Raw genomic sequence first — 54,893 nt, forward strand, 5'->3', positions numbered from 1 at the left:
GTTCGCATCAGACGGACACGAGCCAAGACCCTCCGGGCCCCAATCACCGTAGGTGTAGAGACCCGACGGGCCTTCTACTCCGCCTTGGCACGTGTTGGTCCACGAGAGGATGTAAGGTGCCACACCCTCCGTATCCACCAGGAGTACCCGGCCGGTGTGAACCCACTGGCCTGCGAAGGCATTTTGGGCGACACCGGCTGACATCAGGCAAAGGGACGCGCCCAGTAGCAGGGGGCGGAGGGCTGAGCGGGCAGTTCTGCGATCGTTTGGCTTCGATTTCACTTCCATCTCTCCATGAGTAGGGTAGTGCTGCACTGCTCGCGCAAGGTCGCAACAGTCCACCAGGGGTGCAATCGGAAAACCACCAGCACGGCTGTAGGTGAAGTCCTACTAAGCGGCGCAAGAAGCGCCACGTGGGTGAGTCTGAGCGCTCAAGACTGGTGATTGAGAGCTTCGCAGTGGTTGAGGCGGCCGGCCGTATGCCTCGGCCATGCGTCCCTCCTTTGGCGACCAAGGCTTCCGCACCACCTCGATGCTCTCTGTCTGGATCCTGCTGGGTGACACCTGGGGGATGTGGTGGAACGGTCGCCACATTGCCGGGCTCTACCCGGAGATGCGCCTGCGCGCAGCCGTGGCGCGGCTGCTGGTCGCTACCCCGGGAGAGCCGGTCGTGCCGCTGCCCGGCCTCCCGCCATCATTTGACAGACCTGCAGGAAGTGGGAGGTTAGGCTCTAGGTGAGTCGCGTCACTGACCCGTACCGAACTGGGAGATGGAAGGTGAAAGTGAGTACACGATTGGCTGGCGTGGCGGATCTTGAACAGGTCGCGGTTCTGTTCGACGAGTACCGTCAGTTCTACGCGCAGCCCACTGATCTTGCCTTGGCAAAGCAGTTCATGCATGCACGCTTGTCAGAGGGTTCCTCGCTTGTGCTGGTGGCCGAAGCGGATGAAGGTAGCGTTGTCGGGTTTACTCAGCTCTATCCGCTGTTCGATTCAATTGGTGCATGCCCAAGCTTCATTCTTTACGACCTCTATGTCGCCAAGCGCGCGCGTCGTACAGGTGTTGCGCGCACGCTTATGGTCGACGCGGTGGAAGAGGCGCGCAGGTGCGGAGCAGGTCGCATTGAGCTGCAGACCGCACGCGACAATGGGCCTGCTCAGGCTCTCTATGAAGGTCTTGGGTGGAAGCGTGATGATGATTTCTTCATCTACGCCATTCATCCTTGAGTACAGGGTTTGCCGATAGTCCTTTGCCGTGCGTGGCTGCTGATACCTGAGTGGCAGTGACCGGCCTGGTGCCTGGCCGAGGCTGGAGAGGGGGCGCAGATAAAGGCGGCGCGCGGAAACCGCGCAGACTGGCGGCCGAGACGGCTGGGCCGCTGATTGCTGTCGGCTGTTTGCCAGCAGGCCGACGCCGACAACGAGGCATGCGACCAGGGCTGCAATGGATACGGGGAGGTGGAGTTCGTCACGGCCCGCAGCGGCAAAGGCGACGTGGATAGCGGAGTAGAGCCCGTCAAGCCATCTCTGATGATAACGGCAGTCGCTGGGCGACTGCCGCTACCTGGTCGATGCATCAGTAGTCATTACTTCACTTCGGCATGAGCACGGTATCGATCACGTGGATCACGCCGTTGGACTGGCCCACGTCTGCGATGCTGATCGCGGCTTTCCCGCCCTTGGCGTCAACCACCCACAGCTTGCCATCGCGCAGCGCGACGGTGAGCGACTCGCCTTGAACGGTCTTGAGCGTGGCTTTGCCACCGTGCTTCCGGGCATCGGCCATCAGCTGCGCGGAACTGTAGTTGCCGGGCACGACGTGGTAGGTCAGGATCTTGGTCAGTTGGGCCTTGTTTTCAGGCTTCACCAACGTGTCGACAGTGCCCGCGGGCAGTTTGTTGAAGGCTGCATTGGTGGGAGCGAAGACGGTGAAGGGGCCGGCACCGTTCAGCGTGTCCACGAGGCCTGCGGCCTTGACCGCGGCGACCAGGGTGGTGTGGTCCTTGGAATTGATGGCGTTCTCGACGATGGTCTTGGTCGGATACATCTCCGCCCCGCCGACCATCACTGTATTGGCTGCGAAGCTTGCCGAAGTGGCTGAAACGAGTACGGCGAAGCTTACTGCGGCTGCAATGCGCTGAAGAGCTTTCACGGTGCGTTCCTTTATGGGATGCCCGCAAAGCACGGGCATCTTACCTACGTCTTGAAGAGGCACCTGGATGCACTGATTTCAACGCCAGCGCGTTGCCAGCCGCGATGTTGTCGATCTGTGAGGGCCGGATGAACCCATACCCGTATGTGTGACGGTCACGGCCTGACGAATGCGCTGCGCCCCAGCATCAGTAGGGAGCATGAACTCCGTCCCGTTCAGCTTCGAACATGGCGTATGTCCGAGGGACAGCCCGAAAGGCGGGCATTGCTGATGGCCTGGCGGACACCACAGGTACGGCATGAGAGAACGGTGCCGCCGCTGACGTGTTCCATCTCGTTCTCGCCCCAGGTGCTGGTCGACCCGCAGGCGGTACATGTGGCGACGATCTGGAGTGCTCGAGCCAGATCGCCCTGATCTCCTGCCTTGTAGGTGAGGTCGGTGATCTGAAACATGCCGGTATGGCTCATGGGAATGCCGGGAAGTGCCTGCTGACGAACGATAGAACCCAATGGATCTCGGTAGCGTCAGTGCGATGTTGAGAAGGGGTTGATGCGTGGACTAACCGTCTGATCTTCCGCTGAACTCTTCCAGTCGCGCGCGGCTGACCGACTGGTGATTTCCACATCCGGGACAGCTGAGGGCCGCTGCACCGTCGAGGTCCACCAGCCCATGGCCCAGGGTCGCCCTGAACTGTCTGGAGCATTTGAGGCAGGAGCAATCGATTCGGGTGACCTGTAGCAGGGCACCATCTGCACGCGTCACTCCCTCGACGCCGGTTACAAAGAACTGTCCGATGTCATGCATGAAGATGAACGATGGCCTGAACGCAGGGTGCCCATGATGGCGCGTGTCTTCCCTTCATCGCACCCCCTGCTGGCGTTCAATCCTGAAGAATTAAGAATACGGGCCAGGTGGCTGGGTTGTGTCGGGTGTTAGAGTTCTGGCAGGTGCCGTCTCGGCATCGATTCAAGGCGAAATTCATGCCCATTCGGGCCGTTGTCTATGTAAGTCAGCCGGTTGTTGATCTTTCGTTCGAGCATCTGGAATCACTCGTCGCGGATGCTGCGAGGTTCAACAGAATGGCAGGTGTGACAGGGGTTCTCCTGCATGATGGCGTTCGCTTCGTGCAGTACTTCGAAGGCCCTGAGGATGGCGTAATCAGTGTCTATGAGCGCGTCCTCCAATCAAAGAGCCACACCGAAATCGTGGAATTGGCACGCGGGCTCGTTTCGGCCCGGCAGTTCCCTTACTGGTCCATGCATCGGCTGCCCGCAGATCCGCTTCTTGTAGGCCAGTTGGCGAGAGCGAACTGGTCGCGCTTCAAGAGAAGCGATCAGTCTTCGGTTCCGGGGTCAGGGTGGGGAATCGATCTCCTGGCCGCCGCAGTTGCACCACATGTAGCAGCTGCTTAGCTCTCGACGTGCCCTGCTTTCAGCAGCGCGGACTCCGCCTTTTCAGAGTGACGGCTGCGTTCAGGGCGCACTCATTGTCGCCGGTTACCCTTTGGCTTGTTATGGCATGACGGGTAGCTGGAGCACGATCTGAAAGCTCCATGCGGTCCTGTCCTGTCCACAAACACGCCCACCTTGCAGACCGGGCAGCGTTCTTCGTTGATGATCGCTCCTGACATTCCGGTCACCTCCACGGCGTCTTCCTGGACCAGTTCATCCAGGAATGACGAACGCTTCCCTTGCAGGGTAAAGATGGCAACTGATCTCCGCGCACGCGTCAGCGCGACGTAGAACAGGCGCCGCTCTTCACTCAGTGGATAGGTATCGCCCTCCGGCATCGCCAGGGAAAGCACCGGATCGTCGGACCGCAGGCTCGGGAAGCCGCGGTTGACCATTCCCGGCAGGATCACGTAGTCCGCCTCGCGCCCTTTCGACCGGTGGATCGTCAGGAACTCAACGTCCATCGTGCTGCCGAAGGCCGTCTTCCAATCCGGAGGCATCGCGCTACGGTCCGCGCGGTAACGCCCCAGAATGAAGACCGAGACGCGGCCGTTGCGCCCCTGCGGCACTGTGCCTGACAGCAACTGCTGATGCAGCTTGGCCAGATACTGCCGGACCCCATCCTGCACCTCGTCACGCCGGGTCATCTGGAACGCCTGCAGCACCGGGCCCATTGCCGGCGCAGCAGAACGAACTTCTTTGGCGATCTGGGCCGGATTGCAGCTGATGAAGCGGCTGGAAACATCGCAGAGTGCTTGAGGGCAGCGGAACGTCTGCTCCAGCTTCAGCACCTGGCCATGCCCCATCCACTCGCGGAATCCGGTCATCACCGAAACGTCGGCACCGGCGAAGCGATTGATCGACTGCCAGTCATCGCCCACCGCAAACAGATAGCGGTCCGATTGGCTGACCAACGCGCGGCAGAGGCGTGCGCGGGCACGTGAGGCATCCTGGAATTCGTCCGCCATCACCAGTTCGTAGGGTGATTCATATCGGCCCTGTTCCAGCAGTCCGGCCGCCATGTTGAGCATGTCCTCGAAGTCGATGCTGCGCTCGTCCGTCAATGCATTGTCCCAGGCCTGGAAAACAGGGCTGGCGATCTCCAGGAATCGCCGGTGCCGCTCCTTGAACTGGTCTTCGGGCATCTGTCGCAGGCGCTCGGCCATATCGTCCAGCGTCAGGCAGTTGCTTTTGGCATGGGCAATGAAGGTACGCATCAATCCGATCAGGTCCGCATCCGGCATCGGCTTGGCGCCCCGATCAGGCAGCTCGCGGTCGGGGTTCGGGTCGAGTTCGACATCAGACGCGGCAAGCCTTTCCGCAAGGTCCTGCAGGGCATGTCCACTGCGCAGGCCAAATGAAGTCGTCTCGACCAAGGCGGTGCCGCGCGCCACGTGTTGCTGGCGCTTCCAGTGCATCCCTTCGCTGTAGTTGGCAAAGTGCTTCGGCGGCTGGCCATCGGCATCCAGCGCAAAGTGCTCGTGATACAGCTGGGCGTCCGGGTAGTAGAAGTCCGGACGATACTGGCAGTGGGTGTCTGTCGCGATATCGAACTCGTAGCGTCGCTCGTAGTCGTACGCCACGCCGTTGTAGAACAGCCAATCGGCGATGACGCACTCTTCCAGACTCTTCACCCGCTCCCCCTGCAGGGTGCGGATGTATGGCGTTCCATCGTGATCGTAGCCGTCGGCCAGCATGTCGGCACCGAACGGCGGAAGGTCCCGGCCGAACACCAGGCGGAACATGTCCCACTGGGTGCGGAAGTGGGTCGACCGATCCTTCAGCTCGTCCACCAGTTCGGCCAGTTTGTTGAAGCCCTGGGCAGGGTCGGTGGCCCATTCCGGTATGTCGGGCTTGCGCCCCGTTGCCTTGGCGATGATGGCCAACCCCATCGCGTGGAAGGTTCGCGCCTCAACCACGGTATCGCCCATGCCGAGCCGGTCGAAGGATCGCTGCGCACGCTCTTCCAGCTCCTTCGCAGCGTCCTTGTTGAAGGCGAGCATCACGATCCGTTCGGGTTCGACAAAGCCGCGGTCGATGGCATACGCCGCCTTGGCGACCAGGGTGGAGGTCTTGCCGGAGCCGGCCGCGGCCACCACCTGCACCCGGTTGTCGAAGCAGATGACGGCGCGGGCCTGCTCCTCGGTCAGGGGCTTGCTCTCGACGCGGTCCAGGAAGTCCTTGGCCATCACCAGCTCACGCGCTGCCATGGTCGCGTTGGCCTCGGCCCAGACGGCGGGCCAATCCAGCTGCCAGTCGTGCAGGGCGTCCAGCGCCATGTGGTGGCCATGCGCTTGCAGGTCGTCGTGCACATCCTCATCGAGGAACAGCTGCTCCAGCTCGGCTGGCGACAGTGGCAGGGCGGGGCGGTTTGCCAGCAGCGCCTGCTGTTGCTCGTGGCTGATCCAGCGGCGTCCGGTGGTGCCCCGGTCGGTAAGCGCGTCTGCCTCGGCCAGCCACGACTGGATCCGCTCCAGGAGGGTCTCAAAGAGTGCCTTGCGCTCGCGTGTGGTGTGCGCAGAGCGCACGTGCTGCACGGCAGCCGCAAGCCGGGAGGCCTGGCCGTTGGGCAGTCCATCCACGGACAGCGTGTCGCCACCCTCGGTCTGCAGCGCAACCCTGGCCCAGAACACGCCAGGAATGACCTGCACGCGCTGCGGGTCATCCAGGTACAGCCAGTACTGACGGCCTTCAATCAAAAGCTCGACATGTTCACCATCAAGCCGCAATCGCCAGTCTGGCGAACGGGTCATACGCTGGCCCCAGCCCGAGGGGCGCCATTCCATAGACATCCAGATACTGCCCTGCAAGCGTCAATGGGGCTTGTCGAGCCCCCAAGCCCTCATGATAAGGGGCCTTGACGATGCTTGTGACCTTACCTGTGGCAGCGAATCACTCGTAGGCACGATCCTGCTTCGTCGGCGGTACTTCCACCGCCTCGCCACGCCGGATCAGCTCATCCATATCAATCGCCGATGCCGCCAGGGCATCCTGCGCATCGAAGTCCCACTTGTCCTTGTAGTCCCGCGCCAGCAGGTCGCAGACGGCCTTCGCGCGCTGGTAGGCGTCGTTCTTTTTCGAGTCTTCCTTCAGCGCATCGCGATGGATCTGGCATAGCGTGAGCTGGTGCGCATCCTCGGCGCGCTCGCGCTCCCAGGTGATGTCGGGCAGGCCCGAAAGTGCGGCGGCAAGCGCGAATGCGGTCATTGGCATGTCGGGTGTCCAGCGGCGGTGGGAGTCTGAGCGTATGCGACCAGTGGTGGCCCAGGGACGCTGCCGGCGGCCTCATTTCATGACATGTTCACCATTCGCTGCAGCATGGAGGGCGCCTCGCGGCCCTCCATCCCACGCATCCATCACGGTCTGCTGCGGACCTCTGCTCATGCGTTCACGTCCACAACAATCCGCCCGCGCACCTTGCCCGGAATGATCTTTTCGTACACGTCCAGTACGTCGGCAAGCCCAATGAGCTGCACCGTGCTTTTCAGCTTCTGCGGGTCCAGATCGGTAGCGAGGCGATCCCACGCACGCTGGCGCACGTCCTGCGGCGCGTTCACCGAGTCCACGCCTGCCAGGGTCACGTTGCGAAGGATGAAGGGCAGCACCGAGCCATGCAGTGCATCGCTCTGTGCCAGCCCACAGGCGGCCACCGCGCCCCGGTACTTCGTCTCGGCAATGGCATTGACGAGGGTGGGGCCGCCGGCCACATCCACCACGCCGGCCCAGCGCTCGGCACTCACTGGGCGGTCGCGCGGCTCTGAAAGCTGTGCGCGGTCGATGATCTCCGCCGCACCCAGGCTGTGCAGATAGTCGGCGTGCTCCGGGCGCCCGGTTGCGGCCACCACGCGATAGCCCAGCTTTGAAAGGATCGCCACCGCAATCGAGCCGACGCCACCGTTGGCGCCGGTTACCAGTACATCGCCCTTGTCAGGCGTCACGCCCGCATCTTCCAAGGCCAGTACGCACAGCATCGCGGTATAGCCTGCAGTGCCGATGGCCATGGCGTCGCGGGTGCTCAGGTTGCCGGGAATCCGGTTGAGCCATCCGCCACGCACGCGGGCGCGCTGGGCCAGGCCGCCGTGGTGGCCCATGCTGAGGTCCCAGCCGTTGAGCACCACGCGGTCACCCTGCTTGAAGCCGGCGTTGCTGGACTCCAGCACTACGCCCGCCAGGTCGATGCCCGGAATCAACGGGAAGGTGCGGATGACCGGGCGCGAGTGGGTGAGCGCCAGCGCGTCCTTGTAGTTCAGCGTCGAGTACTCGACCTGCACCAGCACGTCGCCGTCCATCAGGTTGGCCTCGTCGAAATCAACCAGCTCCGTGGAAACGCCGTCGCTGGTTTTACGGGTCAGCAGTGCCTTGAAACTCATGGTGGGGCCTTACGTTCAGTGGATGACCCCATGCTAGGCTCGCACCACTATCGCAACAAGAACGACGATTTTTCGTAGGTACTATGGTTTTCCGGAGTATGCATGCGTAGCAGGCGGTGGGATGGCAAAAGCGGTTGCGCGGTGGAAGTCACGCTTTCAGTCATGGGCGGCGTGTGGAAGCCGATCATTCTTTTTCACCTGATGACGGGCAAGCGGCGTTTCATGGAGCTGACGCGGCGGGTGCCCAACGCCACCCAGTCCATGCTGACCAGCCAGCTGCGCGAACTGGAGGCCGACGGGGTGGTGATCCGCCATGTCTATCCCGAGGTGCCGCCCAAGGTGGAATACGAGCTCTCCGAGTTCGGGCGCACGCTGGTGCCGGTGCTGCTGGCCATGCGCGAGTGGGGTGAAACCTATCGCGGGTCCAGGGGCGCGGACGGCGATAGCGAAGGTTGAGGGGCGTTGCGCCCCCCCACCGCTACGCGCGCGCATTCCGAATGCGTTCGCGCTGGGTAATGAATCAGGCAGGCTGCACTTTCCGGCCCTGGACCACACGTGCGGCCAGCAGCGCCAGGGTGACCAGCCCGGAGGCGATGGCCAACCACAGTTTCAGCAGGGAATTGTCGGCTTCCCCAGCTGCCATGGCCACCGACGGATCCTTGGCGTTGTAGCGGATATCAATCTCTTCCGCCTCGTCAGTTGCCCGCATCCGATTGCCGAGATCGTTGGAAACCGGAATCTTCTCCACGCGCGATTCGCCGTCGTCGGTCTCGAATTCGACCTGTAGAACGAAGTTGCTCTTCCTTCCCCGTTTCTCATCCCATTGGACCTCGGTCACCAGGCCGACCGCATCGCGACCTTCCGCGCCGTGGGTGACGGAATGGCGGCGATGGTCGTTGTAGGCGGCAATCGATAGTGCGACGGCGACGCCTGCGGCAATGAGGATGTTGCGCCAGGAGGCGAGGTTCATGGTGGGATTCCGAATCCGTTGGGGCCGGCGACTATAGTCACCACGTCGCGGGTATCGCATCGAAACCTGGCGATGCGGCAAGTTTCTGGTGATCCAATCGTGCCCTCTGATTCACCGCGAGGCCGCTGCATGTAAGCGTTTCTGAGGTGCATCCAAGGTGACCAGGAAGAGTTCTGACTGAAAATGGGGTTCGGGTTGTTTGCGACTTTCAGCGCGACCGACTTGGTTCTGCTGCGTCGCATTTGGCTAGAAATTCTGCCTGGGAAGAACGCGCCCTCGGTAATGAGGCGCTGACCAAGTGCACCGTTCGATGGGTAAGCCGCCATCCCGTGACGTAACCAACGTAAGAGCATGTCAGCGCGGAATCTTCCTACTTTTCTGCAGCGGATGGGTGCGGCAACCATGGCCACGCCGAGGCACTCGCCCTGGCCGGGATTGGCGTCCCGACCTTACGTAGTACAAGGCGTCGTACTTGCAACGAATGTTGCGATCACGACAATGCACCCTCTGTCAGTTCATGGCGGATGGTGCGTGGGGGTCCTAGGGCCCGTCGGCTTTCGTACTACGTATCCGGCACGCCAACCCGCACCGTCCGCCACCTTGCATCTGCGGCGCGCTGCTGGGCGCCGCCGTGCGCGATCTTTCCACTGCCTTGGCCGAAACGCCGGAGGACGCGCTCCGCGAATCCGCCGAGTTCGCCACGCCATCGGCATTCCTTGCACACCTGAAAGGCCACGGCAGGAACCTGCGCGCCGATGGCGAGGCCTGGAGTGAAATGTGCTTGAGCCCCGGCCGTGCTTTCGACATTGCCCCTGCGACCCGCAGCGCTTCGGGTATCACGGCGTTGACCGCTGTACTGCACGCCGCGCATGTCGCGCGGGAGAATGATGATCCCGCATGCTGCCCCTCCGCAGCGGTGATCGAGGGCCTGTTCAACGCCTGCCAGGTACTGTCGCTGCAGGTGGAACGCTGCCTCGTTCCATAGGGGGCTGCGACGCGGTTCCTGTTTCGTTGACGCCCGGCTTCCTAAAGTGGCCCCGGAACCCTGCAACGGAATGCCCATGCACGTGATGTCCCCCGGCCGCTGCCTGGCGTTTGCACTTGCTGTCGCGCTCAGTGCCGGCGCCTGTGCGCGGCCGCCGTCCACCGATCAAGAAAGGAATCCTGCCATGTCCGGCGCACCCCAGACCGGCCGTACCCTCAACGGCCACATCTATACCGATGCGCCCGTGGACGCGAAGCTGGGGCCGAATCTATTCCGCATTCCTGCCAGTTATCTGGACAGCCAGATTGCGCCGTGGCCGGGCGAAGGCGTGACGCTGGTCATCGAGTGGCCGGACATGACGCCGACGCCGCCAGGAGCACGGGCAGCGCCACGTACCAATGATTTCCGCAAGGAAATCGCTGTGGCTATCGACTACATCGATCGCGCGCCAATCGAAACATCATTGGAGCGATTGTCTTCCAACCGGGCATCCACCGAGGAAGGATCGGTGGAGCGAGGGGATCCTCGGGATCGGCTCGATCTGCGGATTGCGAGGCCCGACGTCATGGGCCTGACGCCTTACGCCATCGATGAAACGAAGATGGACATTTTCTCGAAGGAATACCAAGCGCGCTATGGGAAGCCGCCCACCCGCAATCCTGCCTATGAAGATGACTGGTACATCGCGCGCGCTCCCAATGGCAGCCTGACCACATTCATCAAATGCGAAAGCCCGGCGTTCCGGGGGAATGGCGTTCTCTTGCAGGGTGATCAGGTCATCAGTGAGCAAGGGCAGGTCGCGGCGGGTTGCTTCCACTACTTCTCGGATGTGGAGAACAAGCTTTCCATCTCGCTGAACTACAAGCGGGCCTTCCTGGCTGACTGGAAGCGGATGGAAGATGCGGTGCGGGATGTTCTCACACGCTCCCGAGTCCGCTGATGAGCGCATTCAGAAGCAGGCAATGGGCGGATTGACGCAAGAGAATCTCAAAATTCTGGCTAGCTATGCCAAGGCCGGAAACCGCGAGTTGTATTGGAACCATCTGTCGCAGCTGCCGGATGCGGATGGCTATGGGACGCTTGCGCTGGGTGTTGTTCGCAACGACAGCCTGCCAGGCCGGGTTGCAAACAGCTACGCACAGGACTATGCCCGACATCAGGAGGGCAAGGACTCCGGCTTTCCCGACGCGCAGCTGAGCGAGCGCCAATGGGAGATGTTTGGGCAGACGCTTTTGCGCCAGGACCTGGAGCGACGCCTGTACTGGATGGAGCAGGGGCGTCCGGACCTGGCGCTGAATCTTCCCGGCAAGGATGTGATGCTGGCACACGACCGTGCGTTTGAACGGCATGAACTTGATCCCAACTGCTGGCCCCCCCGCGTGTTGCTGGAGGCGGCCGAGCAGAGGAGCGGCCCCGAGAAGCTGGAACAGATCTGGACCAACATGCTCAACAATGACTACGCTGGTGGCCCGCGCGTGGGCAACACCAGTGTCGATGCCATCAGCCAGATGGGATGGGCAAAGGGCGGGCAGTACCTGACCCGGTTGAGCGTGTTGGAGGCCACCCAGGCGCTGGAAGGACGCTCAGCGGTCGATCCGAACGTCATCGGTGGCAACAGCTACTACGCGATGTACTTCGAGGCGGATGGGAAGTGGGCCAGCGTCAGTGCGGGCGGCGGCCACTTGGCGCTGCGCGAGATCACCGATCCCGCCCGTATCGACGAACTCAATGACGCACGCGAGGTTCGTCTGGAGCGGCAGGAACGACGTACCCAGTTCCACCCGGACGACCCGTATCGGACGATTACTCGCAGTCCACTTACCGCAGCAGTGGACGGTCTTCCGGAATCCGCGCAGGCGCTGGCCCGCCTGGCCGACATCGGCCCGGGGCATCGCGAGTACGCATTGATGCAGCAGGTGCGCGAAGGCGTGGCTGCGATCGATGCCAGCGCCGGGCGTACCCATGATGAGAACAGCGAGCGCCTGGTGGCGAGTGTCATGGCATTGGCGTGCCACAACCAGCTCGAACGTGCTGACCACGTGCTGCTCAGCGCACAGGCCGCCGATAGCCCTGCGGGCCGCAACGTGTTCGTTGTGCAGGGTGCGTTGAACGATCCCGTCCACTTGCGCGTTTCGATGCCTACCGACGTGGCGGTGCAGACGCCGGTTGCGCAGTCGCTGCAGCAGATCGAGGTGGTCAATCTGGATCGCCAGCAGGCCGCCGTGCAGCGCCAGCAGGATATCGAGGTGCAGGTGCGTGACAATCCTGCGATGCGGATGGGCTGACCGCCCCAGCGGATGAGCCGAGCGCGGGCTCGGGGTTCTAGCGGGCGCGGCTTGCCGGGTCGGTATAGGGGGTGCCCGCCAGGGCTACCAGCACCCCAGTGCCGCCACGCACGATCAGCTGCAGCATGGCTTCGCGCGGCTCCTCACCTTGCCGTTGGCTGGCCAGGCCCTTCTCGTAGGCGGCCACCATCGATGCCAGCAACATGGCCGCGCCCAAGCGTGCCTCGGCGTCATGTATGGGGCGGCCGGCAGCGTCGGCCATCAATCGCGCCAGATCGTCGGTCAGTTGTGCCTGCAGCCGTCGTGCGTGCGCCACCAGCACCGGGCTGTCGGCCACGGTTGCCCAGAAGGCCGCCGCACCGTCATTGATCCGCAGCAGGGGATGCCCGCTGTCCAGCAGCTCCCGCACCAGCGACTGGAATGCGGCCAGCGGGGTCATGCCGCGACGTACCGCCATGCCCTCGCGCAGCAGCGCGCGCGCTTCCTCATCGCGGTCGAATACCAGGTCTTCCTTGCTGGCGAAGTAGTTGAACACCGTTTTGCGCGAGACCCCGGCGGCTTCAGCGATCTCGGACATCGACACGGCCTCGAAGCCCCGCGCAATGATCAGCCCGGTGGCGACATCTGAAATTGCCTGCCGGGTCTCGGCCTTGCGCTGCTCGCGGCGGCCTGGGGGAGGGGTCATCAGCGGTTCACTTGTGGAAACGTACACCGAGTGTAACATTGGGAATGCCAGAGCGCCGCTGCGGCGCTCACGAGGAATCCTCATGCTGTACGACGTCGTCATTGCCGGGGCGGGCCCGGTGGGCCTGTTCCTGTCCTGCGAACTGGCCCAGGCCGGCTGTTCGGTCATGGTGCTGGAGCAGGCTGAGTCGGCCGATTCACCCCTGAAGCGCCTGCCGTTCGGCCTGCGTGGCTTGAATGCGCCCACCCTGGAAGCGCTGGACCGGCGCGGCCTGCTGGACGCGGTCGCCGCCACCCAGGTACTGAAGCCGGACAAGGGCGCACCGCCGCCTGGCACCGCCCATTGGCTGGCCCAGCCACGACCGCTGGGCGGCCACTTTGCGGGCATCCCGTTCGCGCTGGACGCTGTGGACAGTGCGCGCTGGGGCTGGCGACTGCCAACGCCGGTCGCCACCCAGATGGCGGTTGAGCTGCAGGCGCTGGAAGCCGTGCTGACCGAGCGCGCGACTGCGCTGGGCGTGCGCATCGCGCGCGGCAGCGCCGTGCAGGCGGTGCACGTTGCGGAAACGGAGGTTGCCGTCGAAACCGGCGATGCGACGGTTCGCGGCCGCTGGCTGGTCGGTTGTGATGGTGGCCGCAGCACGGTGCGCAAGCGGTGCGGTTTCAGCTTCGTCGGCACCGATCCGGAATTCACGGGGCACTCGTTGCAGGTCGAGCTCGAAGACCCGACGGTGCTGACGCCAGGTCGGCAGTACACCGATCAGGGCATGTGCAATTTCAATCCGCCGGGTGTGCTGGCGCTGGCTGACTTCGATGGCGGAGCGGGTCATCGCACGCCTCTCGACCTGGAGGCCGCGCAGGCATTGTTGCGGCGCGTGACCGGCCGCGATGCAACGATCACCGCGCTGCATCTGCACAGTACCTGGACCGACGGTGCGCGCCAGGCCACCACCTATCGCAACGAACGTGTGCTGCTGGCGGGTGATGCCGCGCACGTGCATTCACCACTGGGCGGGCAGGGGCTCAATCTTGGCATCGGTGATGCGATGAATCTTGGCTGGAAGCTGGCCGCCGTGCTGCGCGGTGACGCCGACGCGGCATTGCTCGACAGCTATGGCGCCGAGCGTCACCCGATCGGTGCGCGGGTACTGGACTGGTCGCGCGCGCAGGTGGCGTTGATGCGGCCGGGCGCAGGCTCGCGTGCACTGGCGTCGGTCATCGCCGATCTGGCCGATACCGATGATGGTGCCACCTACCTGGCTGAGCGGGTCTGGGGTGTTTCGCAGCGCGTGGATCTGGGGACAGGCCATCCCCTGATCGGCCGTAGCGTGCCCGACTTCGCGCTGACGGATGGTCGTCGCATGGGGGAGCTGCTGCGTGCCGGGCAGAGCGTGCTGCTGGTGTTCGATGCCGGCGGCACCATCCGCCAGAGGGCTGAAGGGGAGATGCATCGGCTCACCTGTATCGCCTCACCGGTGCACGATGCGCTTGGGCTGGCGGCGGTACTGGTACGCCCCGACGGCATCGTGGCCTGGGCCTGCGATGCCGGTGGAGACGAGGCAGGGCTGGATGCCGCACTGCAACGCTGGGTCGGTGCGGCCGGAGGTGCCTGATCGCACGATGGGGGCGCAGCCGCCACGGGCTGCGCCACCCGCGCTCAGAGGTCCTTCTTCTTGCCGCTCAGGTCGATCGGTTTGTCACTGCCCTTGCGCTCGGTCGACCACACTTCAATGCTCTTGTTGCAGCGGCTTTCACGGGCTGCGACCTCGCGTGGCAGATCCTTCAGCAAGGGCGACTCCTGGCAGGCCTGATGCATGGCGCTGTCGTCATAGGTCGCACAGGCGCTGAGCGACGCCAGGGCAACGGCAACAAGGGAGGCGCGGAGTGGGGGCTGCAGGTTCATGGGGCTCTCGGGTGATGCCGGGATGGCCATGGAATTCAAATCCGTGACACAGGGCATGCGCAATCCGACCAATCGCACTTGTTATTTTGTAACATTTAAGCGATGGTGCTGCCCCTGCTGGGTCAGGCGATGCAGATCACCAGTACCGTGCACAGCACCAGCATCAGCACGAACACGCGCCGGCTCAGCGCCAGGCAGGCCAGATAGGCCGCGAGCGCCCACGCCGCCAGCAGTGCGCAGGCGACCATCCATAGCCCGATACCCATCATCGAACCGGCTGCCAATGCTGACAGCGCGATGGCCTTGAACAGGGCCACTCCCAACACGCTGCCCAGGATGCCGGCCTGCAAGGCGATGGCGTCATGGCGGGAGGGGGCGCGGTGGTGGTGCATTGCGGTTCCGGTGCGGTGCGAGATCGCGGCGTTGGCTGCACTGTGCCGAAATGCAGATCCACGAAATGTGTTCATCGCCCGCCGGGTGTGCGGTCAAGCCCGCTCAGTCGAATTCGCCTTCGGCCGATTCCAGTCGTTGCCGGTACGCCGCGCGATGCAGGTACAGGCGCTGGCATTCGGCGGATCGGTGGATGCGGCTGGCCGGTTCGTTGGCCACCGAGTCGCACATGCGGGCGATGTGGTTGCTGGCTGCCAGTTCGGTCACGAAGAACACAGCGGTGATGCCGATACCGAGCAGAACCACATACAGCAGGCGGCTGAGCCAGCGAGAGAGCGTGCGCTCGAAGTGCTGCTGGATGGTCAGGTCGAAACGGATGATGCTGAGGACGATCCAGGTGATCGCGACCAGGAAGCAGAGCGTGGGCAGCAGGCCGCGCCAGAGGCCTGCCTCGTATACCGATTCGCTGTAGTGGACGGCGGCACCGGCACCGGCAATGGCGATCGCAAGTGCCCAGTTGCGGCCCAGCGAAAGCAGGTCGTCGAGCAGTTTTTCTCGGTTCTTGGTCGGTGCTGCTGCCACGTCGATTCCCCCTGCATGCTGCGATCAGCAGCGGGCTGCTGCCGATCGTGCAGATGGTGGGCCATCGCTGTGGCGAAGAGAAGCCCGCCGCTCAGGGCGCGCCAGTGCGCGCGCTGATCCAGCGCTTGTAGTGTCGGGTCCGGCATGTGGCCGCTGCCTGTGCCAACAGCAGTGCCCATGCCGGCCATACGCCAGGCGCAGTGGGCCGGCGTCTGCTCAATCGCCCCAACTGGTACTTCACCGCTGCCATGTGCGCGCTGGCGGCCAGCGGCTTGCTGCGCCAGTCGATGCTGCGCAGTGTCGGCACCTGGTCGCGGCCGTGTTGCCAGTGCTGCGGTAGATCCGGTTCGATCGCCAGCGCGGTGGCGATGCCGACCATGGCCACGCCGCTGTCCAGCACCTGCTCGGCCACGGCGCGGCGGCGGATGCCGCCGGTGACCATCAGCGGCATTGTGGCCACCGTAGCGATTTCACGTGCGAATTCGAGGAAGTACGCCTCGCGGGCCAGGCTGCGTTCGTCGCGTGAAGCGCCGGTCATCGCCGGCGCTTCATAGCTGCCACCGGACAGTTCGACCAGGTCCACGCCGAGGGGGGCCAGCATCTCCACCACCGCACGCGCGTCCTCGGGCGAGAAACCGCCGCGCTGGAAGTCGGCGGAATTGAGCTTCACCGCTACTGCGAAGGTCGGCGATACCGCGGCACGCACACCCCGCACGATCTCCAGCAGCAGGCGTGCTCGGTTGTGCAGGCTGCCACCCCAGCGATCGTCGCGTCGGTTCGACAGCGGCGACAGGAATTGGCTGAGCAGATAGCCATGCGCGGCGTGGATCTCCACACCGCTGAAACCGGCGCGCTCGGCCAGCTCGGCGCTGCGGATGAAGCGTGCGATCACGGATGCGATGTCGTCCTCGGTCATCGCCTTCGGAGGAGCGAACTGCCTGGAAAGTGCGCCCATCTCCAACGCCACGGCCGATGGCGCCAGCGCCGGTTGGCCGAGGGCGGCCGGCATCTGCCGCCCGGGATGGTTGACCTGCATCCATATCTGCGCGCCGCGCGAACGTGCCGTGTCCGCCCAGGCGCTGAAGCGGTCGAGGTGACGATCATCTTCCAGCACCACGCCGCCCGCGCCGGTCATGGCGCGGCCGTCGACCATCACGTTGCCGGTGATGATCAGGCCGGCGCCGCCGTCGGCCCAGCGCTGGTACAGCTGCAGCAGCGCAGTGGAGGGTGCGTGGTCGGCGTCGGCCATGTTTTCTTCCATCGCCGCCTTGGCGATGCGGTTGCGGATGACGGCACCGGAGGGCAGTGCCAGGGGGGAGTACAGCGACATCGGACAGCTCCAGGACAGGGGAATGGCGCTACGCTAACCTTCAAGTTCGCTTGAAGGTCAACGGGTTCCGATGTCCAGGATTCATGCATATGAAGATCGGTGAGCTGGCTCGGCGCACGGGCCTGGCCGCGTCGCGCATCCGCTTCTACGAGGACGCCGGACTGCTGGTGGTGCAGCGCCAGGCCAATGGCTACCGCGACTACCCGGAGCAGGCGGTGCTGCTGCTGGAGCTGGTCACCGGCGCGCAGCGCGCAGGCTTCAGCCTGGAAGAGATCCGTGCCCTGCTGCCGCCGGGCATGGGCCAGTGGCAGCACGACGCACTGATCACGATGCTGCAGCAGAAGGTGGCCGACATCGAGGCGCTGCAGCTGCGGCTGTCCGAGAGTCATGCCCATCTTCTGGCGCTTATCGAGGACATCCAGGCGCGGCCGGAGGGTATCGATTGCGCAGCCAATTCGCGACGGGTGCTGGACCGCGTGCAGCGCGGTGAGCTGGCGCGGCCGGCCTTGGCGGCCGGCGATGTGGCGATGCTGCGCCCGGGGCGTCGCCGTCGCACCGGCGACGGCTGACGACGGCGGGCTGTATTCAGTGGCTGCTGGCGGCGGCCTTGCGCTTCTTGTCCAGCACCACTGCCACGCACCACAGCAGCAGGCCGCCGATCGCCGTCGCCGCACCCACGTAGCCGGTGCTGGCCGGGCTGAAGCCGGCACTGATCGCCATGCCACCCAGCCACGGGCCCAGCGCGTTGGCGGTGTTGAAGGCGGCATGGTTGGAGGCTGCCGCCAGCGTCTGTGCCTCGCCGGCCACATCCATCAGGCGGGTCTGCAGCACGGCGGCCAGCGCGCCCATGGTGCCGACGGTGATGATCATCGGGCCGATGGTCCACACCGACTGCGCTGCCAGTGGATAAAGCAGCAGCATCACGATCGACCACAGCAGGACCACCGCGGCGGCCTTGAAGTGGAACTTGTCCACCAGCCAGCCACCGGCGATGTTGCCGATGATCGCGCCGATGCCGAACACACCCACCGCCAGCGGCATCCATGATTCGGCGACGCCGGTGACCTGCACCAGGGTGGGTGCCAGATAGGTGAACACACAGAACATGCCGGCGAAACCGACCGCGCCGATGGCCAGTGCCAGCCAGACCTGCGTGGTGTTGAAGGCGCGCAGCTCGCGCATCGGCGAGGTGCGCACTTCGTCCGGGTCCGGCAGCAGGAAGCGCGCGATCATCGCCACGGTGGCAATGGCCAGTACGCTGACCAGGGCAAAGGCGGTGCGCCAGCTCAGCTGCTGGCCCAGCCAGGTGGTCAACGGGTTGCCGACCAGGATCGCGATCGACAGGCCGAGCAGGACACGCGACATCGCCTGGCCGCGCTGGCCGGCCGGGCTGATCGCCGCAGCGACCAGCATCGCCACGCCGAAGTAGGCGCCGTGCGGCAGGCCGGCAACGAAACGGGCCAGCAGCATCGTGCCGTAGTTCGGTGCCAGCGCACTGGCCAGATTGCCGACGGCATAGAAGCCCATCAGGGCCAGCAGCAGCTTGCGGCGCGGGAAGCTGGCGCCGACGAAGGCGAGGATTGGTGCGCCCACCACGACGCCGATGGCATAGGCGCTGATCAGGTGGCCGACCTGGGTTTCAGAGATCGACAGGCCGCGGCTGATTTCCAGCATCAGGCCCATGCTGGCGAACTCGCTGGTGCCGATGGCGAAGCCGCCCAGTGACAGGGCGAGGATGATCAGGGTGCGCTGACGGGGCGTCAGCCGCGCAGCCAGGGAAGAGTTGGGGCTCATGCGGGGGCGCGATGGGGGCGGGGAGCCCGCCATTGTACTGCTGCACCGCAGCAGGAGCAGCCACGCCGGGGTAAATCAGCGTTTGATCGGTGGCGATGCTGCCTCTGGCGCTGCGCCAGCTCAGACACCGAGCGCCGCCCGTGCATGGGCATATTTGTGCCGCAGTCGATTGGCAGTGGCTTCATCCAGTGCCGCCAGCCGCCGCGGGTCGGCGTTGTCGGCCAGATCGGCCAGCTTCACCTTCAGTGCGAGCGCATGGGCAGCGATGCGAGCGTAGTAAGTGTCTTCGTCTGGCGCCGCATCCCGGTTGAGCAGCTGCACCGCGGCGCGCAGCGGGGCTGGGAATGCCGCGATCCGGTGGGCGAACTGCGGACAGTCTTCGGCCACGTCATGCAGCCAGGCCACGACTTCGGCGTCATCGTCACCGCGTACCGCGGCGGCCACCCGGCTGACATGGCCGATGTAGGGAAGGCCGGCCTTGTCGGTCTGGCCCGCGTGGGCCTGCGTGGCCAGCGCACGTGCTTGTGCTACCCGGTCCATTGCCATCTCCTGATCTACCGCAGCGTAGTTTCGCGCAATGGAGGCCCGGATGTGCATGCGCCAACGACATGCCTGCAGGCATGATGCTGGGGCAGGGGTGCGGCGCTGTTCGAGCAAGGAGAATGTGGATGCAGGAATTCAGGCACGTACTGGAGTCGCGCGGACGCTATCAGCTGGTAGCGGTGTCCTACGCACCGGTGTACGCTCCGGGCGATGTGGTCGGCCATGCGGTCGTCGCCGACGATGGGGATCGTCTGACCGACCTGGTATCACTGGCCGAAGCGCGCCAACGCTTGCTGCACCTGGTGCGTGAAGAGGGCGAGGAGCCCGGGCTGGAGAACGAGAAACCCCTGCGGAAGAGGGCGTCGCGCTGGCGCCCCCGCTAGGCTGTCGCGCCGCGTGCGCATCATGGAGGATTCGGGTGTTGCCCAGTAAGAAGTATCTGCTCATCGCCATCATCACGCTGGCGGCCCTGCTGCTTGGTTTCGTATTTTCCGGTTACCTGACCCTGCTGTTGCTGGGGCTGGACACCAAGCTGTTCGCATGGAACACCTACTACCAGTACGTCCACGCCATCGGCCAGCCGCAGGTGGCACCCTTCGTGGGCAAGATCAAATGGGCCGGCTATGTGGGCTTCGGGTTGCCGCTGCTGGTGCTGCTGGTGACTGGTCTGGTACTGCTGCTGAAGAAGGACAAGCGCTCGCTGCATGGCGACGCGCGCTTCGCCACAGGCGCCGACCTGGCCAAGCACGGCATGTTCAAGAAGACCGGCCAGAGCATCGTGGTCGGCAGCCATGGCGGCAAGCTGGTGCGCCTGGATGGTCAGCAGTTCGTGATCCTGGCCGCGCCGACCCGCTCGGGCAAGGGTGTGGGCGTGGTCATCCCGAACCTGCTCGAGTACGGCGAGTCGCTGGTGGTGCTGGACATCAAGCAGGAGAACTTCGACCTGACCAGCGGCTGGCGCGCCAGCCAGGGCCAGGAAATCTACCTGTTCAATCCCTTTGCCGAGGATCGGCGTACGCATCGCTGGAACCCGCTCAGCTATGTCTCCGATGACCCGGCGTTCCGGGTGTCAGACCTGATGAGCATCGCGGCGATGCTGTATCCGGATGGCGCCGAGGACCAGAAATTCTGGGTCAGCCAGGCGCGCAACGCGTTCATGGCCTTCACCCTGTACCTGTTCGAGAACTGGGATGACGAGCGCAGCAGTGGCTTCCCCGGTGGCTCGGGCACGCCCACCCTGGGCGCGGTGTACCGGTTGTCCTCCGGTGACGGCACCGACCTGAAGAAGTACCTCAAGACCCTGTCGGAGCGGCCGTTCCTCAGCGCCAACGCGCGCTCGGCGTTCGCCAACATGCTGTCCCAGGCCGATGAGACCTTCGCCTCGATCCTGGGGACGTTCAAGGAACCGCTCAACCCCTGGATCAACCCGGTGCTGGACAAGGCCACCAGCAGCAACGACTTCCTGCTGACCGACGTACGCAAGAAGAAGATGACCATCTACATCGGCATCCAGCCGAACAAGCTGGCCGAGAGCCGGCTGATCATCAACCTTTTCTTCAGCCAGCTGATCAACCTCAACACCAAGGAACTGCCCAAGTCCAATCCGGACCTGAAGTACCAGTGCCTGTTGCTGATGGACGAATTCACCTCGATCGGCAAGGTCGAGATCATCGCTTCGGCGGTGTCCTACATGGCCGGTTACAACATCCGCCTGCTGCCGATCATCCAGAGCATGTCCCAGCTTGATGCGACCTATGGCCGGGAAGTCTCGCGCACGATCATCACCAATCACGCCCTGCAGATCCTGTACGCGCCGCGCGAGCAGCAGGATGCCAACGACTATTCGGACATGCTCGGCTACACCACGGTGCGCAAGAAGAACGTTACCCACGCCCGTGAGAAGACCCACAACTTCACCGAAGAACGGCGTGCGCTGATGCTGCCGCAGGAGCTGAAGGCAATGGGGCCGGAGATGGAGGTGTTCCTGTACGAGGGCATCCCGCACCCGGTGAAATGTGACAAGATCCGCTATTACAAGGACCGCTACTTCACCTCCAGGCTGCTGCCGAAGGTGGAAGTGCCGACACTCAATGTCTGAATTCACTTATGTAAAAGTGTGAGGTCGATTCACATTCAGTGACGTGAATTGGTGCGCTTCGTCAAAAAAACAACACGAACAGATGGATTTTCAGGTTTTCCTGACATGGAATTGACGCGTGGTTGTGCGACCCTGTGCTCGAGATCCAGAGATATGTGCTGGGTGTCAAGTTTCAGCAGCAGGGTGGCCAGGAGTTTGTGCCATGGAAACAAGGATGGTTTCGACGTTGGTAAGGGTGTGCAGGTGCGTGGCGGATGATGTCCGCCGCTGGGCCTGCGACCTGGTTGGCAGCCTCAGGGCTGCAGGGGAGCCGGGGCAGGTGTGCTGCATGCCAGCGCGTCTCCCCGATTCCGGTGTGCGCCACGCAGCACCGGACGGCCAGGGATCCAACGCTCGAAACTGCTTTTTCGTACGTCATAGTGAAGCCCGTATGAATCAGGCGTTTATCGCGAAAGTGTCCATCGTCGCAGTCGCGGCGTTGATGGTGGCAGGGTGTGCCACCAAGTCCGCCCCCGATTTCGGAGGGCGCTGGAAACCGGTCAACCGCTTCGCTGCGGCGACGACCGAGATCCCGCTGTATTCCAGTTACGTCTACCAGGCCTCGCCGATGGATGGCACGCTCAAAGCCATGCTCGAGCGGTGGGCCAAGGATTCCGGGCGCACGCTGGACTATCGCCTGAGCTCGGACTTCACCCTGTACGGGGCGGTTTCGAACATCGACACCACCAATGCCCAGCAGGCAGTGATCGATCTCACCGCGGCCTATGCGGCGCAAGGCATCTCCGTCTCCATCGTTGGCAATCAGATCGTTGTGCAGAGCGCTGGCTCGACGCCGACCGCGTCGGCACAGGGCACTGACGCCAGCAGCGGCACCTGAGTCCACCTCGAAATCATCGAACGTGCCGCTCCCCGCGCTTGTCGCAGGGGCGCCACGCCCATTGATGTTTCAGCAGTACGGAAGAATCCATGTTCCGCAAGAAGGATCCCGGCAATAGTCCCAAGGTCGAGCAGTCGGTCGCCAAGGCGGTCAGCTACGAGATCACCGTGGCCGACATGGCACGTCGCAGCGAGCGTCGTGCATGGTGGGTGGCTACAGGCTCATTGCTGATGTCGCTCGCACTGGCCGGCGGCTACTACTACATGTTGCCGTTGAAGGAGAAGGTGCCGTTCCTGGTGATGGCCGATGCCTACACCGGTACCGCCACGGTCGCGCGGCTCAGCGGTACCTTCCAGGGTGAGACGATCACCACCAACGAAGCGATCAACCGCAGCAATGTCGCCCAGTATGTTCTGGCGCGTGAGTCGTACGACTCTGCCGTGATGGGCCTGCGTGATTGGGAGCTGGTGTTCGTGATGTCCACCGATCCGGTGGCGCAGTCCATGCGTGTGCGTTATGCCGGCAACAACCCGCAGAACCCGTTCGTGATGTACGGCCGCGAGCGCGCGATCCGGGTCAAGATCCTCAGCATCACGCCGCTGGGTGCCGAACCGAATGGCAGCTTCCGTGGTGCGTCGGTGCGCATCCAGCGCAGCCTGCTGGACAAGCGCACCGGCGTTGCCACCTACCTGGACAACCAGCTGGTGACGATGCGCTTCGGCTACAACCAGAACCTGGCGCTGTCCGAGCAGGACCGCATCCTCAATCCTCTGGCCTTCCAGGTCAGTGAGTACCGCGTCGACAACGACTACTCGCGTGGCGTGCCGGTGCCCGATGACGGCGCCATGCAGGCGCAGGCGCAGCAGGCCGCGCAGCAGGCCCAGGGTGTCTACGATCCCAACAATCCGGCTGCGGCCACGATGATCGATCCGGCCACCGGCCAGCCGGTCGCCGTGCCGGCCGGTGGCCATGTGCCGGGGCAGCCCATCCAGGGCCAACCCGTGCCAGGTCAGCCCATGCCGGGTCAGCCGGTGCAGGGGCAAGCAATGCCGGGGCAGGCCATGCCCGGTCAGCCGGCCATGAGGCCGGCGCAGAACAATTCCACCGGAAGTGCTGATGGAGCAAGCAACCGATGAGTAGTCGAAAAATCAGGGGAAGCGCGCTGGCGCTGCTGTCGATGTTGTCGCTGCTGTTCTCCGCAGCGGCGATGGCACAGGCGGTGGACCACTACGAGTACGAGAAGGACCGCATCTATCCGGTTCGCACCGGCCTGGGCCTGACCACCCAGATCGAGTTGAGCCCGAACGAGAAGATCCTCGACTACAGCACCGGCTTCAGCAGCGGCTGGGAACTGACCCGCCGCGAGAACGTGTTCTACATCAAGCCGAAGAACGTCGACGTCGACACCAACATGATGGTGCGCACCGAGACCCATTCCTACATCTTCGAGCTGAAGGTGGTGGCCACTGACTGGCGTCAGCTGGAACAGGCCCGCCGCGCCGGCGTGCAGTACAAGATCGCCTTCGTCTACCCGAACGACACCGTATTCGGTGTCGCCCAGGAAGCGGTCGAGGAAGAGGCCAAGCCGCTGTTGAGTTCGGAACTGGCCAAGGATCGCCAGTACAACTTCAACTACTCCTACTCGACCAGCAAGGCGAAGAAGATGGGGTGGCTGATCCCGGTCAACGCCTACGACGATGGCCGTTTCACCTACCTGAAGCTGCCGAATTCGCCGGAGTACAAGACGGGCATCTTCCCGGCCGTGTTTGGCCGTGAAACGGAGTACGGTGAAGACTTCGTGGTCAACACCACGGTTGAAGGCAATACGCTGATCGTGCACGGGACCCACCCGTACCTGGTCATCCGCCACGGCGACTTCGTCGTCGGCCTGCGAAGGAACGTGAAGAAATGAGCCAGCAGAACACTCCCGGAAACGACCCGAACAACGGACGCGACGAGAGCCAGAGCCCGTACGGTACGCAGGGTGCCTCGGACTCGCAGTCGAATCCGTATTTCGGAACGAGCCAGGCCGAGCCTGCGCCGGATCTGGACGCGGCTGCGCCGCAGCTGCGCTCGGCCGAAGAGCAGCGGCTGAACCGTAAGGCCCTGTTGTTCCTGGGCGGCATCGTGCTGCTGCTGGTGGCCATGGGCTTCCTGTTGTTCCGCAAGGGGCAGGACGGTGATGACTCCGCGCAGAAGGTGCCGGACGTCGCACGTGCGACCACGCCGACGCTGCCGGACGTTACACCGCCGCCGCTGGCTCCGCCGTCCGTTGCCGAACCGATTCCGATGCTGCCCCCGATGCCGCAGGACGACGGTCCGAAGCTGGTGCCCATTGCATCACGACCGGAAGCGATGGAGCCCCGTGGGCCGACGCTGGTCGAACGTCGGATGGCCGGCGCGGATGATGCCGCGCTTGCGGCAGGAAATCGCGCGCAGCCGCAGCGCAGCGCGATCGACGAGCAGACCCGTCAAGCGCTGTTGGCGAACATGATGCCCAACCAGCAGGGTACGCAGAAGATCCGTCGCGGGCCGGACGTTGAAGACGTTTCCAGTGCCAGTTACATCCAAAGCCCCGATGCACTGCTGGTGCGCGGCACCTACCTGCGTTGTGTACTGGAAACCCGCATCATCACGGATCTGGCCGGCTATACGTCGTGCCTGCTGACCGAGCCGGTGTACTCGATCAATGGCCGCAGCCTGCTGCTGCCGAAGGGTTCCAAGATCTATGGCGCCTACGGCGGCGGCCCCGTTGGCAAGCGTGTGGAAGTGATCTGGGATCGCATCACCACCCCGAACGGGATCGATGTGGCCATGTCCAGCCCGGGCGTGGATCAGCTGGGCGGCGCGGGTCATCCGGGTCAGTACAGCGCTCATTGGGGTAGCCGTATCGCCTCGGCGCTGATGATCAGCCTGATTTCCGATGCCTTCAAGTACGCGGCGGCCGAGCACGGCCCGGAGACCACCACCATCGCCAACAACGGCATGACGGTGCAGTCGCCGTATGAAAGCGCCACCGCACGCACGATGGAGCGCCTGGCCAACGAGGCGCTCAGCAGCAACCGCCGTCCGCCGACCGTCACCATCAACCAGGGCACCATCGTCAATGTCTACGTCGCCAAGGATGTGGACTTCACCAACGTGCTGAACCCCCGCCGGTAACCAACGAACGATCATGGACGCCGAAGTGTCACCCCTCGCCCTCGTCTCCAGTGATTTCCTGCGCTATCAGTACGAAGTGCTGGGCATCGCCGAGTACATGAGCTCCCCGGAAGTGACGGAAATCTGTATCAACCGTCCTGGTGAGCTGTACCTGGAAACCCGGGCGGGGTGGCAGCGGGTGGATGTGCCGGGCCTGACTTTCGAGCGGGCCCGGCAGTTCTGCACGGCAGTGGTGAACGAGAGCAACACCGGCCAGCGCATCACCGATGCCGATCCAGTGGTCTCGCTCACGTTCCCGACCGGACAGCGTGCGCAGTTCGTAATCCCACCTGCGTGTGATGCTGGCAAGGTGTCGATCACCATCCGCCTGCCATCCAAGCACACCAAGTCGCTCAGCCAGTATCACGAGGATGGATTCTTCAACCAGATCCTGGAAAGCGATGGCAGCATCAGCGAACAGGATCGCGAGCTGCTGGAGCTGCGCCATTCGCGTGAGTACGCCGAGTTCTTCCGGCGCGCGGTGATGTACCGCAAGAACATCGTGGTGTCCGGTGCGACCGGTAGCGGCAAGACGACCTTCATGAAAGCGCTGGTCAACCATATTCCGGACAACGAGCGCCTGGTCACGATCGAGGACGCGCGCGAGCTGTTTCTGACCCAGCCCAATGTCGTGCACCTGCTGTACTCCAAAGGCGGTCAAAGCACCAGTAATGTCAGCGCCAAGAGCTGCATGGAGGCCTGCCTGCGCATGAAGCCCGAACGCATCATCCTGGCCGAGTTGCGCGGCGATGAGGCGTTCTACTTCATCCGCAACTGCGCCTCCGGCCACCCCGGTTCGATCACCAGCTGCCATGCAGGCAGTCCGGAACAGACCTGGGACCAGCTGGCGCTGATGGTGAAGGCGTCCAGCGAAGGGTCGGGCCTGGAATTCAACGTGATCAAGCGACTGTTGATGATGACCATCGACATCGTCGTGCACATCAAGGCGCATGCCGGCTCGCGCTACATCACCGGCATCGACTTCAATCCTGGGCGTGCCCAGGGGCAGGAGGGCTGAAGGATGCTGCCAGGACTGGAAATGATGGCGTGCCCGGAGATGGCCGTGTCGATGGAGGTGATGCAGCACGTCATCAACGTCGAATCATCGCGCAATCCCTACGCCATTGGCGTGGTCGGGGGTGCCTTGGTGCGCCAGCCCAAGGCGCTGGACGAGGCATTGGCGACGGTGCGCATGCTGGAAGAGAAGGGCTACAACTTCTCCATCGGGCTGGCCCAGGTCAATCGCTACAACCTGGGCAAGTACGGGCTGGACTCCTACGAGAAGGCCTTCCAGCAGTGCCCGAACCTGCAGGCGGGATCACGCATCCTCGCCGAGTGCTACAAGCGCTCCGGCGGCGACTGGGGCAAGTCATTCAGCTGCTACTACTCCGGAAATTTCGAAACCGGTTTCCGTCATGGCTACGTGCAGAAGGTCTACGACTCGATGCGTCGTGGGCAGCTGCTTGCCAGCAATGGCGTCGCGCCGATCGACGTGGTCAGTCGCGGCGAACGCCGCAGCGTGAAGGTTGAACATCATCCGCAGCTGGCCTCTCCGGCGCAGGCGCGCATCGTTGCGCAGTCGAGTGGCCCGGTGTATGTGCCCTCGGAAGATCCGGCGCGTGCCTATGTGGTGTATCCGTCCACCGGTGCGATGGCGCGGGGCAGCCTGCTGAACCTCGCCGACCAGGCCCTGTCCAAGGTGGTACTGGGCTCGGTGGACCGGATGATGCAGCCGCAGCCGCAGCCGCAGCCGCAGTCGCAGTCGCAGTCGCAGTCGGCCCAAGTCGGGGGCTATCCGCAGCAGCAGGCCGCCGGCATTCCCCAGCAGCTGCCGCGCCAGGGCGCTGCGCAGCCGATGGCCATGCCGCAGCAGTTGCCGGGTGCTGCCGGCGCCGGCAATGAGGGCCCCGTGATGCTGCGGCCCTGGAGCGAGCGCAACCAGCCGGTGGCCGGTGGTGACAATTCTTACAACGTACCGGCGCAGGCAGCGCCGGTGCGGCAGATTCCCGCAGGGGATGCGGCCTTCGTGTTCTGACGAAGTCGTGGTTCGGTCGGGCTCCCGCCAGGCCAATTCAGTTGTGTTAGTCCATCAACAAGGAAATCAATCCATGAAGCGATCCAATCTCGACCTCGTCCAGGCCCAGCGCACGCTGAAGACCCTGCTGATGGCCACCCTCTTCGTTGGCGCACTGTTTGCACCGCAGGTATTCGCCAACAGTACCGATTTCGGCGGTACCGACAAGAAGGTCTGCGGTTTCTTCTCCAACATCAACGGCCTGCTGAACATGGCGTCGATCGCCGTGGTGACCATCGCTGTGATCTTCGCCGGCTACCAGATCGCCTTCGCGCACAAGCGCATTGGTGACGTTGCACCGATCCTGATTGGTGGCGTGCTGATCGGCGCCGCTGGCCAGATCGCCCGCATGCTGCTGGGTGAAGGCAGTGACGGCAAGTGCACTGGTGGCGGCACCACGTACTACCTGATCAACAACGCGATCCAGTATTACAGTGCATAAGAACGTCGTGTTCCGCGGCTGCACGCGCCCAGCAATGTTCCTGGGCGTTCCCTACCTGCCATTTTTCATGGTGGCCGGTGGGTTGTTGCTCCTCAGCATGTACACGAACTTCTGGTTTCTGCTCACCATTCCGTTGGCGGTCTTCATCATGCGGCACATGGCCAAGCGTGACGAGATGATCTTCCGGTTGTTGGGCCTGCGCCTGATGTTCAAGCTGAAGGTGCGCAACGTGCAGGAACACGATGGCATGTGGGTGTTCAACCCCAATCATTACCGCGACAAGCCGGCCCGAATGGATTGAGGTCCGGAACCGGCCCGGCGGGCGTCCGCTCCCGCCGGGCCTTTTGAAACTCCTCGGCAATACCTCTTTGGAAGCAGTCGTATGTTCAGCCCTGACACCTCCATCAGCGAGTTCATCCCGTTGTCGTCGCATGTCGCTCCGAACGTGGTCAAGACCACGGGCGGCGACTACCTGCTGACCTGGCATCTGGAAGGACTGCCGTTCGTCGGCCGTGAGGAATGGGAGCTTGAGCACCGGCACAACACGTTCAACCGTCTACTGCAGACGCTGCGTGCGCCGGACTTCGTCAACGTTGCCTTCTGGGTGCATGACATTCGTCGCCGGCGTACGCTGAAGGGCAAGAGCAGCTACCAGCAGCGCTTCAACCAGGACGTGTCCGACCAGTACATGGGCATGCTGTCCTCGCAGCGCATCATGCAGAACGAGTTGTACCTGACCATGATCTACCGCCCGGTGGTAGCCGGTAAGCGCTTCGTGGAGAAGTCGGGGAATGTCGAGAAGCTGCGCGCCGAGCAGGAACAGGCCATCGAGAAGTTGATGGAGCTGGCCGGCAACGTGGAAGCCGTGATCCGCGACTATGCGCCGTATCGCCTGGGCATGTACGAAGCCAAGAACGGCGTGGTGTTCTCCGAGACGCTGGAGCTGTTCGGCTACCTGGTCAATCGCATCGATGAGCCGGTACCGGTGCTGTCGGCGCCGATCAAGGATTACCTGCCGGTCAGTCGCCACATGTTCTCGGCCAAGACCGGTGATTTTGCGATCAATACCCCCAATGGTGCCAACCACTTCGGCGCCATCCTGAACATCAAGGAGTATGCCGAGGGCACCTATCCGGGCATCCTCAATGGCCTGAAGTACCTGGATTACGAGTATGTCATCACCCATTCGTTCAGCCCGATGGGGCGTCAGGATGCGCTGAAGGTGCTCGATCGCACCAAGGGCATGATGATTTCGTCCGGTGACAAGGCGGTCAGTCAGATCGTCGAACTCGACCAGGCGATGGACCAGCTGTCGTCGGGCAACTTCGTGCTCGGTGAGTACCACTTCATCATGGCGGTCTACGGTGATACCCAGGCCAAGCTCTCGCAGAATGTGGCGACCACCCGTGCCGAGCTTTCCAATGCCGGCTTCGTGTCGACCAAGGAAGACCTGGCGGTTACCTCGTCGTTCTACTCGCAGCTGCCGGGCAACTGGCGCTATCGCACCCGACTGGCCAATGTCAGCTCGCTGAACTTCCTGGGCCTGTCACCGCTGCACAACTTTGCCACCGGCAAGCAGCACAACAATCCGTGGGGCGACTGTGTCACCACGCTGCAGACCACCAACGGCCAGCCGTACTACTTCAATTTCCATGCGACCCACCCGTCGGAAAACTCGCTGGGTGAGAAGGCGATCGCCAATACCATGGTGATCGGCAAGTCCGGTACCGGTAAGACCGCGCTGATCAACTTCCTGCTCAGCCAGGTGCAGAAGTACGAGCCGTCGCCGACCATCTTCTTCTTCGACAAGGATCGCGGTGCCGAGATCTTCGTGCGCGCCTGCGGTGGCAACTATCTGGCCCTGGAGAATGGTGCGCCGACCGGCTTCAACCCGTTCCAGTGCGAGAACAACGAATCCAACGTGCAGTTCCTGGCCGACCTGATCAAGGTGCTGGCCGGCAAGCGCGAGTACAGCGCCCGCGAGGAAGAGGACATCTATCGCGCGGTGGAGAGCATGCTCGATACACCGATGCACCTGCGCAGCATGACCAACTTCCAGAAGAGCCTGCCGAACATGGGCGACGACGGTCTGTATGCACGCATGCGCCGCTGGACCTCAGGAAATTCGCTGGGCTGGGTGTTCGACAATCCGGTCGATACCGTTGACCTGAGCAAGGCCAACATCATCGGCTTCGACTACACCGACATCATCGACAACCCCGAAGTGCGCGTGCCGGTGATCAATTACCTGCTGCACCGCCTGGAGTCGCTGATCGACGGTCGTCCGCTGATCTACGTGATGGACGAGTTCTGGAAGATCCTGGACGGCGAGGGTGGCCTGAAGGAGTTCGCCAAGAACAAGCAGAAGACCATCCGTAAGCAGAACGGTCTGGGCATCTTCGCCACGCAGAGCCCGGAGGACGCGTTGAAGAGCGATATCTCCGCCGCACTGATCGAGCAGACGGCCACATTGATTCTGCTGCCGAACCCGAATGCCAGCAAGAGCGATTACATGGATGGCCTGAAGCTGACGGAGGCTGAGTTCAAGGTCGTTACCGCCCTAGATGAACGCTCGCGCTGCTTCCTGGTCAAGCAGGGTCATGCTTCCAGCGTGTGCCAACTCAACCTGCGTGGCATGGACGACATTCTCTCGGTGATCTCGGCCTCGACCGACAACATCGACATCATGCACCGGGTGCTGCAGACCGCTGCCGTGCGTGCGCGCGTCACGGTGGATGAGCTGACGCCGGAACAGTGGCTGGAAGATTTCTACAGGAACCGGAAGGGTTCGGGGAAGTCGGCAAACAATAGTGAGGTTGCGGCATGACGATCGCTCGATACGTAACCAACGCAGTTACCTTGAATTCGATGGAGACGAAGATGGATGCCACTACCCGCGCCACTCAGACGCCGAGCGCCGCATCGAAGTTGCGTTTTGCAGCGCTTGCACTCTCGCTTGCCGCGATGCTCAGCTCTCCGGTGAAGGGCTACACCTTCCCGGTGGTCGAAGTCGGCCTGAACACGGTCAACAGCACGTTGACGGAGTTCAATACGCTGACCAGCCAAGCGCAGGCATTTGCCGAGTATGGCACCCAGGCTTCGCGGTTCATCGAAACGACGCAGAACTGGGCGCAGAAGCTGGCGAAATTCAACCAGATCATCGCCTCTCCGATCATGCCGACGGGCGTGACGCTGAAGCCAGTCGCGGCCGAGTGGAATGTGGCCGAGCGCTGCGGCTCCGGCTCCATCATGAGCCTGTCCGGCATTCTGACGGCATTGGACATGAATCCCGGTGGCGACATCGCCGCACAGCAACGGAATATCTGCGCGGCGATCCAGATGCTGGAGAACCAGAAGTACAACGAGACGGTCGAGGTCGTGCAGAAGACCATGCCGGACATGCGCAAGGTGCTCGACCGGATCAAGGACATCCGCGACCTGTTCAATACGGAAGGCGCGATGTCCGAGACTGCTACCAATGCAGCGGTCACCGACGTCTACATGCAGGCGGACTTCGCCACGTGGGAGCACAAGGTGGGCGCATATGACCGGCAGATCCAGGCGCTTACCCGCATGCAGCAGATGCTGGCCCAGCGAGCATTGAGGGGTACGCCTTCGCCGGTGGGAACGATCGTCAAGGCGGCTGCTCTCAAAGCAGCGCTGTCGAACTGATGTTGAGGGCCGCTTCGGCCCGGTTGTACTTAATTATTGGGTGAAGTCATGGGTCTAGGGATGGGAGTCGGCATGTTCGGTACGAATGCACTGGATATGCTGCAGAACCTGCACGTATCGTCGTCGGTTGGCGACTTCGTGTTCTTCCGGCTGATCCTCGATTACCTGCACAAGGAAATCGCGGATTTCGGCGTCGAGCTGCTGGGAAGAATGATGAAGTGGGTCGGTGCTATTGCGCTGACGTTGATGACGCTCTGGGTATTCATCCAGGGCTTCCGCATCGTGACCGGGCGTAGCCGTGACTCGATGATGGTGCTGGTCACCAACATGGCCAAGGCGGCGCTGATCGTCTCTGTTGCCACCACCATGGCGATGTTCGGTCGTGATCTGCATACCTTCCTCAACAAAGATGTGAAGAATGAGATCACCCAGGTCATCACGGGCAAGCAGGACTCTCCGGAAGATCTGATCGACGAGAACCTGGGTTACATGCAGTTGGCGCTTTCATCCGTCGATGCGCTGGACGTGATGGGCGATGTGACGCTGGACAGCGCAAAGACCCGCGCCATGTGGTTCATCGGCATGGGCACCGGTGGGCCTGCTGTCACCGCAGGCTCGATGTTGCTGCTGTACGAGGTCGCATTGGCGTTGTTCATTGGCCTTGGGCCATTGTTCATTCTATGTCTGCTATTTGATCAGACAAAGCAGTTGTTCCAGAAATGGTTGATGTATGGCATAGGTACGATGTTCTCGATGGCGGTGCTTGCAGCGATGACAGCGATTGCCATGAAGCTCGTGGCCAAGGTTGCGCTGTCGTTCTGGGGCTCCGCACTGGTGGGCACCCTGATGGGAGACAACTTCACCGAAGGCATGTCGAGCATGGCATTGCAGCAGGGCGGCATGGGCCTGATCCTGACGACATTGATTCTTACGTCGCCGCCGATGGCCGCGATGTTCTTCCAGGGTACGTTGGGTAGCTTCATGGCCTATTCGCAGATTGGTGGTTCGCCGGCCGCGCAGCCGGGACCGCAGGGGCAGCCGCCGGGTTCGGTGGGTGGCTCTTCCTATAAGCCGAGTGCCCCCAGCAACAATCACGCATTTGAGGCGCCCTCTCAGAGCTCGATGCCACGATTCAGCAGTACAGTTGATGCACCCGCGCAGACCGGGCAACGTGGCAATGCTCCAACGATGAATGTCTGACTGAATTTGTGGAGTTCCCGATGCGAGTTATCTGCAGTTTTCTGACGTGGGCTGTACTGTCCATTTTTTCGCTTTCCGCCTATGCGGAAGGGGGAAGCTGTCCGCCAGGGTTCTATCCGATTGGAGGGCAGGGGGTGCAAGGATGTGCTCCTATACCTGGAGCGTCTTCTGGCTCTGGCCCAGCCGCTGTGGACGCCCCGCCCATTCCGACCGGGGAGTGGCTCACAACCTGGGGAGCGGTTGCAGAGTCTCCGACATCGAATCTTGTGGGAACCTCTGCCAACAAGAGGAGCAAGGAGCTTGCCGAGTCGGAGGCGATTAGAAAGTGCGCTGCCGAAGGTTCAAGGGACTGCAGGACTACCGTGAGCTATTACAATCAATGCGTGGCATTTTCTGCGCCATCGTCAGGTAAAGGTCGGGGCTCAGTGAACACCGCGGTAGACATGGATACAGTGAAGGCTCACGCACTTCGCAGTTGCAGGGATACCGGCGGAGGTGGCTGCATCATCGCCTATTCGGAATGCTCGAACCCTGTATTTCGCGAGTACTGAGTGCAGACGTAGATATAGCTCCGTGGACGGAAGGCTTTGCGCACGTTTGCGCTCGTGTATTTGGATAACAGAGCTCCTGTGGTTCTACAGAGTTGGAGTGGCGCTTAAGGTTGCGACCCCAACTGGTCTGCTGGAGCTGCATCGGGGGCTCATGCGCTTACGTTCGGCCTGAATCCTTCGGCGACTATGCGGCTTCTCGCGCGTGCTTGAACCGAGCGCTTCGCGACTACTGAGAGTCGTTGAGCGTGATCTGGGAGCAGCGTGTGCCGACGCGTGTTCTTGTCGGGTGAGTTAAGAGCCGGCTGGACCTGAGGCTTCCAGATCGCATCCGCCGTGATCATCGGTCAAGTAGGCGACCATTCACGATAGCCGCGCTTTTTCTGTGATCAAGTGCGCTTTTCACTCCAAGTCCCCTTCGACGACGGAAGCTCCCTCGAAGTAAGCTGCGTGCGCGTCAAAATTCCGACGCATTGCTGCCATCGAACGCAGGAGCTTTTCCGTCCATGAGGACTCTGACCACCCGCGCTGCGGGTGACGCTTGCCACCATCGCGGTCGCCGTGGGCTCGGGGCTACATCGGCCATGGCGGACGCTGTGGCATGCGGCGCATTGCACCGGTTTCCGGCCGCCGCGCGGGTAATGGCAAGACGGGATTGAAGGAGTTGCAGGGGATGGAGAAGGGGAGTGGCGCGAACATGGATAATGCCTTGGCGTTCGTGCCCTCCGGCGCGAACCTGCTGGAGGCGGTACGCGGCGATCTGACCGGCAACGGTATCGACGATCAGTTGCTGGTAATCGACCAGCCGGCGCCCGATGGCCTGGTGGCTGGCGAACATGGTCCCAACCGGGTGCTGCTGCTGTTGCTGGGCGATGCTGCGGGGCGCTGGCAGCTGGCAGCGCGCAACGACAAGCTGGTGCCGTGCTCCACCCGCGGGGGTATTGCCGGGGATCCCTTCGCCTACGTGACGATCGAGGATGGGGCGTTCAGCGTGATTACCAATGGCGGCAGCCGGGAGCGCTGGAGCAGCGTCTATACGTTCCGTTACGCGCCGGCGGAACAGGCCTGTTGGGTGCATGGCGTGCAGCGCAGGGTGGTCGACACCGAGACCGAAGCCACGCATACGCGTGACTTCTCGGCGGCTGAACTGGGTCGGGTGCGGTTCGAGGATTTCGACCCGTCGGTCATCGCCGACGTGAGCTTGCCCTGAGTGCCGTGCCTGTGAGGAGGCAGGAGTACCCAACGATGATCGAGCAGGAGTTTCACCGTGTCGCAGGATAGAGAGTCGCAGCTGTTGCGGCAGGCCACGGAGGCCGGCATCACCTCGTCCCGGGAACTGGCCAACTTCATGGCGCAGGCTGGGCACGAGTCCCGTGGCCTGAGCCGGCTCAATGAAAGTTTCAACTTCACCCGGGGCATCTCGCAGGTCCCGGTGGAGGCGGCGTGGCGCAATGGCAATGGTGCGCTGGAGAGCGCCCGACAGGAGGCACTGCGCGGCCGCCCGGAGAACCTGGCCGAACTGATGTACGGCGGACGTATGGGCAATGACGCGCCCGGTGACGCGCTGAAATATCACGGCCGCGGCTACCTGCCGCTGGTCGGCAAGGAGAATTACGAGCGTGCCGGCAAGGCGCTGGATCTGGATCTGGTGAATCACCCGGACCTGGCTGCGCAACCCGAGCACGCAGGTCGTATTGCGGTATGGCAGTGGCAGACACGTGTGCCGGAGGCGGCACGCGAGGATGTGCGCGAGGCGACGCGCGCGATCAATGGAGGTCTGAACGGTATCGAGGCACGCCAGCAGCGGTTCGAGGTGTGGCAGCAGAAGCTCACGCCCGACGTGATGGCACGGCTGGATCGTGGCGAAGTCGGTGCGCCCGCGCAGCAGGCCGTCGCGCGCGACATGTCGCAACCGGGCGAGCCGGGACATGCTCTGTTCCAGAGCGCGCGCCAGTATCTGCAGCAGATGGTTCCGCAGAGCGGGCTGCGCAGCGTGCAGGAGCTGGACAACGCCGCCGGTGCGCTGGCCGTGAGCGCTCAGAAGGCGGGACTGTCACGCATCGATCATCTGCTGGCCGGCAATGACGGCCGCACGCTGTTCGCCGTGCAGGGCACGCTGGGTGATCCGGCCATGCTGCGTGCCTCCGTTGACCGCGAACAGGCGGCCCAGCAACCGCTGGCAGACAGCAGCGAGCAGTTGGCTGCCGCTGTTTCGCAGCAGGACCCGGCGGCATCGGTCGCCCGCGAGCAGGAACAGCGCTCGCGATTGTTGTAACACCGGGGTGCCTGTGGGCGTGCACCCTGCAGGCACTGTGCGCACGATGCGAGGCGCCCTGTGGCGCCGACATGGAAACCCACACGTAAGGACACCACATGCGAATCGTTCTCCCGTCTTGCCGGCACGCCGCTGCCCGCTGTACTTCCTCCCTGCGCCAGCTGCCGCCGCTCTGGCTGCTGCCGCTGGGCCTCGCTGCGGGGTCGGCACAGGCTCAGGAGGCTGCGCCGCCTGCAACGGACACACCTCCGGTTGTAACGGCGGTGACCGATGTGCCTTCAGCACCCTTACCAGTAGCACCTGCCACGGAGGCAGCTGCTTCGGTGGCCGATGCCATTGCGGCGCCCCAGACACCGGCGGTGGCGACGACAGAGGCATCGCCTGTGGCCCCCGCAGTGGCAGCGACGCCGGAACCTGTGCCGGCCGCATCAGCTCCAGCTCCTGCGGCGGTCACCGCATCCGCGCCACCCACTCCCACTGAGCCGCCTGCCGTTGAGGCCGTACCGGCACCGCCGGCGCCTCCTGCACTGGACATCGTGCCGTTGCTGGCGGAGCAAGCGACCGAACGTGCGCTGGGAGCCCGCTGTCCGGTCGATCTGGCCGGGCGCCTGGCCACCCAGGGCGATCTGCTGATCGGGGCGTGCCAAGGCACGATGCCTGCACATCTGGCTGCGCTGCTGGTCGCATTGCCCGAGCAGGACATCCACCTGCCGCGCAGTTGGCGCGAGCGTGAGGTGCGGCAGAAGGTCTGGTTCAAGGCGGTGGCGGGCTTCGGCCAGCGTCCGGATTTCATCGCGCGCATGGGCGACGTCTGGGTACGTTCGTTGGAGGGGCGCGACGCAGACAGCACGTTCTATCTGGTCTCGGCGCCCTTCATCTGCAGTGACCAGAGTGGCGGTCGCAATGAAGAAAGCGCGGAGCCGGTGCGCCTGGCCGCGGGCGACTGCCGCGAGGCCTATGTGGCCCAGCGCGTATACCAGGTCCGTGGCGATGCCGCGCCGCGCGACGTCACCGACGAGGCGCTGCCGGCGATGCCAGACATTGCCGAAGCGGACCGTGCACGGCAGGTGGTGCGCCACGGCCGGATCACGTTGGACCACAGCAAGCTGCAGTATGGCCCGGCGATGCGCTGGTTCGTGCAGTATCCAGAGACGGCGCAGAAGGGCGGCCCTCGCGCGTTCAGTGACTGGAACCGGGAGCACCTGGCATTCGTAGTGTGGACGGGTGATCGCTTCGAGCTGCGCGAGAAGGTATCGCGCAGCCAATGGCCCTGTGATCCGGTCGCGCCCGGCGATCGTGCCTGTGGCGGATTCCCGGATTCCGGGCCGGATCTGTTTGTGACGGCTGCGGCCTCCGCGCCGATGGCGGCCTCCAGCCCGTAAGGTGGGAGCGGGAGCCGATATGACCGGCTCCCGTATCTTCCTTCAGGCCTGCAGGTTGCGGGTCTGGTTCTGCTGCTGTTCCAACGCCTGCTCGCGCTCCTGCGCCAGGCGCTGGCCGGCCGCCTGCTGGTCGATGCGCTGGCTGCTGTGTTCGAGTGGCGTGTTCATCGCCAGTGCGGTATCCACCGACACTCGCAGATGGCTGGGGTCGCCGCCCTGGCCCTGCACGGCGAAGCTGCGCGACGCATCGGCGTTCATCACCACGTCGTCGATGCGCTTGCCGCCAGCGGCGTGCATCTCGGCGGCCAGGCTGCCCGCCAGCTGTGTGCTCATCACGTCCGGTACGCGGCCGGTGCGGACATCCTGCGCATGCACGCCACGGATCGCGTCGTTGAACAGCGGGTTGCCCAGGTGACTGGCATCGTCCATGCGCAGCATGCTGGTGCGATGGTCGTGCTTCTCCGCTTCCCGGCGTGCCGGCTCTCCAGGCTGCAGCGGTCCGCGGATCTGGTCGTACAGATCAACGGCACCGCCGGGCACGCCACGTGCAGCCCGGGTGACACCGCGCCGCAGTGATTCCACGTCGTCGCGGTATTCCTCGATCATCTTCGCGTTGTCGTTGGCCAGCTTCTGCGTTTCCGGGTGCTTCAGCACCGAGTTGTCGCCGAGGAAGTTGCCCAGCTTGTGCGCACCAAACGAGCTGCCTGCCGCCACGAGGGGTTGATCCGGGATCAGGCTGCGCAGGGCGTGATTGCTGAAGCCGTTGGCGGCAAGCGTCTTGATTTCATCTGGCCTGGCATAGATGCGGACCTGGCCGAAGTGGGGCGAAGCGGCGCTGACCGGGTCGGAGGCCATGACATGGTTGATCATGGTGTTGCCGCCTTCCGGAATGCGGTAGCTGAGGCTGACCGCGCCGTAGGCATTGAAGGTCTCGCCCTTGACGTTGAAGTGGTGCGAGGTGATCTGGGCCAGGGCGCCGCCGAGGGAGTGGCCGGTGACGGTGACCTGTGGTGCACGTCCGCCGAATGCGGCGTCCTGCCTGGCGATGTCCAGCGCGCTTCGGGTCAGGGCGATGGCGTCGGGGGCCTGTACGTTGGTGCGGGCGACGACCATGCCGCCATCGGTCAGGATCGCATCGCGGGCGATCTGTTCGGTGCCGCGATGGGCAACCACGATTTCTTGGGTGTCGAGCCGCTGGTAGATCGTGCCTTGATAACCGTTGAGCCGATTGTCGACGTGCTCAAGGACCTTGTACTCGTGACCGTTGAGCGTGACTTTTTCTTCCTGGCCAGGGGCTCTCCGCCCGACCGCGCGATCCTTGTAGGCATCATCGGAAAGCGCGGCGTAGTCCTGGGTGGTGATGGTCATTGGGTGACCTCACTGGCACTGAGGCTCAGCGTGAACAGCTTGCCCTGCAGCTCGGCGACATAGTCGGCGGGATCAGCCTTGCCGGTAGCAGGGTAATTGGCGGCGAGCGCTGCTCGCGGATAGGCCGCGTCGGGATAGTAGAGCGTATGGGCGCCACCTTCGGTCAGTGGTTTGGCGTCGACGAAGGTCAGGAAGCGCGTTTCGCCCTCAGCCCCGGTGGCCTTCAGCATCGCGCCGGCGCCGCTGAATGCCCACGTGCAGATACCGCGGCCGTAGTAATCCTCATCCAGCATGCGATCCACATACAGCGTGCCGCGGTATTCGTCCTCGGCGACCTTGCGCAGTTCCACCGGCTCCTGGCTGGTGATGCGCGCGGCGGTGCCCGTAGCAGGCTCGATGTGACCACACTGGTCTTCGTTGGTAACGTCGTACTGGGCAACCCCCTCGACCACCGCGAAATCGCCGGGGGCATCCTTCAGGCGCAGTACCAGTTCATAGGCCTTGCGCGGGCTGGGGTTGAGCTTGGCGAGGCCGCGCCCGCCCTGGGCGACATCGGCTTCAGCAGCGGCACGTTCCTGGTTCATGGCGGTCTCCGGGTGGCAGGCGGTCAACAGAAGCAGAGCAAGGCACGGGATGAATGCAGGGCGCAATGTCGGCCTCCGGTAATGGAAGGGGGAAGGGCGGTCGGTCATGGCGGGACGTTCCGTACGGAGCGGGGCTGCGCGACAGGATCATCGGAAAACGCCTCCCGGTGTGAAGGCAATGCACGACTGTCGTGGCGCGTGGAGACTGCTTGCCACACGGTGCCCAGTCCATTGCTGAGCCAGTGGCGGAAGCCGCCGTGGTAGTAGTTCTCGTCGAGCAGGTTCAGGTGAAGCGTGCCGTAATCCTTGCCGAAGAAGAGAAGGCGCAAGGCGGCAGGCTCCCGTGCATCTGTAGAGGCGGAGGATTGGGCGGGCGGAAGACCCGGGCACAGCGCGAACGCTGCAACGGCGAGCAGGCTGATGCAGATCAGGTGGCGGGGTGCTATTGGCAAAGCGCTTCCTGCGGGCCGTCGTGGTAGGGGCGTTCCATATGGGCCTCCGTTCCTTGGTAACAGGCCCCACGATTATGGGGTGCGACCGTGACGCGATTCCAGCACTGGAGGTGCTGTGACGACGGCAAATTGACATGCACTGCCGATGTCGATCTTATTCCGTGACCTGCATTGATGGTTTAACCTCGAAATGACAAAGATGAATCGGCGCATGCGGACATGCGCTCGCGGCACGTCCGGTTCTGCACAGGCAACCCAACGATCATGAACGTCACAGACATGCAGATCCGTCCCGAAACATCGGCCGACCACGCCGCCATCCACGCACTCACCGAAGCCGCTTTCCGCAACGCCCCGCACAGCAGCCATACCGAGCAGTTCATCGTCGATGCGCTGCGCGCACGCGGAGAGTTGAGCGTTTCGCTGGTGGCCGAAAAGGAAGGCCAATTGATGGGTCACGTTGCCCTGTCGCCGGTGACGATCAGCGATGGCAGCGACGGCTGGCTTGGTCTGGGCCCGATCTCGGTGTTGCCCGAGTGGCAGGGGCAAGGCATCGGCGCGGCGCTGATGCGCGCGGCAATCGAAGCGCTGCGGCAGCAGGATGCGCGTGGCTGCGTGTTGTTGGGTGAGCCGGGCTACTACGGGCGTTTCGGTTTCCGCGCCGAGCCTGGTCTGATACTGCCCGGTGTCCCGCCAGAGTACTTCCAGGCACTGTGCCTGCGGCCGCCGATGGCGCAGGGGAACGTGAGCTACTCCGCCGCCTTTGAAGCCATCGGCTGAGTCTGCTGCAGCCCAGGCCGCGTGCCAGGTGGTCGCCTCGCGTTGAGGCCTGGGAATGCCGACAGATGTCAGCCGTTGTGCCGAAGATGGATCAGCGGATACGGACGGCCCTGCGAGTCCACTGGTGAGCGGCCGGTTTCGACGAAGCCCATGCGCAGGTAGAAACCGACGGCCTGGGCATTCTGTGCGTTGACGTCGGTGCTCAGCTGCGGATGCTGCATCAGCGCGTGCTGCAGCAGCTGGCGGCCGATGCCGGTGCCGCGCACGTCCGGATCGATGAACAGCGCTTCCATGTGGGTGCCGTCGATCAGCATGAAGCCCTGCGGCCGGTCCTGTACATCGACGGCAACGATCATCGGTGCCTGCGGCAGGAAACCGGCGACTTCGGCATCGATGGCCTGGCGATCGTCTGCACTGAGGAAGTCGTGAGTGGCGTCGACGGCGCGGCGCCAGAGATCGACGAGGGCGGCGCCGTCATCGACGCGCGAAGGGCGGAGGGTGGTCATGGATTCACCAAGGTGCTTCGGAAGAGGGGGGGCAGTATGAGGCTTCCCGAAGGCGTTTCGACCGGCGCTGGCGCCGCCTGCACGGCCTCGGGCGTACAATGCGACCCCGGCGGCCAGCGTGGCCCTGTCGATATGCGAGAACCGCCATGACCGATGTCCTGGGTGTACCGGTGCATGACGCCGATGAACATTGGATGCGTCACGCGCTGGCACTGGCGGAGCGCGCACAACGGGAATTCGATGAGATCCCGGTCGGAGCGGTACTGGTGGGCGCCGACGGTCAGCTGCTGGGCGAGGGCTGGAACCTCAACATTGCCTCGCACGACCCCAGTGCACATGCCGAGATCGTGGCGATGCGTGCCGGCGGCCGGCTGCTGGCCAATCATCGGTTGCTGGGCAGCACCCTGTACGTCACCCTGGAACCCTGCGCGATGTGTGCGATGGCGATCGTACATGCGCGCGTCTCGCGTCTGGTCTATGGCGCCAGCGATCCCAAGACCGGCGCCTGCGGCAGTGTGTTCGACCTGCTCGGCGATGCGCGCCACAACCACCGGGTGGAGATCCACGGCGGCGTGCTGGCCAAGGAGGCCAGCACGCGCCTGACCAATTATTTCCGCGCCAAGCGCGGCAAGCCGCCGCTGCTGCTGGAAGACCGCGCCGGCGAGGGCTGAGTAGTGAAAGGGTATGATGGACGCCTCTTTCCTTCACCGGTAGGCCGCGCGCCTGCCCAGCAACGAGGCGACACATGGCGGACAACGGCGCGGCCAACGAACGACTGATCTGGATCGACCTGGAAATGACCGGGCTGGATACCGACAACGATTCGATCATCGAGATCGCCACCGTGGTCACCGATGCCCAACTCAATGTGCTGGCCGAGGGGCCGGAGTTCGCCATCCACCACCCGCTGGAAACGCTGGAAGCGATGGACGAGTGGAACCGCAACCAGCACCGCCGTTCCGGCCTGTGGCAGCGGGTGGTGGACAGCACCGTCACCCTCGGCCAGGCTGAGGCGCAGACGGTGAATTTCCTGGCGCAGTGGATCCCGACTGGCCTCTCGCCGATGTGCGGCAACTCGATCTGCCAGGACCGCCGCTTCCTGCACCGCCAGATGCCGCGTCTGGAGAAGTACTTCCACTACCGCAACCTGGACGTGTCCACGGTGAAGGAGTTGGCCAAGCGCTGGGCGCCGACGGTAGCGGCTGGTGTCGGCAAGAACAGCAACCACACCGCCCTGAGCGACGTGCACGACTCGATCGCCGAGCTGCGCCACTACCGCCAGTTCATGGGCACGCTGTCGGGCCTGCCGGCTGCCTGAACAATGAAGCCGGGGTCGGATCCCTTTCCAACGGAAAGGGCTCTGACCCTTCTGTCGTGCCCCGCGACGAACCGTTCAACTCCCTGGCGCTAAGATCGGCGCCATGAACGAGCCCATCCTGCTCCCCCGCGACATCGCCCACGACGCCCGTGACTGGTCCGACCTGCAGCGGGCGGTGACCCTGCTGGAGGCGCCGACGCTGACCGCGCGCATGGCCAACCTGGTCGGTACGCCGCTGGAGTTCGCGGTGAAGGCGCTGCCCAAGGCGGTCTCCGGCCGCATCCACGGCGCGGTGCAGGCGGCCCTGTCCAAATCGGCGCAGGCGGCGCTGTGGAGCATGGGCAACACCCCCGGCAAGGGGGCGTCCACCCGCTGGCACAAAGTGGCTGCGGCGACTTCCGGTGCTGTTGGCGGGGCATTCGGCTTTGCCGCGCTGTTCATCGAGCTGCCGGTGTCGACCACCATCATGATGCGCGCGGTGGCCGACGTGGCCCGCAGCGAGGGCTTCGACCTGTCCGAGTTCAGTACCCGCCAGGCATGCCTGGAGGTGTTCGCGCTGGGCGGCAACTCGCCGCGCGATGACGCCAGCGAGACCGGCTATTACCTGGCTCGTGGCTTCACCACCGATGTGATGCGCCACCTGTCGGCCGAGCTGGCCGGGCGGGTGGTGACGGGACGCGATCTGACCCTGGGCGTCGCACCGAAGGAGGCCGGCAAGCTGCTGGCGAAGATGGTCGAGAAAGTGGCCGCGCGCTTTGGCGTGGTGGTCACCGAAAAGTTCGCCGCGCAGGCGGTGCCGATTGTCGGCGCCGCTGCCGGTGCAACGCTCAATACCATGTTCACCGACTACTACCAGGACATGGCGCGTGGGCACTTCATCGTGCGCCGGCTGGAACTGAAGTACGGAGAAGATGTGGTGCGCGCCTGCTATGACCGGGTGGCGCACGGCGCGATCAGGATCGAACCCAGCCTGGAGTAGATCCACGCCATGCGTGGATGAGCCCTCATGCCATGACATCCTTGCCTGCCGGGCACAACTGTTTTGCCACGGCACGCCTGTTGCGCGCCAACACGCGTCCCCATCCTTGCCGGCACTCCCCCGCACGAGAATGCCGCCATGTTGTTCACTCCCCACCACCTGGGCGCACTGACCCTGCCCAACCGCATCGTGATGCCGCCGATGACCCGCTCGCGTGCGATGACCGGCAACGTGGCCACCGCCGAGATGGCGATCTACTACGCACAGCGGGCTGGCGCTGGCCTGATCGTCAGCGAGGGCACCCAGATCAGCGCGCAGGGCCAGGGCTACGCCTGGACCCCGGGTATCCATAGTCCGCAACAGGTGCAGGGCTGGCGCCGGGTGACCGATGCGGTGCATGCCGCCGGCGGCCTCATCTACGCGCAGTTGTGGCATGTCGGCCGCGTCTCGCACGTCGCCCTGCAACCGAACGGTGATGCGCCGGTGTCGTCGTCGGCGCTGTTGGCCGAAGGCGTGAAGGTGTTCGTGGACCCGACCGGTGCAGGTCCTGGGGCCGGCGTGGGCGAAATGATCCAGCACTCGATGCCGCGTGCGCTGCGCGAAGACGAGATTCCGGGCGTCGTTGCCGACTACGCGCAGGCTGCCCGCAATGCGCTGGACGCCGGCTTTGATGGCGTGGAACTGCACGGCGCCAACGGCTATCTGATCAACCAGTTCATCGATTCGCAGGCCAACCAGCGCACCGATGGCTACGGCGGCACGTTGCAGAACCGCCTGCGTTTCCTGCGCGAAGTGGTGCAGGCGGTGGTGTCGGTGGCGGGTGGCGAACGGGTCGGTGTGCGCCTGGCGCCGCTGACCACGCTGCAGGGCGCGGTGGACGATACGCCGCAGGCGACCTACCTCGCGGCCGCGCACCTGCTGGGCGAACTCGGTGTGGGCTACCTGCACATCGCAGAGGCCGACTGGGACGACGCACCGCTGATGCCGGTGGCGTTCAAGCAGGCGCTGCGCATGGTCTATCCGGGCACGCTCATCTATGCCGGCAAATACACCGCCGAGCGCGCAGAGCAGGCGCTTTCCGAAGGCTGGGCCGATCTGATCGGCTTCGGACGACCGTTCATTGCCAACCCGGATCTGCCTGAGCGCCTGCGTACCGGCGCGGCATTGAATCCGCCGGATCGGGCCACGTTCTTCGGTGGTGGCGCGGAGGGCTTCACCGATTACCCGACGCTGGAAGAGGCCGTCGAGGCCTGATGCCGCATCCGCCGGGCATGGCCCGGCGCTACCGATGCCGGTGGGTGGGTGCTACCGGCGCGGATGGGTGGGTGCCGACCGTTGGTCGGCACTCCCGATCAAGTCTTGTCGCGCACCAGCGCGTCCGTTTCGACCACGCCGCCGTCCTTGCCGTGCAGGTACAGGTGCATGTCCTGCTGCGGATACGGAATGTTGATGCCGGCCTTGTCGAAGCCCAGCTTGAGCTGCTCCAGCAGCGTGACCTTGGTGCCGAACCAATCAGCCGACTTCACGTAGCAGCGGATACCAAGGTTGATCGCGTGCGCGCCCAACTCGTACACCACCACGTCCGGTGCCGGTGTCTGCAGTACGCGCGGGTCGGCCTTCATCAATGCCAGCGCAGTATCGCGGGCCAGCTGGATGTTGTCCTCGTAGCCGATGCCGATCACCAGCTCTACGCGACGCGTGGGTTCGGCGGTCAGGTTGATGATCGGCGCGGCGGTGATCAGCGTGTTCGGAAGGGTGGTGTGCTGGTTGTCGGCGCCGGTGAGGACGGTCTGGAAAATGCGCACTTCGCGCACGGTGCCGGTCTGCCCGGCGATGGTCACCACGTCTCCCACACGGAACGGGCGCAGCGTCACCAGCATCACGCCCGACGCGATGTTGGACAGCGAATCCTTCAACGCCAGGCCGACCGCGAGGCCGGCGGTGCCGAGAACGGCCAGCAGCGGGGTGATCTGCACGCCGAGCGTACCAATGGCCAGCACCACCACGATGACCAGAGACGCGGCATACACCACATTGCGCAGGAAGCTGCCCAGCATCGGGTCCACGCCCATGCGCGCGGTCGCGCGGGGCATGGCGTTGGAAAGCCGGCGTGACAGCCACATGCCGACCAGCAACACCACGATCGCGGCGAGCAATGGCACGCCATAGGTTTCCAGCAGGCGCTGCCAATCGATCGAGTGGATCCAGGAAGGCGAAGCGGGCGAGGGCGATGCGGCGGCGATCATGCGGGAGTCCTTTGCTGCGATGGGGCGTGCGTGGGGCACGTGGCGTGCGCATACGCCAGAAACAGCAAGCCCCGCAGAGGCGGGGCTTGCGTGCAGCCGCAGTATGGGCGGACGCCGATGAACACGACGTCAGCCCATGGCACTCATCGCATCAGCCGTTGGCCTTCAGCTTGGCCAGGCGCAGCCAGGTGTCGACCACGGTGTCCGGGTTCAGCGACACCGACTCGATGCCTTCCTGCATCAGCCACTCGGCCAGATCCGGATGATCGGACGGGCCCTGGCCGCAGATGCCGACGTACTTGCCCTTGGCACGTGCCGACTTGATCGCCATCGACAGCAGCTTCTTCACCGCCGGATTACGTTCGTCGAACAGGTGGGCGACGATCGACGAATCGCGATCCAGGCCGAGGGTCAGCTGGGTGAGGTCGTTGGAGCCGATCGAGAAGCCATCGAAGATCTCCAGGAACTCATCGGCAAGCAGTGCGTTGGACGGCACTTCGCACATCATGATGATCTTCAGGCCGTTCTCGCCCTGCTTCAGGCCATTCTGTTCCAGCACCTCGATGACCTTGCGGCCCTCTTCCAGGGTGCGCACGAACGGAATCATGACCCACAGGTTGTCCAGGCCCATTTCGTTGCGCACGCGCAGCACGGCCTTGCACTCCAGCGCGAAGGCGGCCGAGAAGCTCGGGTCGACATAGCGGCTGGCGCCGCGGAAGCCGATCATCGGGTTCTCTTCGTGCGGCTCGTAGTTGCTGCCGCCGATCAGGTTGGCGTACTCGTTGGACTTGAAGTCCGACAGGCGCACGATCACGGCGTTAGGTGCAACCGATGCGGTGAGCGTGGCGATGCCTTCGGCGAGGCGGTTCACGTAGAAGCTGACCGGATCACCGTAGCCGGCGATCTTCTCGTCGATCTTCTTCCGGGTCGCCGCGTCCTGGCGGTCGTACTCCAGCAGCGCGTTCGGGTGGATGCCGATGTGGCTGGCGATGATCATTTCCAGGCGGGCCAGACCGATGCCGGCGTTCGGCAGCTGGCCGAAATCGAAGGCACGTTCCGGGTTGGCCACGTTCATCATGATCTTCAACGGCGCCGGCGGCATGTTGCCCAGATCGGTGGTGGTGCGCTCGAAGCCGAGCTTGCCTTCGTAGATGAAGCCGGTATCGCCCTCAGCGCAGCTGACGGTGACCAGCTGGCCGTCTTCGATGACCTTGGTGGCGTTGCCCGAGCCGACCACGGCCGGCACGCCCAGCTCGCGCGCGATGATCGCGGCGTGGCAGGTGCGGCCACCACGGTTGGTGACGATGGCCGAGGCGCGCTTCATCACCGGCTCCCAATCGGGGTCGGTCATGTCGGCGATCAGCACGTCGCCCGGCTGCACGCGGTTCATGTCCTCCAGCGTCTTCACCACGCGGGCCACGCCCGAGCCGATCTTGGCACCGACGGCGCGGCCTTCGGCCAGCACGTTGCCGCCCTTTTCGGTCAGCGCGAAGCGCTCGATCTGGGTGGCGTGGCTGCGCGACTTCACGGTCTCCGGGCGCGCCTGCACGATGAACAGCTTGCCGCTGACACCGTCCTTGGCCCACTCGATGTCCATCGGGCGGCCGTAGTGCTTCTCGATGACCAGCGCCTGCTTTGACAGTTCCTGCACATCTTCGTCGCTGATCGAGAAGGTGGTGCGCAGTTCGACCGGGGTGTCCTCGATCTTGACGCGCTCGCCGGGCACATCCGAATACACCATGCGGATCGCCTTGCTTCCGAGCGAGCGGCGCAGGATCGCCGGCTTGCCGGCCTGCAGGGTGGGCTTGTAGACGTAGTACTCGTCCGGGTTGACCGCGCCCTGCACGACCATTTCGCCGAGGCCGAACGAGGAGGTGACGAACACCACGTCGCGGAAGCCGGACTCGGTGTCCAGGGTGAACAGCACGCCGGAGGAGCCGACGCCCGAGCGCACCATCAGCTGCACGCCGGCGGACAGGAACACGTCCTCATGCTTGAAGCCGTGGTGCACGCGGTAGGCGATGGCGCGGTCGTTGTACAGCGAGGCGAACACTTCCTTGACCTTGTGCACGACATCGTCGGCACCGGTGACGTTGAGGAAGGTCTCCTGCTGGCCGGCGAAGGAGGCGTCCGGCAGATCCTCGGCGGTGGCAGAGGAGCGCACGGCCACGGCCACGTCGCCGCCGCCGTTGTCGGCGCTCAGCTTGGCGTAGGCGGTGCGGATGTCCTGGTCCAGCTGCGGCTGCAGCGGGGCATCGATCACCCAGCCACGGATTTCCTTGCCGGCCACGGTCAGTGCGTTGACGTCTTCCACGTCCAGCGTGGCCAGCTTGTCGAAGATGCGCTTGGACAGGTCGTTGTGCGCGATGAAGTCCTTGAAGGCTTCAGACGTGGTCGCATAACCTCCGGGGACGGAGACGCCCAGACCGGCCAGGTTGCCGATCATTTCGCCCAGCGACGAATTCTTGCCGCCTACGCGGGCCAGATCGGCCAGACGCAGTTCGTGCAACCACAGGATGTTCTCGTTCAAGCGCGATGCTCCGTTTGGCCATCGCCCGAGGCGGGCTGAGTGGCCGCGTCCGTAGGAAGAAGCCGATATGATGCCGGGCAGACCGCCGTCGGCACAAGCTTGTGTTGGCGGCCCTTTTAGGCTTCGTAGGGGGTAAAAGCGCGCATGTCGACCATCCGTCCGGTGTTCTACGTTTCCGATGGAACCGGTATCACCGCTGAAACCATTGGGCATAGCCTGCTGACCCAGTTCTCCGGGTTCAGCTTCATTACCGACCGGATGTCGTTTGTTGACGACCCCGAAAAAGCCCGTGAAGCCTGTGCCCGGATCCAGGCGGCGGGCGAGCGCTACCAGGTGAGGCCGATCGTGGTGAACTCCTGCGTGGACCAGAGCTTGAGCGTGATCCTGTCCGAAAGCGGGGCGCTGATGCTGGATGTGTTCGCACCGTTCATCGAGCCGCTGGAGCGTGAACTGTCCAGCTCGCGCCTGAACCGGGTAGGCCAGGCCCACGGCATGGTCGACTTCGACACCTACCACCGCCGCATCAACGCGATGAACTTCGCGCTGACCCACGATGATGGCATCGCCGTCAATTACGACGATGCCGACGTGATCCTGGTGGCGGTGTCGCGCGCGGGCAAGACGCCCACCTGCATCTATCTGGCGCTGCACTACGGGGTGCGCGCGGCCAACTACCCGCTGACCGACGAGGACCTGGAAAGCGACCGCCTGCCGCCGCGCCTGCGCAACTACCGGCGCAAGCTGTTCGGCCTGACCATCGACCCGGACCGCCTGCAGCAGATCCGCCAGGAGCGCCGCCCGAATTCGCGCTATGCCAATCTGGATACCTGCAAGCGCGAGGTGGCTGCGGCCGAGGTGATGTTCCAGATGGAGCGCATCCCGACCCTGAGCACCACCCACACCTCGATCGAGGAGATCTCCAGCAAGGTGCTGGCCACGCTGGGGCTGCAGCGCGAGCTGTATTGAGGCGCGCGCCACGATCAACGGTCGTGGCCTGCCGATGCTGCGGGAGACCCTCGTGCGTGGTGGGTATCGACCGTTGGTCGATACCGGGCCCCTTTGGCCGGGGCGATCCCGCCCCCACGTTGAAGCACCAACGTGTAGGATCGACCCATGGCCCACGCCTCGCCCCGCACCGAACGCATTCCCCGCCTGAGCCGGCTCAGCTGGCTGATGGGCCTGTATGCGGAAAACTACCGCCACCTGGTGCGCCTGTTCGAACCGGCCGGACTGGTGGCGGGCAGCTACCTTTCCTCGATCGGCGACGGCCTGGACGTGCGCCTGGACGTGATCGAGTGCCACCGCTACACGGTGGAGCTGCGCCTGACCTACGATCTGGCCGACCCGGTCACCGGTGAGCCCGATCCGTCGGCCTACGTGCGCCTGTACCGTGACGCGCGCCAGGCCGAGACCACCCATTGTTACGTCGGCCGCCGCTGGCAGGACACCATGGGCCTGTACCCACCGCCGGCAGAGCTGATCAGCCACCGCATGCGGATGAACACCTTCCTCGGCAAGTGGCTGGAGTACCTGGCCGAGCGCGGCCATGGCGTCGCCACCCTGCGCCGAGATCCCGAGGGTGCCGCCACGTCCACCGAACGCCGCCTGTCGCTGGTGCGTTGATCGGCCATAATCCACGGCTGACCTGCCGCTGGATGCTGCCATGCCGTACACCCCGATCGTCGCCACCCTGGGCTATGTGCTCTCGCCCGATCGTCGCCAGGTGCTGATGATCCACCGCAATACCCGTCCCGGTGATCATCACCTGGGCAAGTACAACGGGCTGGGTGGCAAGATCGAAGCGGACGAGGACGTGGCGGCGAGCATGCGCCGCGAGATCCAGGAGGAGGCCGGCATCGACTGCACCCGCATGCGCCTGCGCGGCACCCTCAGCTGGCCAGGTTTCGGCAAGCATGGCGAGGATTGGCTGGGTTTCGTGTTCGTCATCGACACCTTCGAGGGCACCCCGCATGGCGGCAACCACGAAGGCACGCTGGAGTGGGTGGACCTGGACAGGCTGGACACGCTGCCGATGTGGGAGGGTGACCGCAACTTCCTGCCGCTGGTGTTCGACGCTGACCCGCGCCCGTTCCACGGCGTGATGCCCTACAAGGATGGCCGCATGGTGAGCTGGTCCTACAGCCGCCTGTAAGGCGGCGGAACGGATGGGGTCGAACATGGTCGGCACCCTCTTTGGGTGTAATTAATATCCGGGCAATATTGACTCGTTAAAATTACCCGGGCAATATTCACCCATCGCCCTCGATGCCATCGTCATGCCTGCGTCCCGCCTTCCTCCCTTCAGTTGTTTCGACCGCCATCGCCTGGTCGCTTCCGGTACTGCGGAGGTGGCCGCGTTGGCACTCAAGCAGCTGCGCACCGACAATGCTGCCGGTCCGCTGCTGGTGTTCGACAACGCCACCGGCCGCACCCATGATTTCGACACGCGCGGCAGCGACGCGGACCTGCTGGCGCGGGTAGCCGAAGCGTTTCCCGCAGCCGTGGAGGCGGCCCCGGACGCGGCCGCCGACGAACTGCCCGCGCCGCGCCGTGGCCGCGGTCGACCCAGGCTGGGCGTGGTCGCCCGCGAAGTGACATTGCTGCCGCGCCACTGGGCGTGGTTGGCCGATCAGCCCGGCGGCGCCTCGGTGGTGCTGCGCAAGCTGGTGGAAACGGCCAGTCGCGCCGGCGCGGACCAAGATCGGCAGCGCCGTGACAGCGAGCGTGCGTATCACTTCCTGCAGACCATCGCCGGAGACCTGCCGGGCTTTGAAGATGCCATCCGTGTCCTGTTCGCACATGACCGCGCGGGCCTGGAGGCGGCATTGCACGGCTGGCCCGAGGACGTGCGCGCGCACACCCTGCGCCTGGCCTTCGACAGCGCCGACGGCTGAGCCGGCGCGCCGTCGCTGAACGGCGCCGCCATCTGACCACGGGCCTCGGCCCGCTCCCCTGTGCTTGCCTTGCTGGCGGAAACGCCGGGCAGGGCGGCGCCTTGCCCAGAGAACCCCATGAACACCGCTGCACACCCGATTGCCCCGGCCGCGCCGCCGCTATGGCGCACCTACCTGGCCCTGCTGCTGCCGATGCTGCTGACCAATGCGCTGCAGCTGGCCGCCGGCACGCTGGACAATGTCTATCTTGGCCACCTGCTCGGTACGCAGGCGGTGGCCGCCGCCGCTGCCTTCTTCCCGGTGTTTTTCCTGCTGCTGGCCTTGGTGATGGGCCTGGCGACCGGCGCGATGGTGCTGATCGGCCAGGCCTGGGGCGCTGGCCGGCCGCAGCAGGCACGCGCTGTGGCTGGCAGTGCAGTGGCGGTGGCGCTGCTGCTGTCAGTGCTGGTGATGGCGGTGGGCGGCGTTTTTGCCCCGCAGCTACTGGCGGTACTGGGCACGCCCGCCGTGATCCTCGACGATTCCATCGTCTACGCTCGCGTCCTGCTGCTGGCGGCGCCGGTGTTCTTCCTGCTATGGCTGGCCACCGCGGTGAGTCGTGCGGTGGGCGATGCGAAGACGCCGCTGCATGCGCTGCTGCTGGCCACGGTGGTCGGCCTGTTGTGCACGCCACTGCTGATCCTGGGCTGGGGCGGCCTGCCGTCGCTGGGCGCGGCCAGTGCCGCAGTGTCGGCGGCGTTCGCCTCGCTGCTGGCCCTGGTCTGGCTGCTGTGGCGCTGGCATCGTCTGGGGCATCCGCTGGCGCCGGGCCATGAACTGTTGCGTGCCATCCGTTTCGATGGCGCGATCATCCGCGCGATGCTGCGCATCGGTGTCCCCTCGTCGCTGCAGATGCTCAGCCTGGCCATTGCCGAGATCGTGCTGCTGGGTTGGATCAACCGTTATGGCTACACCGCCACGGCGGCCTATGGTGCGGTCAACCAGCTGATGAGCTGGGTGCAGTTGCCTGCCATGTCGCTGGGCATCACTGCCACCATCCTGGCAGCGCATGCGATGGGGGCCGGGCGTGCGGCGCGGTTGCCGGCCATCGCCCGCACCGGCGTGCTGCTGGGGCTGGCGGTGCTGACGGTGGTGGTAATGCTGGTGACGGTGCTGGCGCCCTGGCTGACCGGCCTGATCCTGGCCGAGCCAGAAGTGCGCGAGTTGGCCACGCTGCAGTTGCGTACGGTGGTGTGGGGTGTGCTGGCGATGGGAGGCGCCACGGTGCTGGTCGGCGTGATGCGAGGCAGCGGCACGGTGCTGCTGCCGGCATTGCTGGGCATGGCGGCGGTGTTGCTGCTGGAGCTGCCACTGGCGATGTGGCTTCAGGCACGGCACGGTCTGGCCGGGTTGTGGTGGGCGTGGCCGCTGGGCCTGCTGGCGATGCTGATGCTGCAGCTGTTGTGCTTTGCCCGGTGGCGGAGCCGGTTGCCGGTAACGGCCTGAGCGCAGGTGCTCGCCGGGCATGGCCCGGCGCTACCAGGGTATGCAGTCAGGGTAGCGCCGGGCCACGCCCGGCGGAAATCAGCGCCGCTGCGCCAGCAGCAGATGAAAGTGTTTATCGCGCGCCTGGCCATCGTTGCCGGTCGCGGTTTCCCGATGGCTGCGCCAGGCCGAAACCCGGAAGCCGGACACGCGCAGCGCCTGCTCCACCGCCTCCAGTTCATGCAGATGGAAATCGGCGGCGAAGGGCAGGCTGCGCACGAAGGCGGCATCTCCGAAGGCCAGGCACAGCCGGCCACCCGTGCGCAGTACCCTCGCCAGCTCATCCAGTACCGGTGCCAGGGACGGCCAGAAGTACAGGGTGTTGACCGCCAGTGCCGCATCCATTGCCTCATCAGCAACCGGCAGGGCATGGGCGTCGCCAAGGCGCATCGTGGCCCGGTCGGCCAGGCCGGCGCTGGCCAGCCGCTGGTTGCCGGCCTCGACCATGGCGGCGGACAGTTCGATGCCCAGGTAGTGGCTGTCATCAGCGTGCAGCAGCAGGGGAGCGAAGGCGGCATTGCCTGGGCCGATTTCGAGGATTCGTTCGCCTGCAGCGACGGCCAGCAGGCTGATGGCCGCCCGGTTGAGCGCGCCGTTGCTGCGGTTCATCGAGTCGGCCACCGCCAGCGCGGCCTCGCCGTGGGGCTGCCGCAGCTGCGCGGCCAGGGTGGAAGTGTCCAGCATCATCATCGTCCGTAGCGGAGGTGCGGACGTGGCGGCGGCGGGCCCGCCGGTGACCATAGCGCCGGTCGGGTGGCTTGGGAAGTAGGGAAACCCCGTTGCCAGGTGATCAGGAAATGTCCAACGTCGCAGTCGGTGAGATCTGGTTGTCCACAGGGGGTGTGGATTACGCGTGGGCAACTTTGTGGATAAGCGCCGACAGGCGCCACCCCCCTAGGCTGTCAAGATGGGTGGCGAAAAATTCACCGTTGGTGAGGATGAGTGAGGGAGCGGTGAAGGACCGCCAGGGCGGGCGCTGTCACCAGTGGTGGCGCTCGCGGTAACCTGTGGACCTTGATGCTCCGTGAGACTCCATGAAACGCCACTTCTCGATGCTGCGCGAATTCCAGCTGGCCGACTGGTTCACCCTGGCCAATGCTTTCTGCGGCACCGGCGCGGTGTTCGCCGCGATGCGCTTCCTGCAGGACGGGGAGCGTGGCTACCTGCTGTTTGGCATGGCGTTGATCCCGTTGGCCTTCATTTTCGACGCCCTCGACGGGCGCATCGCGCGCTGGCGCAAGTCCAGTTCCACCCTGGGCCGTGAGCTGGACTCGCTGTCGGACGTGATCTCCTTCGGCGTGGCGCCGGCGGCGCTGGCCTATGCCTGCGGCATGCAGGGCGGCTGGGACTGGCTGGTGCTGAGCTACTTCGTGTGCTGTGGCGTCAGCCGCCTGGCACGCTACAACGTCACCGCCGAGGCCCTGGCCGGCGACGAAGGCAAGGTGAAGTACTTCGAGGGCACGCCGATCCCGACCAGCCTGGTGCTGGTGATCGTGCTGGCGATCGCTGCCGGCACCGATGCCATCGGCCAGAACATCTGGTTCGGCCAGTGGCAGATCGGTCCGTGGCAGCTGCATCCGATGGTGCTGCTGTTCGCTTTGTCCGGGTCGCTGATGATCAGCAAGACCCTGCGCATCCCCAAGCCATGAGCCCGCCCAGCGGAGGCCTGCAATGACCAGCTCGGCCCATGACGCCGGCAGCAGCGATTTCGAGAATCTTGCCCGCCAGTACTTCGGTGCCTGGGGTGACGCCCTGCGGCAGGCGGCCGCACCGGGTGCGTCGGCCGGTGCCGGTGCCGGCCCCATCAGTTGGCAGCGCCTGTTCGACGGGTGGGGCCAGCTGCTGCCCGAACAGGGGCAGGGCGCGCCGGAAGATGCCGTGCGCCGCTTCCGCGAACAGGCGGGCAGCTGGTACGGCACGATGCAGGACGTGGCGTCGCGCTTCGCCGGCCGCGATGCCAGCAGCGCCGACGTGGCCCAGGCCTGGCGCGAGGCAGTGCAGGGGCAGGGTGAGGGCATGCTGCAGTGGATGCTGCAGGGCGCGCGTGGCAGCACCCACGCCGGGGCCGATGTGCCCGGATTCGCCGCATGGCTGCAACAATGGCAACTGCAGGCGGGGCCGTGGTTGCAGAGCCCGGCATTCGGCCCGGGTCGCGAGCACCAGGCGCGCTGGCAGGCCCTGCTGCGTGCGCAGGAGGAGTACCAGCAGCACTCACGCGCCTACGTCGAGCAGATCCAGCAGGCGCTGGACGACGCCTTCGCCTTGTTCGAGCAGCGTCTGGCCCAGCATGAGCAGCCGGGAAGCCAGTTGACCAGCGCCCGGGCGATGTTCGACCTGTGGATCGAAGTGGCCGAAGAAGCCTATGCCAAGGTGGCCATGTCCGAGCCGTTCCAGCAGGTGTATGCCGCGCTGGGCAACGCGCAGATGCGCCTGCGTGGCGGGTTGCAGCGCGAGGTCGAACAGATGAGTGAACGCATCGGCCTGCCGACCCGCACCGAGATGGA

General features: G+C 64.4%; 57 protein-coding genes (1 of these 57 cut by a window edge). 37 read left to right on the forward strand and 20 right to left on the reverse strand.

Annotated features, from left to right (window positions below; translation table 11 throughout):
• The first annotated feature begins 783 nt into the window (after positions 1 to 783).
• On the forward strand, positions 784 to 1,227 hold the full coding sequence (locus ABH900_RS14905) for an N-acetyltransferase family protein (RefSeq protein ID WP_429623844.1): 444 nt from the start codon (positions 784 to 786) through the stop codon (positions 1,225 to 1,227).
• Between the two features lie 364 nt (positions 1,228 to 1,591).
• Here ABH900_RS14905 and ABH900_RS14910 read toward each other — a convergent pair whose 3' ends face one another.
• Both ABH900_RS14910 and ABH900_RS14915 read right to left on the reverse strand, forming a co-directional pair.
• Positions 1,592 to 2,191 (reverse strand): fasciclin domain-containing protein, encoded by a 600-nt coding sequence (locus ABH900_RS14910; RefSeq protein ID WP_429623846.1) that lies wholly within the window; start codon positions 2,189 to 2,191, stop codon positions 1,592 to 1,594.
• Positions 2,192 to 2,367: 176 nt separating this feature from the next.
• Complete coding sequence (locus ABH900_RS14915) at positions 2,368 to 2,619, reverse strand: hypothetical protein (RefSeq protein ID WP_429623848.1); 252 nt, start codon at positions 2,617 to 2,619, stop codon at positions 2,368 to 2,370.
• A gap of 513 nt (positions 2,620 to 3,132) precedes the next feature.
• On the opposite strand from ABH900_RS14915, the gene ABH900_RS14920 reads away from it, so the two are divergent.
• Positions 3,133 to 3,564 carry a BLUF domain-containing protein gene (locus tag ABH900_RS14920; protein WP_429623849.1) on the forward strand — a complete coding sequence of 144 codons (432 nt, stop codon included), beginning with the start codon at positions 3,133 to 3,135 and terminating at the stop codon, positions 3,562 to 3,564.
• Positions 3,565 to 3,635: 71 nt separating this feature from the next.
• Here ABH900_RS14920 and ABH900_RS14925 read toward each other — a convergent pair whose 3' ends face one another.
• The 3 genes from ABH900_RS14925 to ABH900_RS14935 form a co-directional block, all read right to left on the reverse strand.
• Positions 3,636 to 6,389, reverse strand: coding sequence for a UvrD-helicase domain-containing protein (locus ABH900_RS14925; protein ID WP_429623851.1), 2,754 nt, complete (start codon positions 6,387 to 6,389; stop codon positions 3,636 to 3,638).
• Positions 6,390 to 6,495: 106 nt separating this feature from the next.
• Positions 6,496 to 6,816, reverse strand: coding sequence for a hypothetical protein (locus ABH900_RS14930; protein ID WP_429623852.1), 321 nt, complete (start codon positions 6,814 to 6,816; stop codon positions 6,496 to 6,498).
• 167 nt (positions 6,817 to 6,983) lie between these two features.
• Positions 6,984 to 7,973: an MDR family oxidoreductase gene (locus ABH900_RS14935; protein WP_429623854.1), complete on the reverse strand. Its 990-nt coding sequence runs from the start codon at positions 7,971 to 7,973 to the stop codon at positions 6,984 to 6,986.
• A 102-nt stretch (positions 7,974 to 8,075) separates the two neighbouring features.
• On the opposite strand from ABH900_RS14935, the gene ABH900_RS14940 reads away from it, so the two are divergent.
• Positions 8,076 to 8,429: a winged helix-turn-helix transcriptional regulator gene (locus tag ABH900_RS14940; RefSeq protein ID WP_429623855.1), complete on the forward strand. Its 354-nt coding sequence runs from the start codon at positions 8,076 to 8,078 to the stop codon at positions 8,427 to 8,429.
• 64 nt (positions 8,430 to 8,493) lie between these two features.
• On the opposite strand, the gene ABH900_RS14945 is transcribed toward ABH900_RS14940, so the two are convergent.
• Entirely contained in the window at positions 8,494 to 8,943 is a 450-nt protein-coding gene (locus ABH900_RS14945; protein WP_429623857.1) for a hypothetical protein, read from the reverse strand.
• Between the two features lie 631 nt (positions 8,944 to 9,574).
• Here ABH900_RS14945 and ABH900_RS14950 point away from each other — a divergent pair.
• The 3 genes from ABH900_RS14950 to ABH900_RS14960 all read left to right on the forward strand — a co-directional run bounded on the left by ABH900_RS14950 (position 9,575) and on the right by ABH900_RS14960 (position 12,213).
• Positions 9,575 to 9,928, forward strand: coding sequence for a hypothetical protein (locus ABH900_RS14950; RefSeq protein WP_429623858.1), 354 nt, complete (start codon positions 9,575 to 9,577; stop codon positions 9,926 to 9,928).
• 76 nt (positions 9,929 to 10,004) lie between these two features.
• A complete protein-coding gene (locus tag ABH900_RS14955; RefSeq protein WP_429623859.1) occupies positions 10,005 to 10,868 on the forward strand; it encodes a Smlt3025 familytype IV secretion system inhibitor in 864 nt (287 codons plus the stop codon).
• Between the two features lie 22 nt (positions 10,869 to 10,890).
• Positions 10,891 to 12,213, forward strand: a complete 1,323-nt coding sequence (locus tag ABH900_RS14960; RefSeq protein ID WP_429623960.1) for a Smlt3024 family type IV secretion system effector — start codon at positions 10,891 to 10,893, stop codon at positions 12,211 to 12,213.
• A gap of 37 nt (positions 12,214 to 12,250) precedes the next feature.
• Here the strand turns inward: ABH900_RS14960 and ABH900_RS14965 are convergent, their stop codons facing one another.
• Positions 12,251 to 12,898 (reverse strand): TetR family transcriptional regulator, encoded by a 648-nt coding sequence (locus ABH900_RS14965; protein WP_429623861.1) that lies wholly within the window; start codon positions 12,896 to 12,898, stop codon positions 12,251 to 12,253.
• Between the two features lie 82 nt (positions 12,899 to 12,980).
• On the opposite strand from ABH900_RS14965, the gene ABH900_RS14970 reads away from it, so the two are divergent.
• On the forward strand, positions 12,981 to 14,510 hold the full coding sequence (locus tag ABH900_RS14970; protein ID WP_429623862.1) for an FAD-dependent monooxygenase: 1,530 nt from the start codon (positions 12,981 to 12,983) through the stop codon (positions 14,508 to 14,510).
• Positions 14,511 to 14,554: 44 nt separating this feature from the next.
• Here the strand turns inward: ABH900_RS14970 and ABH900_RS14975 are convergent, their stop codons facing one another.
• From ABH900_RS14975 to ABH900_RS14990, 4 genes are all read right to left on the reverse strand, one after another.
• Entirely contained in the window at positions 14,555 to 14,800 is a 246-nt protein-coding gene (locus tag ABH900_RS14975; RefSeq protein ID WP_429623864.1) for a hypothetical protein, read from the reverse strand.
• Positions 14,801 to 14,922: 122 nt separating this feature from the next.
• Positions 14,923 to 15,192: a hypothetical protein gene (locus tag ABH900_RS14980; RefSeq protein WP_429623865.1), complete on the reverse strand. Its 270-nt coding sequence runs from the start codon at positions 15,190 to 15,192 to the stop codon at positions 14,923 to 14,925.
• 103 nt (positions 15,193 to 15,295) lie between these two features.
• Positions 15,296 to 15,772, reverse strand: a complete 477-nt coding sequence (locus ABH900_RS14985) for a hypothetical protein (RefSeq protein ID WP_429623867.1) — start codon at positions 15,770 to 15,772, stop codon at positions 15,296 to 15,298.
• A gap of 91 nt (positions 15,773 to 15,863) precedes the next feature.
• Positions 15,864 to 17,102 carry an NADH:flavin oxidoreductase/NADH oxidase family protein gene (locus tag ABH900_RS14990; protein ID WP_429623868.1) on the reverse strand — a complete coding sequence of 413 codons (1,239 nt, stop codon included), beginning with the start codon at positions 17,100 to 17,102 and terminating at the stop codon, positions 15,864 to 15,866.
• Positions 17,103 to 17,191: 89 nt separating this feature from the next.
• Between ABH900_RS14990 and ABH900_RS14995 the strand changes: the two genes are divergently transcribed.
• On the forward strand, positions 17,192 to 17,671 hold the full coding sequence (locus tag ABH900_RS14995; RefSeq protein WP_429623870.1) for a MerR family transcriptional regulator: 480 nt from the start codon (positions 17,192 to 17,194) through the stop codon (positions 17,669 to 17,671).
• 16 nt (positions 17,672 to 17,687) lie between these two features.
• On the opposite strand, the gene ABH900_RS15000 is transcribed toward ABH900_RS14995, so the two are convergent.
• Both ABH900_RS15000 and ABH900_RS15005 read right to left on the reverse strand, forming a co-directional pair.
• On the reverse strand, positions 17,688 to 18,896 hold the full coding sequence (locus ABH900_RS15000; RefSeq protein ID WP_429623872.1) for an MFS transporter: 1,209 nt from the start codon (positions 18,894 to 18,896) through the stop codon (positions 17,688 to 17,690).
• Between the two features lie 120 nt (positions 18,897 to 19,016).
• Positions 19,017 to 19,436 carry a phosphohydrolase gene (locus ABH900_RS15005; RefSeq protein ID WP_429623874.1) on the reverse strand — a complete coding sequence of 140 codons (420 nt, stop codon included), beginning with the start codon at positions 19,434 to 19,436 and terminating at the stop codon, positions 19,017 to 19,019.
• 128 nt (positions 19,437 to 19,564) lie between these two features.
• On the opposite strand from ABH900_RS15005, the gene ABH900_RS15010 reads away from it, so the two are divergent.
• From ABH900_RS15010 to ABH900_RS15090, 17 genes are all read left to right on the forward strand, one after another.
• Positions 19,565 to 19,822, forward strand: coding sequence for a hypothetical protein (locus ABH900_RS15010; RefSeq protein ID WP_429623875.1), 258 nt, complete (start codon positions 19,565 to 19,567; stop codon positions 19,820 to 19,822).
• 35 nt (positions 19,823 to 19,857) lie between these two features.
• The gene (locus tag ABH900_RS15015; RefSeq protein ID WP_429623876.1) at positions 19,858 to 21,537 is read left to right on the forward strand and encodes a type IV secretory system conjugative DNA transfer family protein; all 1,680 of its coding nucleotides are present in this window, start codon (positions 19,858 to 19,860) and stop codon (positions 21,535 to 21,537) included.
• Positions 21,538 to 21,967: 430 nt separating this feature from the next.
• Positions 21,968 to 22,414 carry a hypothetical protein gene (locus ABH900_RS15020; RefSeq protein WP_429623878.1) on the forward strand — a complete coding sequence of 149 codons (447 nt, stop codon included), beginning with the start codon at positions 21,968 to 21,970 and terminating at the stop codon, positions 22,412 to 22,414.
• Positions 22,415 to 22,503: 89 nt separating this feature from the next.
• Positions 22,504 to 23,550, forward strand: a complete 1,047-nt coding sequence (locus ABH900_RS15025) for a VirB8/TrbF family protein (RefSeq protein WP_429623879.1) — start codon at positions 22,504 to 22,506, stop codon at positions 23,548 to 23,550.
• Positions 23,547 to 24,326, forward strand: a complete 780-nt coding sequence (locus tag ABH900_RS15030) for a TrbG/VirB9 family P-type conjugative transfer protein (RefSeq protein ID WP_429623881.1) — start codon at positions 23,547 to 23,549, stop codon at positions 24,324 to 24,326. The genes ABH900_RS15025 and ABH900_RS15030 overlap by 4 nt, the downstream gene beginning before the upstream one ends.
• The gene (locus ABH900_RS15035; RefSeq protein WP_429623883.1) at positions 24,323 to 25,576 is read left to right on the forward strand and encodes a TrbI/VirB10 family protein; all 1,254 of its coding nucleotides are present in this window, start codon (positions 24,323 to 24,325) and stop codon (positions 25,574 to 25,576) included. Before ABH900_RS15030 ends, ABH900_RS15035 begins: the two co-directional genes overlap by 4 nt.
• A gap of 13 nt (positions 25,577 to 25,589) precedes the next feature.
• Complete coding sequence (gene virB11, locus ABH900_RS15040) at positions 25,590 to 26,633, forward strand: P-type DNA transfer ATPase VirB11 (RefSeq protein ID WP_429623885.1); 1,044 nt, start codon at positions 25,590 to 25,592, stop codon at positions 26,631 to 26,633.
• 3 nt (positions 26,634 to 26,636) lie between these two features.
• Positions 26,637 to 27,650, forward strand: coding sequence for a lytic transglycosylase domain-containing protein (locus ABH900_RS15045; RefSeq protein WP_429623886.1), 1,014 nt, complete (start codon positions 26,637 to 26,639; stop codon positions 27,648 to 27,650).
• Between the two features lie 73 nt (positions 27,651 to 27,723).
• Positions 27,724 to 28,131 carry a TrbC/VirB2 family protein gene (locus tag ABH900_RS15050; protein WP_429623888.1) on the forward strand — a complete coding sequence of 136 codons (408 nt, stop codon included), beginning with the start codon at positions 27,724 to 27,726 and terminating at the stop codon, positions 28,129 to 28,131.
• Complete coding sequence (locus tag ABH900_RS15055) at positions 28,124 to 28,432, forward strand: type IV secretion system protein VirB3 (RefSeq protein ID WP_429623889.1); 309 nt, start codon at positions 28,124 to 28,126, stop codon at positions 28,430 to 28,432. Before ABH900_RS15050 ends, ABH900_RS15055 begins: the two co-directional genes overlap by 8 nt.
• A gap of 81 nt (positions 28,433 to 28,513) precedes the next feature.
• The gene (locus ABH900_RS15060) at positions 28,514 to 30,958 is read left to right on the forward strand and encodes a VirB4 family type IV secretion/conjugal transfer ATPase (RefSeq protein ID WP_429623890.1); all 2,445 of its coding nucleotides are present in this window, start codon (positions 28,514 to 28,516) and stop codon (positions 30,956 to 30,958) included.
• 53 nt (positions 30,959 to 31,011) lie between these two features.
• The gene (locus tag ABH900_RS15065; protein WP_429623892.1) at positions 31,012 to 31,803 is read left to right on the forward strand and encodes a hypothetical protein; all 792 of its coding nucleotides are present in this window, start codon (positions 31,012 to 31,014) and stop codon (positions 31,801 to 31,803) included.
• A 72-nt stretch (positions 31,804 to 31,875) separates the two neighbouring features.
• Complete coding sequence (locus ABH900_RS15070) at positions 31,876 to 33,003, forward strand: type IV secretion system protein (protein ID WP_429623894.1); 1,128 nt, start codon at positions 31,876 to 31,878, stop codon at positions 33,001 to 33,003.
• Between the two features lie 20 nt (positions 33,004 to 33,023).
• On the forward strand, positions 33,024 to 33,554 hold the full coding sequence (locus ABH900_RS15075) for a DUF4189 domain-containing protein (protein WP_429623895.1): 531 nt from the start codon (positions 33,024 to 33,026) through the stop codon (positions 33,552 to 33,554).
• Positions 33,555 to 34,224: 670 nt separating this feature from the next.
• Complete coding sequence (locus ABH900_RS15080) at positions 34,225 to 34,761, forward strand: hypothetical protein (RefSeq protein ID WP_429623962.1); 537 nt, start codon at positions 34,225 to 34,227, stop codon at positions 34,759 to 34,761.
• Between the two features lie 57 nt (positions 34,762 to 34,818).
• Positions 34,819 to 35,826, forward strand: coding sequence for an XVIPCD domain-containing protein (locus tag ABH900_RS15085; protein ID WP_429623896.1), 1,008 nt, complete (start codon positions 34,819 to 34,821; stop codon positions 35,824 to 35,826).
• Between the two features lie 536 nt (positions 35,827 to 36,362).
• Positions 36,363 to 37,208, forward strand: a complete 846-nt coding sequence (locus ABH900_RS15090) for a hypothetical protein (RefSeq protein ID WP_429623897.1) — start codon at positions 36,363 to 36,365, stop codon at positions 37,206 to 37,208.
• Between the two features lie 42 nt (positions 37,209 to 37,250).
• Here ABH900_RS15090 and ABH900_RS15095 read toward each other — a convergent pair whose 3' ends face one another.
• Genes ABH900_RS15095 through ABH900_RS15105 form a run of 3 tightly spaced genes read right to left on the reverse strand, consistent with a single transcriptional unit; the run spans position 37,251 to position 39,489 of the window.
• Complete coding sequence (locus ABH900_RS15095; RefSeq protein WP_429623898.1) at positions 37,251 to 38,576, reverse strand: XVIPCD domain-containing protein; 1,326 nt, start codon at positions 38,574 to 38,576, stop codon at positions 37,251 to 37,253.
• Entirely contained in the window at positions 38,573 to 39,268 is a 696-nt protein-coding gene (locus ABH900_RS15100; RefSeq protein WP_429623900.1) for a hypothetical protein, read from the reverse strand. Before ABH900_RS15100 ends, ABH900_RS15095 begins: the two co-directional genes overlap by 4 nt.
• The gene (locus ABH900_RS15105) at positions 39,265 to 39,489 is read right to left on the reverse strand and encodes a hypothetical protein (protein WP_429623902.1); all 225 of its coding nucleotides are present in this window, start codon (positions 39,487 to 39,489) and stop codon (positions 39,265 to 39,267) included. The genes ABH900_RS15100 and ABH900_RS15105 overlap by 4 nt, the downstream gene beginning before the upstream one ends.
• Positions 39,490 to 39,876: 387 nt before the next feature.
• Between ABH900_RS15105 and ABH900_RS15110 the strand changes: the two genes are divergently transcribed.
• Positions 39,877 to 40,392 (forward strand): GNAT family N-acetyltransferase, encoded by a 516-nt coding sequence (locus ABH900_RS15110; RefSeq protein ID WP_429623905.1) that lies wholly within the window; start codon positions 39,877 to 39,879, stop codon positions 40,390 to 40,392.
• A gap of 68 nt (positions 40,393 to 40,460) precedes the next feature.
• Here the strand turns inward: ABH900_RS15110 and ABH900_RS15115 are convergent, their stop codons facing one another.
• A complete protein-coding gene (locus tag ABH900_RS15115; RefSeq protein ID WP_429623906.1) occupies positions 40,461 to 40,898 on the reverse strand; it encodes an acetyltransferase in 438 nt (145 codons plus the stop codon).
• A 146-nt stretch (positions 40,899 to 41,044) separates the two neighbouring features.
• Between ABH900_RS15115 and tadA the strand changes: the two genes are divergently transcribed.
• The 4 genes from tadA (at position 41,045) to ABH900_RS15135 (ending at position 44,449) form a co-directional block, all read left to right on the forward strand.
• On the forward strand, positions 41,045 to 41,569 hold the full coding sequence (tadA, locus tag ABH900_RS15120; protein WP_429623908.1) for a tRNA adenosine(34) deaminase TadA: 525 nt from the start codon (positions 41,045 to 41,047) through the stop codon (positions 41,567 to 41,569).
• A 74-nt stretch (positions 41,570 to 41,643) separates the two neighbouring features.
• On the forward strand, positions 41,644 to 42,216 hold the full coding sequence (gene orn / locus ABH900_RS15125; protein ID WP_429623910.1) for an oligoribonuclease: 573 nt from the start codon (positions 41,644 to 41,646) through the stop codon (positions 42,214 to 42,216).
• A 103-nt stretch (positions 42,217 to 42,319) separates the two neighbouring features.
• The gene (locus ABH900_RS15130) at positions 42,320 to 43,195 is read left to right on the forward strand and encodes an EcsC family protein (RefSeq protein ID WP_429623911.1); all 876 of its coding nucleotides are present in this window, start codon (positions 42,320 to 42,322) and stop codon (positions 43,193 to 43,195) included.
• Positions 43,196 to 43,333: 138 nt separating this feature from the next.
• Positions 43,334 to 44,449 (forward strand): alkene reductase, encoded by a 1,116-nt coding sequence (locus tag ABH900_RS15135; protein WP_429623913.1) that lies wholly within the window; start codon positions 43,334 to 43,336, stop codon positions 44,447 to 44,449.
• 98 nt (positions 44,450 to 44,547) lie between these two features.
• Here the strand turns inward: ABH900_RS15135 and ABH900_RS15140 are convergent, their stop codons facing one another.
• A complete protein-coding gene (locus ABH900_RS15140) occupies positions 44,548 to 45,441 on the reverse strand; it encodes a mechanosensitive ion channel family protein (RefSeq protein WP_429623914.1) in 894 nt (297 codons plus the stop codon).
• Positions 45,442 to 45,592: 151 nt separating this feature from the next.
• On the reverse strand, positions 45,593 to 47,971 hold the full coding sequence (gene ppsA / locus ABH900_RS15145; RefSeq protein WP_429623915.1) for a phosphoenolpyruvate synthase: 2,379 nt from the start codon (positions 47,969 to 47,971) through the stop codon (positions 45,593 to 45,595).
• Between the two features lie 144 nt (positions 47,972 to 48,115).
• Between ppsA and ppsR the strand changes: the two genes are divergently transcribed.
• From ppsR to ABH900_RS15170, 5 genes are all read left to right on the forward strand, one after another.
• Positions 48,116 to 48,937: a posphoenolpyruvate synthetase regulatory kinase/phosphorylase PpsR gene (ppsR, locus tag ABH900_RS15150; protein ID WP_241883242.1), complete on the forward strand. Its 822-nt coding sequence runs from the start codon at positions 48,116 to 48,118 to the stop codon at positions 48,935 to 48,937.
• 147 nt (positions 48,938 to 49,084) lie between these two features.
• The gene (locus ABH900_RS15155) at positions 49,085 to 49,594 is read left to right on the forward strand and encodes a DUF1249 domain-containing protein (protein WP_429623917.1); all 510 of its coding nucleotides are present in this window, start codon (positions 49,085 to 49,087) and stop codon (positions 49,592 to 49,594) included.
• 40 nt (positions 49,595 to 49,634) lie between these two features.
• Positions 49,635 to 50,123, forward strand: a complete 489-nt coding sequence (locus ABH900_RS15160; RefSeq protein ID WP_429623918.1) for an NUDIX hydrolase — start codon at positions 49,635 to 49,637, stop codon at positions 50,121 to 50,123.
• A 124-nt stretch (positions 50,124 to 50,247) separates the two neighbouring features.
• The gene (locus ABH900_RS15165; RefSeq protein ID WP_429623920.1) at positions 50,248 to 50,865 is read left to right on the forward strand and encodes a DUF2239 family protein; all 618 of its coding nucleotides are present in this window, start codon (positions 50,248 to 50,250) and stop codon (positions 50,863 to 50,865) included.
• A 117-nt stretch (positions 50,866 to 50,982) separates the two neighbouring features.
• Positions 50,983 to 52,350, forward strand: coding sequence for an MATE family efflux transporter (locus ABH900_RS15170; protein WP_429623921.1), 1,368 nt, complete (start codon positions 50,983 to 50,985; stop codon positions 52,348 to 52,350).
• Positions 52,351 to 52,428: 78 nt separating this feature from the next.
• Here ABH900_RS15170 and ABH900_RS15175 read toward each other — a convergent pair whose 3' ends face one another.
• A complete protein-coding gene (locus tag ABH900_RS15175; RefSeq protein ID WP_429623923.1) occupies positions 52,429 to 53,079 on the reverse strand; it encodes a class I SAM-dependent methyltransferase in 651 nt (216 codons plus the stop codon).
• A 344-nt stretch (positions 53,080 to 53,423) separates the two neighbouring features.
• On the opposite strand from ABH900_RS15175, the gene ABH900_RS15180 reads away from it, so the two are divergent.
• Together ABH900_RS15180 and phaE are read left to right on the forward strand one after the other, a co-directional pair.
• Positions 53,424 to 54,038 (forward strand): CDP-alcohol phosphatidyltransferase family protein, encoded by a 615-nt coding sequence (locus ABH900_RS15180; RefSeq protein ID WP_100442258.1) that lies wholly within the window; start codon positions 53,424 to 53,426, stop codon positions 54,036 to 54,038.
• Between the two features lie 22 nt (positions 54,039 to 54,060).
• On the forward strand, positions 54,061 to 54,893 hold the 5' portion of the coding sequence (phaE, locus tag ABH900_RS15185) for a class III poly(R)-hydroxyalkanoic acid synthase subunit PhaE (protein ID WP_429623925.1). Its footprint extends 223 nt past the window's final position; the window shows 833 of its 1,056 coding nt (coding positions 1–833); the start codon lies at positions 54,061 to 54,063; its stop codon lies off the right edge, out of view.

The sequence above is a fragment of the Stenotrophomonas sp. AN71 genome, from assembly GCF_050435725.1.
GTDB lineage: Bacteria > Pseudomonadota > Gammaproteobacteria > Xanthomonadales > Xanthomonadaceae > Stenotrophomonas.

Bases quoted from the DNA above. Each gene is read 5' to 3' on its own strand.
- ABH900_RS14915 (WP_429623848.1), bottom strand. From the start codon at position 2,619: ATGAGCCATACCGGCATGTTTCAGATCACCGACCTCACCTACAAGGCA.
- ABH900_RS15080 (WP_429623962.1), top strand. From the start codon at position 34,225: ATGGAGAAGGGGAGTGGCGCGAACATGGATAATGCCTTGGCGTTCGTG.
- ABH900_RS15030 (WP_429623881.1), top strand. From the start codon at position 23,547: ATGAGTAGTCGAAAAATCAGGGGAAGCGCGCTGGCGCTGCTGTCGATG.
- virB11 (WP_429623885.1), top strand. From the start codon at position 25,590: ATGGACGCCGAAGTGTCACCCCTCGCCCTCGTCTCCAGTGATTTCCTG.
- ABH900_RS14990 (WP_429623868.1), bottom strand. From the start codon at position 17,102: ATGTCGCTGTACTCCCCCCTGGCACTGCCCTCCGGTGCCGTCATCCGC.
- ABH900_RS15010 (WP_429623875.1), top strand. From the start codon at position 19,565: ATGCAGGAATTCAGGCACGTACTGGAGTCGCGCGGACGCTATCAGCTG.
- ppsR (WP_241883242.1), top strand. From the start codon at position 48,116: ATGTCGACCATCCGTCCGGTGTTCTACGTTTCCGATGGAACCGGTATC.
- ABH900_RS14930 (WP_429623852.1), bottom strand. From the start codon at position 6,816: ATGCCAATGACCGCATTCGCGCTTGCCGCCGCACTTTCGGGCCTGCCC.
- ABH900_RS14960 (WP_429623960.1), top strand. From the start codon at position 10,891: ATGGGCGGATTGACGCAAGAGAATCTCAAAATTCTGGCTAGCTATGCC.
- ABH900_RS15140 (WP_429623914.1), bottom strand. From the start codon at position 45,441: ATGATCGCCGCCGCATCGCCCTCGCCCGCTTCGCCTTCCTGGATCCAC.
- ABH900_RS14945 (WP_429623857.1), bottom strand. From the start codon at position 8,943: ATGAACCTCGCCTCCTGGCGCAACATCCTCATTGCCGCAGGCGTCGCC.
- ABH900_RS15110 (WP_429623905.1), top strand. From the start codon at position 39,877: ATGAACGTCACAGACATGCAGATCCGTCCCGAAACATCGGCCGACCAC.
- ABH900_RS15000 (WP_429623872.1), bottom strand. From the start codon at position 18,896: ATGAGCCCCAACTCTTCCCTGGCTGCGCGGCTGACGCCCCGTCAGCGC.
- ABH900_RS15095 (WP_429623898.1), bottom strand. From the start codon at position 38,576: ATGACCATCACCACCCAGGACTACGCCGCGCTTTCCGATGATGCCTAC.
- ABH900_RS15020 (WP_429623878.1), top strand. From the start codon at position 21,968: ATGAATCAGGCGTTTATCGCGAAAGTGTCCATCGTCGCAGTCGCGGCG.
- ABH900_RS15115 (WP_429623906.1), bottom strand. From the start codon at position 40,898: ATGACCACCCTCCGCCCTTCGCGCGTCGATGACGGCGCCGCCCTCGTC.
- ABH900_RS14995 (WP_429623870.1), top strand. From the start codon at position 17,192: ATGAAGATCGGTGAGCTGGCTCGGCGCACGGGCCTGGCCGCGTCGCGC.
- ABH900_RS15160 (WP_429623918.1), top strand. From the start codon at position 49,635: ATGCCGTACACCCCGATCGTCGCCACCCTGGGCTATGTGCTCTCGCCC.
- ABH900_RS14935 (WP_429623854.1), bottom strand. From the start codon at position 7,973: ATGAGTTTCAAGGCACTGCTGACCCGTAAAACCAGCGACGGCGTTTCC.
- orn (WP_429623910.1), top strand. From the start codon at position 41,644: ATGGCGGACAACGGCGCGGCCAACGAACGACTGATCTGGATCGACCTG.
- ABH900_RS14940 (WP_429623855.1), top strand. From the start codon at position 8,076: ATGCGTAGCAGGCGGTGGGATGGCAAAAGCGGTTGCGCGGTGGAAGTC.
- ABH900_RS15050 (WP_429623888.1), top strand. From the start codon at position 27,724: ATGAAGCGATCCAATCTCGACCTCGTCCAGGCCCAGCGCACGCTGAAG.
- ABH900_RS15155 (WP_429623917.1), top strand. From the start codon at position 49,085: ATGGCCCACGCCTCGCCCCGCACCGAACGCATTCCCCGCCTGAGCCGG.
- ABH900_RS15165 (WP_429623920.1), top strand. From the start codon at position 50,248: ATGCCTGCGTCCCGCCTTCCTCCCTTCAGTTGTTTCGACCGCCATCGC.
- ABH900_RS14965 (WP_429623861.1), bottom strand. From the start codon at position 12,898: ATGACCCCTCCCCCAGGCCGCCGCGAGCAGCGCAAGGCCGAGACCCGG.
- ABH900_RS15130 (WP_429623911.1), top strand. From the start codon at position 42,320: ATGAACGAGCCCATCCTGCTCCCCCGCGACATCGCCCACGACGCCCGT.
- ABH900_RS15100 (WP_429623900.1), bottom strand. From the start codon at position 39,268: ATGACCGACCGCCCTTCCCCCTTCCATTACCGGAGGCCGACATTGCGC.
- ABH900_RS14955 (WP_429623859.1), top strand. From the start codon at position 10,005: ATGCACGTGATGTCCCCCGGCCGCTGCCTGGCGTTTGCACTTGCTGTC.
- ABH900_RS14980 (WP_429623865.1), bottom strand. From the start codon at position 15,192: ATGCACCACCACCGCGCCCCCTCCCGCCATGACGCCATCGCCTTGCAG.
- ABH900_RS15075 (WP_429623895.1), top strand. From the start codon at position 33,024: ATGCGAGTTATCTGCAGTTTTCTGACGTGGGCTGTACTGTCCATTTTT.
- ABH900_RS15070 (WP_429623894.1), top strand. From the start codon at position 31,876: ATGTTCGGTACGAATGCACTGGATATGCTGCAGAACCTGCACGTATCG.
- ABH900_RS15005 (WP_429623874.1), bottom strand. From the start codon at position 19,436: ATGGACCGGGTAGCACAAGCACGTGCGCTGGCCACGCAGGCCCACGCG.
- ABH900_RS15175 (WP_429623923.1), bottom strand. From the start codon at position 53,079: ATGATGATGCTGGACACTTCCACCCTGGCCGCGCAGCTGCGGCAGCCC.
- ABH900_RS15180 (WP_100442258.1), top strand. From the start codon at position 53,424: ATGAAACGCCACTTCTCGATGCTGCGCGAATTCCAGCTGGCCGACTGG.
- ABH900_RS15035 (WP_429623883.1), top strand. From the start codon at position 24,323: ATGAGCCAGCAGAACACTCCCGGAAACGACCCGAACAACGGACGCGAC.
- ABH900_RS15065 (WP_429623892.1), top strand. From the start codon at position 31,012: ATGGATGCCACTACCCGCGCCACTCAGACGCCGAGCGCCGCATCGAAG.
- ABH900_RS14975 (WP_429623864.1), bottom strand. From the start codon at position 14,800: ATGAACCTGCAGCCCCCACTCCGCGCCTCCCTTGTTGCCGTTGCCCTG.
- ABH900_RS14910 (WP_429623846.1), bottom strand. From the start codon at position 2,191: ATGCCCGTGCTTTGCGGGCATCCCATAAAGGAACGCACCGTGAAAGCT.
- tadA (WP_429623908.1), top strand. From the start codon at position 41,045: ATGACCGATGTCCTGGGTGTACCGGTGCATGACGCCGATGAACATTGG.
- ABH900_RS14925 (WP_429623851.1), bottom strand. From the start codon at position 6,389: ATGGAATGGCGCCCCTCGGGCTGGGGCCAGCGTATGACCCGTTCGCCA.
- ABH900_RS15045 (WP_429623886.1), top strand. From the start codon at position 26,637: ATGCTGCCAGGACTGGAAATGATGGCGTGCCCGGAGATGGCCGTGTCG.
- ABH900_RS15025 (WP_429623879.1), top strand. From the start codon at position 22,504: ATGTTCCGCAAGAAGGATCCCGGCAATAGTCCCAAGGTCGAGCAGTCG.
- ABH900_RS14970 (WP_429623862.1), top strand. From the start codon at position 12,981: ATGCTGTACGACGTCGTCATTGCCGGGGCGGGCCCGGTGGGCCTGTTC.
- ABH900_RS15060 (WP_429623890.1), top strand. From the start codon at position 28,514: ATGTTCAGCCCTGACACCTCCATCAGCGAGTTCATCCCGTTGTCGTCG.
- ABH900_RS15170 (WP_429623921.1), top strand. From the start codon at position 50,983: ATGAACACCGCTGCACACCCGATTGCCCCGGCCGCGCCGCCGCTATGG.
- ABH900_RS15135 (WP_429623913.1), top strand. From the start codon at position 43,334: ATGTTGTTCACTCCCCACCACCTGGGCGCACTGACCCTGCCCAACCGC.
- ABH900_RS14920 (WP_429623849.1), top strand. From the start codon at position 3,133: ATGCCCATTCGGGCCGTTGTCTATGTAAGTCAGCCGGTTGTTGATCTT.